This window comes from Pseudomonas sp. EB271-G4-1 (genome assembly GCF_058791355.1).
Map to the genome: position 1 here is coordinate 1 of NZ_JBYTEO010000038.1, position 56,038 is coordinate 56,038.

A 56,038-nucleotide genomic window follows, 5' to 3' on the forward strand; every position below is an offset into this window, starting at 1 on the left:
CCCCCCCCCCCCCCCCCCCCCCCCCCCCCCCCCCCCCCCCCCCCCCCCCCCCCCCCCCCCCCCCCCTCCCACCGGGGACTGGGCTGTTAGAATGCCCGGCTTATCGGCCAAAACCGCAGTGCACCCCATGACTCAATCCCCGACCGCCTCCCCTTCCCATGTCGCCATCATCGGCGGCGGCCCCGCCGGCCTGATGGCGGCTGAAGTGTTGAGCCAGGCCGGGATCAAGGTCGACCTGTACGACGGCATGCCTTCGGTGGGGCGAAAATTCCTTCTGGCCGGCGTCGGCGGCATGAACATCACCCACTCCGAAGCCTACCCGGCCTTCCTCTCGCGCTATGCCGAACGCGCCCCACAGATTGCGCCGCTGCTGCGCGCCTTCGGTGCCGATGCGCTGTGCCAGTGGATTCACGGGCTGGGCATCGACACCTTCGTCGGCAGCTCCGGCCGCGTATTCCCCACCGACATGAAAGCCGCGCCGCTGTTGCGTGCCTGGCTCAAACGCCTGCGCGACAGCGGCGTAGTTATCCACACCCGCCACCGCTGGCTCGGCTGGGATGATCGCGGCGGTTTGCGCATCGACTGTCCCGATGGCGAAAAAACCGTTCAAGCCGATGCCACCTTGCTCGCCCTGGGTGGCGGCAGTTGGTCGCGCCTGGGTTCGGACGGCGGGTGGATGCTGCCACTGGAGCAAAAGGCTGTAGGACTCGCGCCGCTGCAGCCAAGTAATTGCGGCTTCGAGGTGCAGGCCTGGAGTGATTTGATGGTCAGCAAATTCGCTGGTGCGCCGCTGAAAAACATTGCGATCGGCCTCAATGATGACGCACCAAGGCTGGGTGAATGTGTGATCACTGCGACCGGGATTGAAGGGAGCCTGATCTACGCCCTGTCGGCAGCGATCCGTGAAGCGATCAACCAGCACGGCTCGGCAACCATTCACCTGGACCTGCTGCCAGGCCGGCCTGTGGATAAAATCCAGGCTGCACTGAGCAAGTCGCGCGGCTCACGCTCGATGGCTAAACATTTGCACAGTCAGTTGGGCATCGATGGGGTGAAAGCGGCGTTGTTGCGGGAGCTGACATCTGCCGAAACCTTTACCGACATGGCATTGCTGGCCAAAACGATCAAGGCGTTGCCCCTAACCCTGGTGAAGACCCGACCATTGGACGAAGCCATCAGCAGCGCGGGCGGTGTGAAGTTCGAGTCGATGGATGAACGATTGATGCTCAAGCAAATGCCTGGGGTTTTCTGCGCGGGGGAAATGCTCGATTGGGAAGCGCCAACGGGCGGCTATCTGCTGACGGCGTGTTTCGCCAGTGGGCGTGCGGCGGGATTGGGGATGGTGGAGTGGTTGCAGCGCAAGGGCTGAAGACCAGGGCGCGCCCTTCGCGAGCAGGCTCGCTCCCACAATGGGTCTGTGTCGTACACAAATACAGTGTTCACAGAAGATCAATGTGGGAGCGAGCTAGCTCCGGGCGGCGCTCCGACGAAGGCGGCCTAACAGACGCCGCCGCTAATCAAGGCTTACGCTTACGCGGCCCAGTGTTGAACACCGGCACTTTGCGCACAGGCTTGATCGAAGGCTCCGCTGGCGCAGCCTCCCCGCTATCGACCCACTTGCCGAGATTGCGCTTACCGCCACCACCCGACGTTTTTGGCTTCTTCGGTTTCTTCGGCTTCTTGATTACCTGACCACTGGCGTCGGTGTCCGGCACACGATGCTCTGGCTCGAAGTCCGGTTCGTTCTGACGCTTGAGTGTCTGGCGGGTCAACATCTCGATGGCCGACAGCAGATTCACTTCATCGGCGCACACCAGGGAAATCGCCTCGCCCGTGGAGCCGGCACGCCCGGTGCGACCGATGCGGTGGATGTAATCCTCGGCCACGATCGGCAAATCGAAGTTGACCACCAACGGCAGGTCTTCGATATCCAGGCCGCGGGCCGCGACATCGGTGGCGACCAGGATCTGCACTTCACTGAGCTTGAAGCGGTCCAGCGCGCGCTGACGAGTCGCCTGCGGCTTGTCGCCGTGGATGCCATCGGCGTTGATGCCCAGGCCCTGGAGTTTTTCCACCAGCGCGTCCACGCCGTTGCGGGTCTTGGCGAACACCAGCACCTGCTTCCACTTGCCCTTGCGCATCAAGTGCACAAACAGCTCCGGCTTGCGCTTCTTGTCCACCGTCACGATCCATTGCTTGACCGTATTGGCGGCAACGTTGCGCGGGCTGACTTCGATACTCAGCGGGTCATTGAGCATTTGCCCGGCCAGCAGGCGAATGTCGTCGGAGAACGTGGCGGAGAACAGCAACGTCTGGCGCTTCTTGGGCAGTGCCCGATAGATATTCGCCAGTTCCTCGGAGAAACCCAGGTCGAGCATGCGATCGGCCTCGTCCAGCACCAGGGTTTGCAACTGATTGAACTTCAGTGCGTTCTGGCGGAACAGGTCGAGCAAACGGCCCGGGGTCGCCACCAACAAGTCGACGCCGCTGCGCAGCTTCATCATTTGCGGGTTGATACTGACGCCACCGTACACCGCGTAGGTGCGCAACGGCAGGTTCTCGGCGTATTGGCGAACCGCTTCGTGAACCTGCTCGGCCAGCTCTCGGGTCGGCACCAGAATCAGCGCACGCACCGAGTTGGCGGTGACTTTCGGACCTTCCATGGCCAGCAACTGCAGCAGTGGCAGCGCGAAACCAGCGGTCTTGCCGGTGCCGGTCTGGGCGGCGGCCATCAGGTCGCGACCGGCCAGTACCGCCGGAATGGCTTGCGCCTGAACCGGCGTCGGAGTCTGGTAGCCGAGCGTCTCAAGGGAGCGCAGCAAGGGTTCGATCAGGCCAAGGGTGGCGAAAGTCATTGGAGTACCGTAGGAAAAATCAGCGCGATTACGCGAAACATGTTTGCAATGGCGCGCAGTTTACCCTAATTCACGCGGGATTCTGTCGGCACCGCCGTCGGCTCCAACTTCACCACTGGCCGTTCCGGTGTGCGACGCCACTGCGGCAGGCCAATCAGCACCACGGCACTGATGATCACCAACATGGCCAATGCTTCTTCGATGCCAATGGTTTCTCCGACAAACACGATCCCCAGCAACACGGCCACCGCCGGGTTGACGTAGGCATAACTGGTGGCCGCCGCCGGACGCACATGCTTGAGCAGATACATGTAGGCGTTGAAGGCAATGATCGAGCCGAACACGGTCAAGTACGCCAGCGCTGCCCAACCCTCGATGGGCGGGACCTGCTCCAGGTGCTCGCCGCTTACCGCACTGCCGATCAGCAATACCACGCCACCCACCAGCATTTCCACGGCACTGGCCATTGCGCCTTGAGGCAACGGCAAGTGTTTGCTCCACACTGAGCCGAATGCGCAGGTTGCCGCGGCAAAGATCAGTAATGCCGCTCCCAAAGGACTCGATTGCAGGTTGGAGCCGAGATTAAGCATGACGATGCCAATCATCCCGAGTGCAACACCCGCCCATTCAAGACGGGTATTACGCGCGCCCCAGAAATAGCCACAGAGCAAGGTAAACAGCGGCACCGTCGCCACCGCCAGCGCGGCCACGCCGGAAGCCACGCCCGTGTGCTCGGCCACGCTGACCGCACCGTTGCCGCACGCCAGCAACAATACGCCGATGATCCCCGCAGCTTTCCATTGTGCCCAGGTCGGCGCTGGCGCCCCGCGCCAGCGCAGGTAGGCGTACATCAGGCTTCCAGCGATCACGAAACGAATGCCGGCGAGCAGCAAGGGCGGCCAGTACTCCACACCGATGCGGATCACCAGGTAGGTCGAGCCCCAAATCACGTACAGCGCGAAAAAGGCAGCGATCAACGGTAAGGGGAAGCGACGTAGGCCGGACATGATGGGCAGCTCACAGGCAGAACAGGTGAACGGCTATTCTAGAAAGGCTAACGCTGGAAAATAAGTTACAAAACCTGTTTAAACCGCCGGTACACTTTTCAAAACACGGAGTTCAGCGCTATAAACCGTGCTTTCGAAAGTCGGTCATTTTCAGGAGCTGCCTCGATGGATAAGTACGACCGCATGCTGCTCAGCGCCCTGCTGAAAAACGGACGCGCGTCCTACGCCGACCTCGCGCGCAAGGTCAACCTTTCCGCCCCGGCCGTGGCCGAACGCGTGGCCAAACTCGAAGCCAGCGGCGTGATTACCGGTTACCAGGCGAAAGTCGACATGGCCAAGCTCGGCTTGCCGATCCAGTGTGTGATTGAACTGCGCCTGAACCAGCACGGCAACCAGAAAGCCTACGACGACCTGATCAAGATCCCGCAACTGACTGAATGCCACCGCGTGACTGGTGATCCTTGCGTGATCATGCAAGCGGCGGTGGGGTCGATGCCTGAGCTGGAAGAGTTGATCAACCGGATTGCCACGTTTGGCTTCAGCAAGACGTCGATCGTGTTGTCGAGTGCGATAGAGAAGCGGGTGCCGTTGGGGCAGTTGGAAGGGAATGGCAAGGGCATTTAATTGTTGTAGGTGATCCACTGTGGGAGCGAGCCTGCTCGCGAAAGCGGAGTGTCAGTCGACATCAATGTTGAATGATCAATTGATTTCGCGAGCAGGCTCGCTCCCACAGGGGAATCCTGTCGCGGTCAGAACCCACGATGCCGCTTCAGGTGTTCATTGACCTTCGCCGCCGGCACTTTCTGCAATTTGCACAACAGATCATGGGACAGCTCGCTCAGGCCATGCCTGTGCCGCAGTTCTCCGGCCAGGTGCACCGTCAGGTTAGCCGCCATTTCGGCATCGGCCATAGCCCGGTGAGCCTTGCCGGTGTGGGGCAGGTTGGCGAAGGTGGTGAGGGTGCCGAGCTTGTGGTTAGGTGCCGCAGGCATCAGGCGTCGGGCCAGCAACAGTGAGCAGGCAAAGTTCTGCAGGCGCGTGCGTTTGATCCGCCCCAGTTCGAAGTCCCAGAACTTCTGGTCGAACGCGGCGTTATGGGCCAGCAATGGCGTGGTGCCGACAAACTCGTTGACCTCGTTCATCACCTGCTCGGCCGAAGGCGCGGTGCGCAGCATGGCGTTGCTGATGCCGGTCAGTTGCTCGATGAAGCCCGGGACGCGCACGCCGGCGTTCATCAGGCTCTGGTAACGCTCGACGATGCGCCCTTGTTCAAGGATCACCACGGCAATTTCCGTGGCCCGGCAACTGCTGCTCGGAGAGATCCCGGTGGTTTCAAAGTCGATGACTGCTATGCGTTCCAAACCTGTTTGAACTCCGTAAAAATCAATTCTTGAGCAGCAACGCGCCTTCGATCGGCACGTAGCGGCTGGCGGCGCGGATCAGCGAGTTGGCCGTCAGGCCCGGCACGCCGTAGGCCACCGCTTGCACGCCGTGCTTGCTGATGATGCGTTCCAGCAGCATGTCGAAATCACCGTCGCCAGAGGCCAGCACCACTTCATCGACATGGTCGGCCGCGTCCATGATGTCGAGGGTGATGCCCACGTCCCAGTCGCCCTTCGCCGAGCCGTCGCTGCGCTGGATATAGGGCTTGAGCTTCACGGTGAAACCGAGGTTGCGAAGGATCTGCTGGAACTGCTGCTGTTTGCTGTCGCCACGATCGATCGCGTAGGCGTAGGCCTCGACAATCTCGCCTTGCTTGCTGATATCAGCCCACAACGCGGCATAGTTGAAGTGGCAGCCATAAGCCTGGCGTACGGTGTAGTAGAGGTTCTGAACATCGGCGAACACTGCGATTTTTTTCACCGGGCACCTCGATAAAGCGCAGGCAGGATCAGGCACCAGGCCCGAAAAGTCGCCCAGTATGCCAGCCAAAAGCAGATTTTCGCGAATAATCGGCCCGAAGCGCCGCAGCGCCCCGGACGAATGGTGCATCAGACGAAGGAGTCGTCGTCGCCGCCAAAGAACGATGAGCTGTCATCGTTGTAGTCGGCATCGGCAAAACCGCCCTGGTCGTTGGCATAGGGCTCATTGCCGGCCATGCGCTGGTCATCGCCCCAGCCATTGTTGCCCTGGTCGTTGACCTGGGCCGGTTCTTCCTTGATGACTTCGACGATTTCCTGGGGTGCCTGGTTGTGGTGGAACAGACTGCTGATGCCTTGTGCAAGCATCACGCCACCCGCCACACCGGCCGCGGTCTTCAGCGCCCCACCGAGAAAGCCGCTACCCGCTGCGGGGGCCTGTTGCTGGGGTGCATAGCCCTGCTGTGGAGAAGCACCGAAGCTCTGTTGCGGCGGCGTGTTGAACGAAGGCCGCGCCGGCTCGCGCCAGCCACCACCGCCAGACACCGGCGCACTTTGCGTTGGCGCAGGCTGCGAACTACCACCAAAAATGCTCGACAAAAAGCCGCCGCTCGACGCAGGGGCCGGCGTTTGCGCCTTGGCTTGCTGCAGTTCGGCCTGCAATTGCTGGATTTGCGCATTCAACTTCTGGTTCTGCCCGTCGAGGCTCTTGATCGCCGCCTCCTGCACCAGAATCGCTTGGGTCATGAAATAACCGGCCGCCGGTTGGCGCGCCAGGTGTTCCTTGATCCGCGCCTCGGCTTGGGCGTCGCGCGGGGCTGAGTCCGTCTCGGCCTGTTGCAGCCGGGAAAACAGTCCATCGATCAGGGTTTGTTCTTCGCTGTTCATGGCGACCTCGTAGATTGCCGGGAAAATCGTTGCCTTTGCCCATAGAGGATAAGGCGCTCGACCTTAATGGAGGCTGAAACAAGTTGTTTCAATGAGCTTTACCGAACGTTTACGTTTGCGCCCTCCCGCGCATCATCGGTTAAAGTGGGCCACTGCTTTCAACCAGCGATACCAACCGATGAATCCGTTCGATGTACTGCGTGACTCCTTGTATTTCTTCAAACGCAATCTGGGCCAGATCGTGCAGCTGTGCCTGCCACTGGTGATCATCGAGGCCCTGTTGCAACAAGTGGTCGACCATTCCACCGAGCCGGACAGTTTCCCCGGTATCAGTGTGATCGTCGGCTTGCTGGTCTATCCGTTGTACACCGCCGCCCTGATCCTGTTCCTCGATGCCCGCAGCCGAGGCGAATCGCCCAGTAACCGCGAGCTGCTGTCGAGGTCCGCCTATCTGTGGCCGCGTTTCGCCTTGCTGACCGCCCTGAACACATTGCTGATCCTGCTGGGCTTGTCGCTGTACTTCCTGCCGGGCATCTGGCTGATGGTGACCCTGGCTTTCGGCGAGTACCTGCTGGTGCTGCGTGGCTTGGCGCCATTGCAGGCCATGAAGGAAAGCCTGCGCCTGACCCGTGGCCACTTCATGCGCATCCTGGTGTGCATCCTGTGTGTAATGGGGCCGTTGTGGTTGCTCAAGGGTGCAACGTTGGCGGCGTACCCTGAGCCGCAAAACCCGGCTATCTCAATGCTGATCGACAGTGCCCACAGTTTCTTGCAACTGTTCACCAGCGTGGTGCTGTTCCGCCTGTTCATGCTGATCAGCGAAGTACCGGAAAAAATCGATGGACCACGTTGACCGTGGGCGACCGCTCGTCAGTCGGGTATGCTCGCAGGCAACTTCCGTAACGCGATAAGCCGAGCCATGACCCGACTACTGCGCTACACCTTGCTGGGACTGTTGATCGTCATCGGCGTAGTCTGCGTAATGACGTACAGCCTGACCTGGCGCCCCGAAGCCAGGGAAATAGCGCCGGTCGCGTGCAGTACTCAAGCGCCAGGGCTGGCACCCGGCCAGGCACTGAAGGTCATGACCTGGAACGTCCAGTACCTGGCGGGCAAGCGCTATGTCTTCTGGAATGACCTGGCCGCCGGCAACGACGATTCCCCAACACCGGAAGACATGGCCTTCAGCCTCGACGAAGTGGCGCGAGTGATCCGCGACGAGCAGCCGGATGTCGTGCTGCTGCAGGAACTCGATGACGGCGCCAAGGCCAGCGATTACCAGAACCAGCTCAAACTGCTGCAGGAGCGGCTCGCCGACCTGTATCCGTGCAGCGCCCATGCCTTCGACTGGAAGGCTGACTTCGTGCCCAACCCGCACATTTTCGGCAGCGTCGGCCGGCAACTGGCGACCCTGAGTCGCTATCGGATCGAGCACGCCGAACGCCTGCAATTGCCCATCGCATCGGCCAACCCGATCAGTCGCCAGTTCCAGCCGAAAAACGCCTTGCTGGTGACGTACCTGCCATTGAGCGACGGCGGCCAGCTCGCCGTCCTCAATACCCATCTGGAGCGAGCGACCCAACCTGACGAGACGCTGCAGGCACAGATCGCGGCCGTGGCCAAGGTTCTCGATAAGTTCGAAAGCCGCGGCACGCCCTGGCTGATCGGTGGCGACTTCAACCTGCTGCCGCTGGGGCAATACCAGCGCCTGCCCAGCGAACAGCGCACCCCCTACTCCGCCGACAGCGCCCTGCATCTGTTGTGGGACAAGTACCCGATGATTCCCACCAACAACGAATCCAGTGGCATCGACCGCGCGCGCTGGCTGACCCATTACCCCAACGATACCGGCTTGAACGGCCCGGACCGGACCGTCGACTATCTGTTCTACAGCCCGCGAATCAAACGGGTCGAGGCGACGGTGCGGCAAGACGATACCCTGCGCATCTCCGATCATCTGCCGGTGATTGCACGGTTCCTGCTGCCCGCCGCGCCGTAGATCGCGGCGTCATGGCTTGCGCGGCTTGATCCGTGCCGTGGCTTCGGCCACCAGCGGGTCGTCCGGCCAGTAATGTTTCGGGTAGCGTCCCTTGAGGTCTTTTTTCACCTCGGCGTAAGTGCTGCGCCAGAAGTTCGCCAGGTCCTGGGTCACCTGCACGGGCCTTCGCGCCGGGGACAGCAAATGCAGCTTGACCACCTGCCGGCCACCGGCGATGCGTGGGGTTTCGGCCAGGCCGAACAGCTCCTGCAAGCGCACGGCCAGAATCGGCGGCTGCTCGCTGTAATCCAGACGAATCGATGAACCCGATGGCACGCTCAGGTGGTGCGGCGCCAACTCGTCCAAGCGTTGTGGCAGCGGCCATGGCAACAGGTTGTGAACGATGCTCGAGAGGTCGAGATTGGCGAAATGACTGAGGCGCGAGACTTTGCCCAGATACGGCATCAGCCAATGCTCAAGGGTGTTCAGCAGCGCAGCATCGCTGACATCTGGCCAATCGCTTTCGCCCTTTCCACCCAGGTCCAGCTGGCGCAATAACGCCACCCGTGCCTGCCACTGGCGCAACTCCGGAGTCCACGGCAGCAGCTCCAGGCCTTTGCGTCGCACCAGGTTGACCAGCGCCTGGCTGCGGGCGGCTTCATCGAGACCGGTTAGCGGTTCGCGGCTGAGGATGAGCTCGCCCACCTTGCGTTGGCGCTCGGCCCGCAGCACACCTTCGCGCTCATCCCAATCCAGCTGATCGACGCATCGCACCTGTTCGGCCAGTACCGAGTCGAACAACGCCGGATCGAAATCCGCCGCCAGATAAATCCGCTCCTCACGCTGGCCCTGACGGCTGCCGAGATCGGCGATCACCAGCCACGGCTGCTTCATCAGGCTGTCGGCCTCGGCGAACAGCGCGGCGCGACCGTTGGCCAGGCGATACTCGGCACCGCCGGCACGGCGCTGTTGGGCGACGCGGTCGGGATAGGCCAAGGCCAGCAGCGCACCGAGCCAGCGTGGATGATCTGGATCGGCGACCGGCTCCGACGCCTTGGCGCGCAGATAACCGCGATATTGCCGCGCCAGTTGCCGGGCCCGTTGCACGCCACCCTGGGCGCCACGAGCGCCGCGCGCTTCGCCGGACAACAGCGCCAATCGGCTGTGCAAGTCGGCACCGGCGCCACGCAGGATATCGCGCTCGCCGAGCAAGGCCGCGACATCGCAAGCCATGTCCGCCAAGCCGAGCGCCTGTCCACGTAACAACAGGTGCGCGATACGAGGATGCGCTGGCAGCTCGGCCATGGCCTGACCATGGCGTGTCAGTGCTTCGCCCTCCAGCGCGCCCAGACGAACCAGCAAGTCCTGAGCTTGTGCATAAGCGGCTGCCGGGGGTACATCAAGCCAAACCAACTGGCCCGGTGTCACGCCCCAACGCCCCAGCTGCAGCGCCAACCCGGCGAGATCCGCCGAAAGAATTTCCGCAGTGCCATAAGCCGCCAATTGTTCGTGCTGATCCTGCGACCACAAGCGATAGCACACACCCGGTTCCAGTCGCCCTGCCCGGCCCGCACGCTGGGTAGCACTGGCTTTGGAAATCCGTTGTGTATCGAGACGGGTCATGCCGCTGCCGGGATCGAAGCGCGGCACCCGCGCCAACCCGGCGTCGATCACCACCCGCACGCCATTGATGGTCAGGCTGGTCTCGGCGATGTTGGTGGCCAGCACCACTTTGCGTTGACCCGGCGGCGCCGGATCAATCGCCGCCCGTTGCGCGGCGAGGTCCAGTTCACCGTGTAATGGGCAGAGCAGGATTTGCGTGTTATCGCCCAGCGCATCGGCCAGTTGTTGATGCACGCGACGGATCTCGGCCTGCCCCGGCAGGAACACCAGCACGCTGCCGGTTTCGTCGCTCAAGGCTTCGAGAATGGTCTGCACCAGCCGTGGCTCGATGAATTCGCCTGCCTGGAATGGCCGGCCCCAGCGCATTGCCACCGGGTACATGCGCCCTTCGCTGCGCAGGATCGGCGCGTCGTCGAGCAATCCGGCCAGCCGTTCGCCTTCCAGGGTGGCCGACATCAAGAGGATTTTCAGTGGCTGATCGTCACGGAACAGTTCCCGGCCATTGAGGCTCAAGGCCAGCGCCAGGTCGGCGTCGAGACTTCGTTCGTGGAACTCGTCGAAGATCAACAGGCCCACGCCCTCGAGCGCCGGATCGTCCTGCAAACGCCGGGTAAGGATGCCCTCGGTAACCACTTCGATTCGGGTGTTGGGGCCGACCTTGCTGTCGAGCCGAATGCGATAACCCACGGTTTCGCCGACCTTCTCGCCCAGCTCACTGGCCAGGCGCTCCGCTGCCGCCCGCGCGGCCAGGCGGCGCGGTTCGAGCATCAGGATGGTCTGCCCGGCCAGCCACGGCTCATCAAGCAAGGCCAAGGGCACGCGGGTGGTCTTACCGGCGCCAGGCGGTGCTTCGAGCACGGCTTCGTGACGTGTCGCCAGGGCTTCACGCAAGGCGGGTAAAACTTCATCAATCGGCAAAGAAATCATGCTGGCTCCCAAACAGAGGCGCGAGTATAACGGCGAACTGCCCGGTGTTCGTTGCGGTCTTAATTCGTATCGACGACGCTTCGTTTTGAGATGACCCAAGGAGATTTCATATGCGTGCTCCCTTTCGCCTGATCGGCGGTGTTTTGGTCGCGACCCTGCTGACTCAAATCACCGCATGCGGTTCGATTTTCTACCCCGACCGCCGTGGCCAGATCGACGGCAAGATCGACCCGGCCATTGCCGTGCTCGATGCCGTGGGCCTGCTGTTCTATATCATCCCCGGCCTGATCGCGTTCGCCGTGGATTTCGCCACCGGCGCGATTTACTACGCACCGGGCGAAACCGCACAGGTGGCGCCGGAAAAACTCAAGGAAGCCATCGGTGCCGACGGCAAGGTCGATAACCTCAAGTTGCAGACTATCCTGGAGCGTGAAACGGGCCGCAGCTTGCCGCTGGACGATCCACGCCTTATCCAGCACAAGGGCAGCGCCCAGCAACTGGCCATGTTCGGCCTGCAACCCGCCGCGTAATCGAGGCACGACAAGGAAAATCCGCACCCATGATCTCAAGCGTCGAACACGCCCGCCTGCTGCGGCTGGCGACCCGTGCCTCGGTGGCGGTGGCTTGCACACTGATCGTCGCCAAAGCCATCGCCTGGTGGCTGAGCGGCTCGGTGAGCATGCTCGCCGGGTTGACCGACTCGGCGCTTGACGGCGTGACTTCGCTGCTCAACCTGCTGGCCGTGCACTACGCCTTGCGCCCGGCCGACGACGACCATCGCTACGGGCATGGTAAGGCCGAGTCACTGGCCGGCATGGCCCAGGCGCTGTTTATCGGCGGCAGTGCGGTGTTGATTGCGCTACAGGCATGGGATCGGCTCAAGCATCCGGAACCGGTGGGTGCACCGTGGATCAGCATCGGGGTGATCGTGTTCTCGCTGGGCCTGACCCTGGCGCTGCTGATGGTGCAGCATCGCGTGGTCAAGGCCACCGGCTCCAACGCGGTGCGCGCCGACTCCCTGCATTACCGTTCGGACCTGCTGCTCAATGGCAGCATCCTGGTGGCGCTGGTGCTGGCCGGGTTTGGCTGGCATCAGGTCGACCCGTGGTTCGGCCTGGGCATTGCCGCCTACATCTTCTGGAGCGCGGTGACGATCGCTCGGGAAAGCTTTGCGGTCTTGATGGATGAGGAGCTGCCGCCGGATGTCAGCCAGCACATGCTGGAGCTGGCCTGCGGAGTACCGGGGGTACTGGGCGCCCATGATTTGCGCACGCGGATTTCCGGCAACCAGTGGTTTGTGCAGCTGCACTTGGAGTTGCCGGGGGAACTGACCCTGTCAGTCGCCCATGGCATCAGCGACCAGGCCGCCGACGCCATTCACGCCGCCTACCCGCGGGCCGAAGTGCTGGTGCACGCCGATCCGCAGGAAGTCGTCAAGGCCGGTGCTCAGAACGTCACCCGATAACCGCGACCATCCAGGCAACCACCCTGGGCCTGGCGGTAGGCCTGCACCACCGCCGGGTCCGGTTGCCAGGTGTCGACCCTCGGATCAAAACCACTCTGCTCGACCGCCCAGCGATAGCAATCGTATCCATCCTGGTTGATCTGCTCCGGTGACTGGCCGTTGGCCGGATAAGCCTCCACGTCGTAACCATTGCCGGTGGCCAACGGCTGGCCAGGCGGCTCGACCACCCTGTAGTCCTGAGTGTTTTCCTGATAGGCGTAGTAGGCGCCGGCTACCAGGAACAGCAATGAGCCATCGATCCAGACCTCACGGGCATAATCAGGCAGGTACTGGACGCGAATCCCGCGCGGCGGCTGAACCACCACATAGCGCGGGCCTTGCGGGCGATACCAGTAGCCGCCGGAGTAGTAGTAATCCCGGCCCCCATAGGGCACACGGTAGTCGCGATCCGGGAAGCGGTCGATCACGTGCCCCGGACGATACTGCGGGCCGGGGCCCCAACCGTTGCCGTGGCCACTGGGACGGCCCTGCCACTGGTTGCTGTCGTTGGAAGGTGCGCCGATATAGCCATTCCAGTGCGGGTTGGGATCGTTGCGCCGCGGCTCGTCCTGATAGTAACCACGCCGAGGCTGTTGGGTCTGTTGCACGGTGTCGGGTCGTGGCTGGATGGGCAGGTCATTGGCCGGCAGTTGCGGCGGTGGTGGCGGCGAACGCACCCGGCTGTTGTAGTCCGGCGCTGGACGGGTCTGCCATTGGCCGTTGTCTTGATTTTGGTTCTGGCCGTTGTGCTGATTCGGTTGCTGGCCATTTTGCGGACGCGGCGGGTTGTTGCCAGCATGGCCCTGATGGCCACCGCCCTCGTGTTGTCCGCCATCCGGACCGCGGTTTTGCGGCTGGTCGGCCAGCGATTGCGCGGTGACACTGACACACAACAGCCCAACACCGGCCAACCGCCAGATGCGCAATCTCATGCTTTTCCTCTATACGGGTCAGGGCCTGTAGGTAAGACTGGAAATGCACAGGCCGGTTCTGCAACAGGTTATCAGTCGCGGAACTTATTTATTGAGGGCGGGTGCCAAATGACAGGCAAGAAAAAGGGGAGACCCGTCGGCCTCCCCTTGAGAACTTCGTCCGTGCTCGACGCTTTTGACGTCGGCTCACCTCACGCCGTCTTCTGGACAGTGTGCAGCTCGGGGGCCAGCACATCCCCTGTGGGGGTGGCGACCGCGGCGGGCCTGATTCGGCGGGCCGCATTGGACTGTTTGTCCGAGCAGTGATTCTGGTGATAAGAATAGGCCCGGAGCACCGGCAGAGGATTGCGAATATTGCTCAAATAAACATCACTTGCGCAATTTTTAACCCTGGATAGATAATCTGTCGCAATAGTTATGACAAGGGACCGTTCGATGAGCAAACTTGACCGATATGACCTGAGCATTTTGGCTGAATTGCAGCGCGATGCGCGCATCTCCAATCAGGAGTTGGCCGAACGCATTGGCCTGTCGCCCTCCCCCTGCTCGCGGCGGGTCAAGCAACTGGAAGACGACGGCTACATTACCCGCCAGGTCGCCCTGCTCGACCGTAAGATGCTTGGCCTGAGCCTGACGGCGTATGTGCTCATCGGCATGGATCGGCACACGCCGGAACGATTCGAAAACTTCGAGGCCGCCATTCGCACCTTGCCGCAGGTGCTGGAGTGCAGCCTGGTGACCGGGATGGATGCCGATTATCAACTCAAGGTCGTGGTGCCGGACATGGACCATTACCAGAAATTGCTGCTGGGGCATTTGACGCGGATTGAAGGGGTGACCAGTGTGCGCTCGAGTTTTGTGCTCAATCAGGTTTTAAACAGCACTGAGTTACCGCTCACTCATCTGCGCAGCTGAACTGCTTCTGTAGGAGCTGCCGAAGGCTGCGATCTTTTGATCTTGTTTATTAAAAGCAAAATCAAAAGATCGCAGCCTTCGGCAGCTCCTACGAGAGCAGGTCGGGCGACGAATAGCTGCGACACGCTGCCGCAGGTCAACTCATTGCCAACATCCATTGGCGTATACTCGCCGCGCCCTTTTAGCCTCGCCCGCGCGGAGATGTTCAATGGATCCTGCAGTTTTCGAAGAGTGGATGATGACCGGCCTGGTCAGCATCCTGATCATTTTCATGGGTTTCATCGTCTGGGATCTGGCGAAGAAGTCCAAGGCCGGACGGTTTGGCTCGTTTATTCTGTTTTTCGTGCTGGGCCTTGGCGTTGCTGCATTTGTGATCAAGAGCGTGGTCATTGGCCTGATCGAATCCGGCACTTTATAAGCGCGCTGGCACTTCCTTCCACTGGCCCTGATCGAGCCCTTCGATCGTCCAGTCGCCGATCCTGACACGCACCAACCGCAACGTCGGCAACCCGACCGCCGCCGTCATCCGCCGCACCTGCCGATTGCGACCCTCGCGAATCACCAGTTCCAGCCAACTGGTCGGCACACTTTTACGAAAGCGTACCGGCGGGTTACGCGGCCACAACGGCGGCTCATCCAGTTGCCGCGCCTGCGCAGGCAAGGTCATGCCATCGTTCAATTCGACACCGTCACGCAAGCGCTGCAACTGTTCGGCACTCGGCTCGCCTTCAACCTGCACCCAGTAGGTCTTGGCCAGTTTGTGTTTCGGGTCGGCGATGCGTGCCTGGAGCTGGCCGTCGTTGGTCAGCAGCAGTAGACCTTCGCTGTCGCGGTCCAGCCGTCCTGCGGGGTAGATCCCCGGGACATCGATGTAGTCCTTGAGGGTCGCGCGCCCTTCTGCGTCACTGAATTGCGTCAGCACATCGAAGGGTTTGTTGAACAGGATCAGCCTGGGCGCAGCGGGAGGCGCCTTGGCGACACGGCGCGGGGCTGCTGGGGATGGCTTTGCGCCAGGGCGGCGGGAAACAGGACGTTGCACACGGGACATGGTGAAGGAACATCTAACGGTCAGGGCTGCTAATGCTAGTAGCCCGACCGTTAAATGACCATCGCCAAATCAGCGGAACGGCGGCTCGTCGAAGCTGCGCAGTTTGCGCGAGTGCAACGAGTTGAGCTCTGTGCGCAACAAGTCCACGGCTTCGATACCGATTTTCAAGTGCTGGCTGACCGCGCGCTCATAAAAGGCGTTGGCTGAGCCAGGCAACTTGATTTCGCTGTGCAGGGGCTTGTCCGACACACAAAGCAACGTGCCGTAAGGCACCCGCAAGCGATAACCCTGGGCCGCGATCGTACCGCTTTCCATGTCCACTGCCACGGCGCGGGACAAGTTGATCAACGGCCGCTCCTGAGCCCAGCGCAGCTCCCAGTTACGGTCGTCGTAAGTCAGTACGGTGCCGGTACGCAGGCGCTTTTTCAGCTCGTCGCCCTTCTCGCCGGTGATGTTGGCCGCCGCCTGTTGCAGTGCGAGCTGCACTTCGGCCAAGGCCGGAATCGGAATATTTGGCGGCACGACCCGGTCGAGAATGCCGTCACGGCGCATATAGGCGTGGGCGAGCACGTAGTCGCCAATGGTCTGGGACTGACGCAACCCACCGCAGTGGCCGATCATCAGCCAGCAATGCGGACGCAGTACCGCCAGGTGGTCGGTGATGTTCTTGGCGTTGGACGGGCCGACGCCGATATTGACCAGGGTCACGCCGTGGCCATCAGTAGCAATCAGGTGGTAGGCCGGCATCTGGTAGCGATGCCAGACCACACCTGCGGCAATCGCCGAGGCTTCACCGTGATCCATGCTCTTTTCGATGATCACATTACCCGGCAGCACCATGCGCACGAAGCGCGGATCTTTGCGCAGTTGCTCCAGGCCATGGACGATGAACTGGTCGACGTAACGGTGATAGTTGGTCAGCAGGATCCATGGCTGCACATGCCGCCAGTCGCTACCGGTGTAATGCACCAGACGGCGCAGGGAAAAATCCACTCGGGCGGCATCGAACAGCGCCAAGGGCAGCGGATCGGTGTTTTCCCAATCGTACAAGCCGTCGGCAATACCGTCGGTCGCCGCCGACAGGTCGGTGCTCGGGAACACCCGCGCCAGCACGGCGGCGGTGACACCGGAGCCGGCCAACTCATCGCCCTGCTCGACCACGTATGGATAAGGAATGTTCTGCTGGCTGACACCGACCTCCACGGTCACGGTGAAGTCGTGCATCAACGGCACGAGTTGCTCCAGCAGGTATTTACGGAAGGCAGCGGGATGGGTGACGGTGACGCTGTAGGTGCCTGGCAACTGGACCTTGGCGTAGGCCCGCGTGGTCTGCGGGACTTCGCCCTGGCAGTGGTAGGTCAGACGCAGTTCGGGATAACGAAACATTGCCCGCTGTTCGGCGTCCGGCTCGACACGATCCTTGAGATAACGCTTGAGCGCCTGGCTCAGAGCGGTGGTTGCACGATTGTGCAAGAGCGCAAGCCGGTCTACAGCTTGCTCGGCGGTTTGAACGACAATAAAAGCTTCGGTCACGATCAGCATCCTGTGTTCTGACTTGCAGGCCTTCATCTTGCCTGTATCGTCGCTTCACGGGAACAGTGGCGACACAAATGCAGGGAGCGCCGCAGATCCCCTGTGGGAGCGAGCCTGCTCGCGAAGGCGATGGCACATCCAATATCGATGTGGCTGACAGATCGCTTTCGCGAGCAGGCTCGCTCCCACAGTTCAGAAACCTTGCGGAGTCGAACGAGCAACAATCGCTTCCACATTCAACCCACGCGGCAACCCGCCATAAACCCGCCCACCGCCATTCAGGCGACTAGCGATAAACCCGTCACTCACCGCCGTATTCCCCGCCTCCAACAACAGCTTCGCCTGTAACCCAAGGGCGATGTCTTCGGTCAACTGCCGGGCACGGTATTGAATATCGTCGGTATCCTTGAAGGCCGACTGCAATTGGGCGATGTGCGCGGCCAGGCGTTTATCGCCATGACCATCACCCAATTCGCTGAACAATGCATCGAGCACGCCCGGTTCCTTGGACAAGGCGCGCAGCACATCAAGGCATTGCACGTTGCCGGAGCCTTCCCAGGTCGAGTTCACCGGAGCCTCGCGGTACAGGCGCGGCAAGATGCTGTCTTCCACGTACCCCGCCCCGCCCATGCATTCAGCGGCTTCATTGATCATGGCCGGCGCGCGCTTGCAGATCCAGTACTTGCCCACCGCTGTCACCAGCCGGGCGAACTTGGCTTCCTGTGAGTCGTCCAGATGATCGAGCGCCCGCCCCATGCGCAGGCTCAAGGCCAGGGCGGCTTCGCTTTCCAGCGCCAGGTCCGCCAGCACGTTCTGCATCAAGGGCTGTTCGCTGAGCAACTTGCCGCCAACCTTGCGGTGGGCGCAGTGGTGGCTGGCCTGGGTCAGCGCCTGGCGCATCAACGAACTTGAGCCGACCATGCAATCGAAACGGGTCATGGCGACCATCTCGATGATCGTCGGCACGCCGCGCCCTTCCTCACCGACCATCCACGCCAAGGCCCCGCGAAACTCCACTTCGCTGGAGGCGTTGGAACAGTTGCCGAGTTTGTTTTTCAGGCGCTGGATGTAGAACTGATTGCGCGTGTCGTCCGGACGATGCCGCGGCAGCAGGAAACAGGTCAGCCCCTTGTCCGTCTGCGCCAGGGTCAGGAAGGCATCGCACATGGGCGCCGAACAGAACCACTTGTGCCCCACCAGTTCGTACGCCTGGCCGGGACCGCTGGCGCCCACCGGATAAGCCTTGGTGGTGTTGGCGCGGACATCGGTGCCGCCCTGCTTCTCGGTCATGGCCATGCCAATCGTGACGCCGGCCTTGTGGGCCATGCCGACATTGCGCGGGTCATATTCCGTGGACAGGATCTTCGGCAGCCATTGATCCGCCAGGTCCGGTTGCAGGCGCAGTGCCGGGACGCTGGCGAAGGTCATGGTCAACGGGCAACCGCTGCCGGCTTCGGCCTGGCTATGCAGGTAGGTCATGGCGGCGCGGGCGACATGCGCACCGGACTGCGGATGCGCCCAGGGCAACGAGGTCAGGCCATGCTCGATCGCTGCGCGCATCAATTCATGATAGGCCGGGTGAAACTCCACCAGGTCGATACGATGTCCATAGCGATCATGACTGCTGAAAATCGGCTTGTTCTGATTGGCCAGGAAACCCGCCGCCATCAACGGTCCGCCGGCGAGCGCGCCGTATGCATCGATCCGCGATTCGGCCCAACCGGCCCCGAAACGCCGCGCCCACTCCTGCAGGGGCAGGTCGATGCGATACAGGTTGGCGCCATCCAGCGAGGGTGGCTGGTTGGTGACTTCGTGGGTTTCGGCGAACTGATGCAGGTTCATGACGGGGCTCCTTTGCTCAGCCAAGGGACTTCAGTTAAGCACCGCCCCTTGGCCGATCAAAGTGTCATATCTGCCTAACTGTCGGCGCTTTCGCCCTGCTCGGAACAGAGCACGCGACGATAAAGCGCGACCTGCAAGTCCTCAAATTTCACCGGCTTGCTCAAATGGTCAATCATCGCGCCGCTCTCGCAGCGCTCCAGCTCAGTCCCCAGGGCGATCATGAATATCGGCACTTGCGCGTAACCGGGCAATGCCCGGATCCGGCAGCACACGGAAACACCGTCGAGCGCTTGCAACTGACAATCGACCAGCACCGCATCGAAGGTTTCGCGCTGCAAAAAATCCAGCGCGGCCAGGCCGCTGTCGGCGGTGCGCACGCGAAACCCGAGCTTGAGCAACATGCCGCGCATCACCAACTGGTTGACGTTGTTGTCATCCACCAGCAATACGCTGCAATCCTGAGGCTGGCGCAGCCGCGGCGATTCCCGCGTCGCGATCGGTGTGGCAGGTCGCTGCGGTGTGGCAATGTCAAATTCGACATCAAGCTGGAAACGGCTGCCGCGCCCGGGCTCGGAGCGGTGCGTCAGGCGTCCGCCAAGCAATTCCACCAGTTGCCGGCAGATGGCCAGGCCGACACCCAGGCCGCCGTACTCGCGCGTCATCGAACCATCGAGCTGGAAGAAGCGCTGATACATCGTCGCCTCTCCAAGGTCAGTGAAGCCGATACCGGTGTCGATCACCGCAAAGGACAACGCCAGTCGCTCTGGGTTGACTGGTTTCCCGGTGACCCGCAACGCCAGCCCGCCGACCCGGGTAAACTTGATGGCGTTATCCAGCAGGCACTCCAGGCATTGCGCCAGCTTGGCGCTATCGCCGTCCAAGCGATCCGGCACACCCGGTGCCACGTCGACCTTGAAGTCCAGCGACTTGCTCGCGGCATTGCCGTAGAACTGGGCACGCAATGCCTCCACCACGTTGCGCAAGCTGAAGGTGGTCGCAGAAGCCTTGAGCTTGCCCGCCTGCAGTTCGGTCAGGGTGAGAATGCCATTGACCATGCGCATCATGTCCCGCGCCGATCCGGCGGCCGTTTGCTGATATTGCTCCAGCTCAGGGTCCATCTCGACGGTTTGCATCAGCTCCAGCGATCCGATCACGCCGTTCATGGGCGTACGCAATTCGTGGGTCAGGGTGGCGAGGAATTCGTCCTTGAGCTTGTTGCTGTGTGCCAGCTGCTGGTTGAGCGCCTCAAGTTTTTGCCCGGCGTCGAGCAGGGTTTGCGCCTGCTGCTCGCGCATGGCGTTGATACGGTCGGCCAGGGCCATGGACAGCAGCGCCACTTCGATGGCCGAGCCAATCTGGCTGGAGTACATGGTCAGGAACACATTCGGCAGGTAACCGAGCACCATCAATGTATTGATGATGCCGCCGAGCAGAAACGCCGACCAGGCAATGATGAAATAGCGCGCAACCCGCAACCCGCGCAACCAGGCGAAAATCCCCGCGGCAAAAATCACCACCGTGAAGGTCAGGGCCAGGGTCGTGGCCAGGCGCAAGGCCAAGGCATAGCTGGTCATCAGGGACAACCCGACCACCAACGCGCTGAATGCCACCAACGCCAGCAGCAAGCGGTCCATCCAGCGGCTGAGGGTGGCGGTCTGCAGAAAGCTGCGGGCGAACTGGCTACCGAACAATCCGGCACAACCGATGAAAAAAGGCGTCGAAGCGTTGGCCCACCAGGGATTGTCTGGCCAGAAATACTGCACGGCCGCGCCGTTCACCGACAGCTGATACAAGCCAAACGAGGCGATGTAGAAGATGTAGTAGAGATAGCTGGTATCACGCACGCTGAGGTAAATGAACAGGTTGTAGACCAGCATGCCCAGCAATACACCGTAGATCAGCCCCAACACATAGAGGCGCACCGGTTGGTCTTCGAGATAGGCCGTGCTGGACCACAACGTAACTGGCGCCTGGATCGACCCCTGGCTTTGCAGGCGCAAGTACAGGGTTTGCACTTGGTCAGGCGTAAAATCCAACGTGAACAGGTAGTTATTCTGGCGTATTTCACGACTGGCGAACGGCAAGGCGTCGCCAGTTTGCCTGGCCAATTGATAGTTGCCGCTCGCGTCAGGCAGATACAAGTCAAGGTGATCAAGCGGTGGGTAAGCCAACTCCAGCAGCCAGGTCCGTTGCGCAGTCGGGTTTGAAGGGCGGTAATGCAGGTCGATTTTGAGCCAGAACACCGAGCGCGAATAGCCGGCATTAAGGGTGGTCTTGTCATGCGCCTTGAAGTTGCCAGCTGCCGCCTGCGCACGAATATCCGCGACAGTCGCCTGACCACCCGCGTCTTCAAACACTTGCAGGGTTCGCCCGAGGGGAAGGCTTCGGGTGAGTTCATTGAACTCAACGGCGTTCGCCAAGAGGGGCAAACACAACACAAACATCAGCAAATAGCGCATTTATGCCCCAGCATGGCCTGTCCGGTCCTGTCAGGAAGCCCCCCATTCCTTTTGAGCAGACGTAAAACCGGTGATACCTGTTATTGGTTTGGATCCACTCTAGCATAGCCGTTGATGGCTAATGAGCACTACCGAAATTTTTCACACAAAGGCTCTAGAACGGTAGTTCCAGCGAAAATTATTGAGATAGAGCGTTTGGTTTGGTCACAAAATCAAAAGATCGCAGCCTTCGGCAGCTCCTACGGTTTTCGCGTCGATCTGAAGACCCTGTAGGAGCTGCCGAAGGCTGCGATCTTTTGACTGTCGCGCGGCGGGCTTCGAAAAAAGATGTTTGGTGGTAAGCTCGCGCACCATGAATATCTACAGCTCTCGCCCCGTTGTCCTCTGTCTCTCCGGCCACGACCCAAGTGGTGGCGCCGGCTTGCAGGCAGATATCGAAGCCTTGCTCGCTCAGGGTTGCCATGCGGCTCCGGCCGTCACCGCCCTGACCGTGCAAGACACCGTCAATGTCACTGACTTTCGCGTGCTCGACCGTGAGTGGGTGTTGGCCCAGGCCAATGCCGTGCTCAACGATTCCGAAGTCGCGGCGGTCAAGCTCGGCATGCTCGGCTCCCTGGAAATGGTCGACACCGTGGTCGAACTGCTTTCGGCGCACCCGCACTTGCCGGTGGTCTGTGACCCGGTACTGCGCGCCGGTGGCGGAGGTCGACTGGGCAAGGACGAAGTCGGCTACGCCATGCGCGAACGCCTGCTGCCGCTCTCGATCATCGCCACCCCCAACCTTCCCGAAGCCCGTATCCTCGCCGAACTGCCTGAAGGCACCGCGGATGAGTGCGCTGAAAAACTCCTGCCGTTCGTCAAACACCTGCTGATCACCGGCGGCCATGGCGACGAAACCGAAATCCACAACCGCCTGTACAGCCGCGACGGCTTGCGCGAAACCTACACCTGTCAACGTTTGCCGGGCAGCTATCACGGCTCGGGTTGCACCTTGGCCAGTGCGCTTGCCGGCCGTCTGGCCCAAGGTGAAAACCTCGCCAGCGCCGTACAGACTGCACTTAACTACACGTGGCGCACCCTGCGCGATGCGGAGCAGTTGGGCAAAGGCCAATTCGTGCCACGCCGCCTGCCACTGGACTTCTGTTCGTAACTCTCTATTAGCTGCGGTGAGGCTTGCTTGATGAAACTACGTGGCCTGTACGCCATTACCGACAGCCAGTTGCTGGCCGGTAAATTTCTTTCGTACGTGGAGGCGGCGCTGGAAGGTGGCGTCACCCTGCTGCAATACCGCGACAAGAGCAGCGATGAGGCCCGTCGTTTGCGTGAAGCCGAAGCCTTGCGCGACCTGTGCGAACGCTACAAGACCCAGTTGATCATCAACGACGACGCCGAGCTGGCGGCCCGCCTGAACGTGGGCGTGCATCTGGGCCAGACCGATGGCCCGCTGTCGCCGACCCGCGCCCTGCTCGGCTCCAAAGCGATCATCGGCTCGACCTGCCACGCGCAGCTTGAATTGGCCGAGCAAGCCGCCAGGGAAGGCGCCAGTTATGTCGCGTTCGGCCGCTTCTTCAATTCCAACACCAAGCCCGGCGCCCCGACCTGCAGTCTCGACCTGCTCGACCAGGCCCGCAGCAAACTGCATCTGCCGATCTGCGCGATCGGCGGCATCACCCTCGACAACGCCGCCCCGCTAGTGGCCCATGGGGTCGATCTGCTCGCCGTGGTACATGGCCTGTTTGGCGCCGAGAGCACGGCTGAAGTGACCCGCCGCGCCCGCGCCTTTAACGAATTACTGAAAATCTGATTTGAGAGCCCGATCATGTCTCGTTCCGAAACCCTGTTTGCCAATGCCCAGAAACACATCCCCGGTGGCGTGAACTCGCCGGTCCGTGCATTCAAGAGCGTTGGCGGCACGCCGTTGTTCTTCAAGCATGCCGAAGGCGCCTACGTCACCGACGAAGACGACAAGCGCTATGTGGACTACGTCGGTTCCTGGGGCCCGATGATCCTGGGCCACAGTCACCCGCAAGTCCTGGATGCCGTGCGCAAGCAGCTTGAACACGGCTTGTCCTACGGCGCGCCGACCGAGATGGAAACCCAGATGGCGGATCTCGTCTGCTCGCTGGTGCCGTCGATGGAAATGGTGCGCATGGTCAGCTCCGGCACCGAAGCGACCATGAGCGCGATCCGCCTGGCCCGTGGCTTTACCGGTCGCGACAGCATCATCAAGTTCGAAGGCTGCTACCACGGCCACTCCGACAGCCTGCTGGTCAAGGCCGGCTCCGGCGCCTTGACCCAAGGCGTACCGAGCTCGGCGGGTGTACCCGCGGCGTTCGCCAAACACACCCTGACCCTGCCATTCAACGACATTGATGCCGTCGAGGCCATGCTTGCCGAAGTCGGTCAGGACGTGGCGTGCATCATCGTCGAACCGGTCGCTGGCAACATGAATTGCGTGCCGCCGGCCCCAGGATTCCTCGAAGGCCTGCGGACCCTGTGCGACAAGCACGGCGTGGTGTTGATTTTCGACGAGGTGATGACCGGTTTCCGTGTTGCCCTTGGCGGCGCCCAGGCTCACTACGGCGTGACACCGGACCTGACCACCTTCGGCAAAATCATTGGCGGCGGCATGCCGGTCGGTTGCTTTGGCGGCAAGCGTGAAATCATGTCGCGTATCGCCCCGCTGGGGCCGGTATACCAGGCCGGTACATTGTCGGGTAACCCGCTGGCGATGGCGGCGGGCCTGACCACCTTGCGCCTGATCAGCCGTCCGGGCTTCCACGACGAACTGACCGACTACACCACCCGCCTGCTCGACGGTTTGCAAGTGCGTGCCGATGCGGCTGGTATTCCCTTCGTGACCACCCAGGCCGGTGGCATGTTCGGCCTGTACTTCAGCGGTGCCGACGACATTGTGACCTTCGATGACGTGATGGCCAGCGATGCCGCCTTGTTCGGCCGCTTCTTCCACTTGATGCTCGAAGGTGGCGTATACCTGGCGCCAAGCGCTTTCGAAGCCGGCTTCACCTCGATCGCCCACGGCGAAGCCGAGCTGAAACTGACCCTGGATGCCGCCGAGCGCGCCTTTGCTGCACTGAAGTAACGCCTTAGCGCTGACGCTGGCCATTGCCGGCGTCAGCCTTCACTCCTGCCCTTTTTCCTGCTCATCTGCTAATAATCCCTGTTAAGTGGGCGATATATTTCCCGCGCAGCAGAAAAACGAGTAAAGACTTTGTAAGGTTGGCCCTGCTTATTTCATAATGCGCGCTTATTGGATCCCCTCGATGGGTCCGCGCGCCCCTCAGAGGTAAGTCGATTCCCATGAACCGCACCGGCCGCGCCCTTTCACTGGGCTGCCTGTTGCTCCTTCAGCCCCTGCTCGCGCTCGCACAAGCAGGCGGTAACTCGTTGTTAATCCCAGCGATGGGTCGCTGCACCCTCAATACCCAGCCGCAAGACCTGGAACAGGCACTGGCTGCCTGCCAGAAAGCGTCGGATGAAGGGGATGCCCAAGCGCAATACGAGTTGGGTGAGTTCTACTACGATGGGAATAACGCGCCACGCGATCTCAATAAAGCCCTGAATTACTTCGAAAAAGCCTCGCTGCAAGGCCATGCGCAGGCCCAATTCAAACTCGGCACCATGTTCTTTCACGGCGAGGGCGTACCGGCCAATAATATTCAGGCGTACATCGTACTGAAGATGGCGGCGGTCAACGGTGCGGAAGAAGCCTTGGACACGGCCGACGAAGTCGCCGAGAAGATGCCGCGCCAGGAACTGGAAGTCGCCACTCAGGTGCTGGGGCAAATCTTCCGTAAATACCTGATGGAATTGCAGAGTGCCGATGGGCGGACGCCGTTCGCGCCGCTTCCCTGACTTCAGTATTGATCTGACGGCCCCTTCGCGAGCAGGCTCGCTCCCACAGTTGATCTATTGTGGGAGCGAGCCTGCTCGCGAATGAGGCGACTCGGTCTTGAAGACTACTTCTCAGGCATCGGCACCGGAAACGGCATCACATTGCCGACCGTGCCGCGGGCTTCGCTGATTTTCGGTGTACCCAGGCGCTCGACCTCGTCGATGCGCACGATCGAATGCATTGGCACGAAACTGCGCACGACCCCTTCGAACTGGGCCTTGAGCTTCTCCTCGCTCGGGTCTACGACTACCTGTGTGCGCTCGCCAAAGACGAACTCTTCCACTTCCAGGAAGCCCCACAGATCGCTTTGATAGATCTGCTTGGCGTACATTTCGAACACCTGGCCCTGATTGAGGAAAATCACCTTGTAGATTGGAGCTTCACGTTTGGTCATGGTGGGCGAGCAACACATCGGGGGATAAAAATGAGGGCGCGAACTATAGCATAGCCGCCGGACGCGCAGCGGTAGGAACCTGAGTGCATGTTCCCTATAATGCGCGGTTCTTTGAATCACGTGATGACTCTATCCATGGCCAAGAAGCTTTACATCGAAACCCACGGTTGCCAGATGAACGAGTACGACAGCTCGCGCATGGTCGATCTGTTGGGCGAACACCAGGCCCTGGAAGTCACGGCGCGCGCTGAAGACGCCGACGTGATCCTGCTCAACACCTGCTCGATCCGCGAGCGCGCCCAGGACCGTGTCTATTCCCAACTGGGCCGCTGGCGCGAGCTGAAGCTGGCCAACCCGGACATGGTGATCGCCGTCGGCGGTTGCGTGGCCAGCCAGGAAGGCGCCGCCATTCGCGACCGTGCGCCCTATGTCGACGTGGTATTCGGCCCGCAGACCTTGCACCGCCTGCCGGAAATGATCGACGCCGCGCGCATCACCAAGCTGCCGCAAGTCGACGTCTCGTTCCCCGAAATCGAAAAATTCGATCACTTGCCCGAGCCACGCATCGACGGCCCGAGCGCCTACGTGTCGGTGATGGAGGGTTGCAGCAAATACTGCACGTTCTGCGTGGTGCCCTACACCCGCGGTGAAGAAGTGAGCCGCCCGTTCGACGACGTGATTGCCGAAATCATTCACCTGGCCGAACACGGCGTGCGCGAAGTGACGCTGCTGGGGCAGAACGTCAACGGCTATCGCGGCAAGACCCACGACGGTCGCCTGGCAGATCTGGCCGAACTGATCCGCGTGGTCGCCGCCGTCGATGGCATCGACCGCATCCGCTACACCACCTCGCACCCGCTGGAATTCTCCGACAGCCTGATCCAGGCCCACGCCGAAGTACCGGAGCTGGTGAAACACCTGCACCTGCCGGTGCAATCGGGTTCGGACCGCATCCTCGCGGCGATGAAACGCAACCACACGGCGCTGGAATACAAATCCAAACTGCGCAAGTTGCGCGCTGCCGTGCCGGGCATCTGCATCAGTTCGGACTTCATCGTTGGTTTCCCCGGCGAAACCGAGAAAGACTTCGAACAAACCATGAAGCTGATTCAGGACGTCGGTTTCGACTTCTCCTATTCGTTCGTCTACAGCCAGCGCCCGGGCACTCCGGCCGCCGACCTGGTCGATGAAACCCCGGAAGAGCTGAAAAAAGAGCGCTTGAACGCCCTGCAACATCGCCTGAACCAGCAGGGCTTTGAAATCAGCCGACAAATGGTCGGTACGACTCAGCGGATTCTTGTAACCGATTACTCCAAGAAAGACCCTGGCGAGCTGCAAGGGCGAACCGAGAATAACCGTATCGTCAACTTCCGCTGCGACAATCCGACCCTGATCGGCCAGTTTGCCGATGTGCACATCGACGCCGCACAGCCGCACTCGCTGCGGGGCTCGTTGATGTAGGAGCCGGCTTGCTGGCGATGAACGATAACGCGGTGCGCCTGATGTACCGTGGCGCCCCTATCGCCAGCAAGCCAGCTCCTACAGGGCGGTGTTTTGCGTTGCGATATTTAAGAGCTTTCGCACCCGCGCCACTGGCGCTATCCTTGAATCATCCCAATTGCCCCAGGGCGGCTAAATACGACCTTGAACGCACCCATCGAACCACATCGTTTCATCCTCGAGCCTTTCGAGGCCCGCCGCTTTGCCAATCTGTGCGGGCAGTTCGACGAGCACCTGCGCTTGATCGAACAGCGCCTGACTATCGAGATCCGCAACCGCGGAAACCAGTTCGAACTGATCGGCGAGCGTAAGCACACCACCTCCGCGGAAAACCTGCTGCGCCGCCTGTACCGGGAAACCAAGGGTACCGAGTTGTCGCCGGACATGGTTCACCTGTTCCTGCAGGAATCGGCCGTCGAAGAGCTGGACAACCATTCGCCTGCCGATGCCTCCGTCGCCCTGCGCACCAAGAAAGGCATGATTCGCCCTCGCGGCTTGAATCAAGTGCGCTACGTGAAGGAAATCCTTGGCAACGACATCAACTTCGGCATCGGCCCGGCCGGTACCGGCAAGACCTACCTGGCCGTCGCCTGCGCAGTGGATGCCCTGGAGCGTGAACAGATCCGGCGTATCCTGCTGGTGCGCCCGGCGGTCGAAGCCGGTGAAAAGCTCGGCTTCCTGCCCGGTGACTTGTCGCAGAAAATCGACCCGTATTTGCGCCCGCTTTATGACGCGCTCTACGAAATGCTCGGTTTCGAACACGTCGCCAAGCTGATCGAGCGCCAGGTGATCGAAGTGGCCCCACTGGCGTACATGCGCGGCCGTACGCTGAACAACAGCTTCATCATCCTCGACGAAAGCCAGAACACCACGGTCGAACAGATGAAAATGTTCCTGACCCGGATCGGTTTCGGCTCCACCGCCGTCATCACCGGTGACATCACCCAGGTCGACCTGCCTAAAGGCACCAAGTCCGGGCTGCACCACGTGATCGAAGTGCTTAAGGATGTTCCGGGTATCAGCTTTACCCATTTCATGCCCAAGGACGTCGTGCGTCACCCGCTGGTGCAGCGCATTGTCGAGGCCTACGAGCGTTTCGAAAATCGTGCCATCGATGAAACGCCAAAGGACAGCCGACGCGATGCTTGAGCTTGATCTGCAAATTGCGACTCAAGCGCCCGCCCCCAGCGAAGCCGAGTTCCGCCAATGGTGCGAACTGGCCTTGCGCCAGCGCAGCGCCGACTCCGAGATGACCATTCGCCTGGTCGACGAAGCCGAAGGCCGCGAACTGAATAACACCTGGCGACAAAAGGATTACGCCACCAACGTCCTGTCGTTTCCTGCCGATGTGCCGGACGAGTTCCTCGACATCCCGCTGCTGGGCGACCTGGTGATCTGCGTGGCCGTGGTCGAGCGAGAAGCCGTCGAGCAGGGCAAGGAGCTTAAGGCCCATTGGGCGCACTTGGTGATTCACGGCTGCTTGCATCTGCTGGGTTACGACCATATAGATGACGACGAAGCCGAAGAGATGGAAGCACTGGAACGAACGTTGCTTGCAGAACTGGGCTATCGCGATCCGTACGCGGACGACGAAACCGATTTATCCCCTACCGAAACAACAAAGGATTCAGAGTAATCGCTATGAGCGAAGATCGATCGAGCAACGGGCAGAAGTCTTGGCTGGGCAAGCTCACCCAGGCTTTTGCCCACGAGCCGAAGAACCGCCAGGAGCTGCTGGAGCTGCTGCGCGATGCACATCAGAACAAACTGCTGGACAGCGAAGCGCTGGCCATCGTCGAAGGCGCTATCCAGGTTGCCGACCTGCAAGTACGGGACATCATGGTCCCGCGCTCACAGATGATCAGCATCAAGGCGACCCAGACACCCCGCGAGTTCCTGCCTGCCGTGGTCGATTCGGCCCACTCCCGCTACCCGGTGATCGGCGAAAGCCACGATGACGTGATGGGCGTGCTGCTGGCCAAGGACTTGCTGCCGTTGATCCTCAGGGAGAACGGCGACAGCTTCAACATCAAGGACCTGCTGCGCCCGGCTACCTTCGTGCCGGAATCCAAACGCCTGAACGTGTTGTTGCGTGAGTTCCGCGCCAACCACAACCACATGGCCATCGTCATTGACGAATACGGCGGCGTGGCAGGCCTGGTGACCATCGAAGACGTGTTGGAACAGATCGTCGGCGACATCGAAGACGAACACGACGTCGAAGAAGACAGCTACATCAAGCCACTGCCCAGCGGCGACTTCCTGATCAAGGCCCTGACGCCGATCGAGAACTTCAATGAGTTCTTCGACAGCGAATTTTCCGACGATGAGTTCGACACCGTGGGTGGCCTGGTGATGAGCGCGTTCGGGCACCTGCCAAAACGCAACGAAATCACCGAAATCGGCGCCTATCGCTTTCGCATCCTGAACGCCGACAGTCGGCGGATTCATTTGCTGCGACTGACACCTATCGCCCGGTAAAAACCTAAGGATTGAAATGCGCTGGACAACCCGCCCCGGCTGGCCCGGTAACCTGCTGGCCGTGGCGGCCGGCGCAATCACCACCCTGGCCCTGGCGCCGTTCGATATCTGGCCACTGGCACTGCTGGCGGTCGGGCTTTTCTATGCCGGCTTGCGTGAACTGAATCCCCGGCAGGCCTTGGGCCGTGGATGGTGTTTCGGCTTCGGCCTGTTTGGCGCCGGTACCAGTTGGATCTATTACAGCATTCATCACTTCGGTGGTGCATCGGTGCTGCTGGCCGGCTTCCTGATGTTGATCTTCACCGCGGCGATTGCCTGGTTCTTCGCCCTGCCTGCCTGGATTTGGGCGCGCTGGCTGCGACGCAACGAAGCACCGCTGGCGGACAGCTTGGCATTTGCGGCGCTGTGGGTCGGCCAGGAAGCATTTCGAGGCTGGTTCCTGACCGGATTCCCATGGCTCTACTCCGGCTACAGCCAGCTTGACGGCCCGCTGTCCGGCCTCGCGCCTGTCGGCGGGATGTGGCTGATATCCTTTACCTTGGCCCTGACGGCCGCCTTGATCTACAACGCCATGCGCCTGGTGCGCACCGGACGCAAAGGTTTCATCGCCGTGGGCATTGCGCTGCTCGCTGGCCCATGGGTGGCCGGCATGGCGCTCAAGCAATACGCCTGGACCAGCCCATCAGGCGCGCCACTGAGTGTCGCGGCGCTTCAGGGCAACATCGAACAGAGCATGAAGTGGGACCCGGCGCAGCTCAACGCGCAATTGGAACTGTACCGCGACATGAGCTTCAGCTCGAAACGGGTCGACTTGCTGATCTGGCCGGAAACCGCAATCCCGGTGCTCAAGGAGTCTGCCCATGGCTACCTGGACATGATGGGCAAATTCGCCGCCGAACGGGATTCGGCCATGATCACCGGCGTGCCGATCCGCGAAATGGTCCATCACGAAAAACGCTTTTACAACGGCATTACCGTGGTCGGCGAAGGCGATGGCACCTACCTCAAGCAGAAGCTGGTGCCGTTTGGCGAGTACGTGCCTTTGCAGGATGTGCTGCGTGGCCTGATCGCGTTCTTCGACCTGCCCATGTCGGACTTTGCCCGCGGCCCTTCCGACCAGGCCATGCTGCAGGCCAAGGGGTACCAGATTGCGCCGTTTATCTGCTACGAGGTGGTGTATCCAGAGTTCGCCGCCGGCCTTGCCGCGCAAAGCGACCTGCTGCTGACCATCAGCAACGATACCTGGTTCGGCACGTCCATCGGCCCGCTGCAGCACTTGCAGATGGCGCAAATGCGCGCGCTCGAGGCCGGCCGCTGGATGATCCGCGCCACTAACAATGGCGTGACCGGCCTGATCAACCCGTTCGGCCAGATCACCACGCAGATCCCGCAGTTCGAACGCGGCATCCTGTACGGCGAAGTGGTGCCCATGCACAACCTCACACCGTACCTGCAATGGCGTTCATGGCCGCTGATCATTGTGTGTGTGCTGTTGTTTGGCTGGGCGTTGATTGCCAGCCGGATGGCCAAGACCGTCTGAATATTTGTGGCGCCTGCAAAAGATCGCAGCCTGCGGCAGCTCCTACAGGGGATTGCATTCCAAATGTAGGAGCTGCCGAAGGCTGCGATCCTTTGATCTTCAGCGGTAGAACAACCAATACCCGACCTGCCCCGCAGCCTCATTCAACAACTGCCCACTGCGCCAGATCGCCTTGAACTCCGGCATCCATCCGCCCAGGGGCTCGGCGTTGTCCACGCTCAAGAATCCCACTGGCGCCGGCACCACTTCAAACCCGGCCTTCTGAAAACTCCAGACCGCTCGCGGCATGTGCCAGGCCTGGGTAACCACCACCACGCGCTTGATGCCTTCAGGCAACAAGACCTCGGCGCTGAACGTAGCATTCTCCCAGGTGGTGCGACTTCGCCCTTCCTGCCAACGCACCGCCACGCCAAAATCATCGTGCAATGAGTCCGCCATCAGCTTGGCCTCGGTGGGCGGCGTGCCATAGTGCAATCCGCCACTGGTCAGGATCGGCAAGCCCGAAGCCTTTGCCAAGCGAGCGGCATAGCGCTCTCGCTCAAGTGCCACCCCGGTGGGTTGATCACTGCCCCACGCCAGGTCGCCCCGCTCCCGCCCGGCGCCCAGCACTACGATCGCATCGGCGCGCTGGGCCAACGTTGCCCATTCGTCGCGTGCCAAGGGTGCCTCACGCTCAAGAAGCCCGGCGCCCCACTGCACCATGACTGGCAGGCTCATCAACCAGAAACCACCCACGCCCAGGGCGAAGCACCCAGCGGCAAGTCGCGGTCTTGAGCGGCGCCACCACCAGGCGAGCACCAGCAACAGGATAAGAACGCCGGGCGGCATCAGAAGGTGTTTGACGAAATAGCGAAAAGGCATCGGGCATCTCCTTAAAGATGCCCGAAGCCTAAGTGGGTTGACGCAATGCGACAATAAATACGCAAGGACTATGCTTCAAAATACCGTGGAGCATGGCTCTATGCCTTATTTGCACTGCAGGGACCGGACCTTTACCGCGTCTCTGCCAGCTACTTTGTCCTTGAGCCAGATAATTTTGGCTGTGCGTGGTGCGTCGAGTTGCTTCACTGCCTCAGACAAGCATCCGTGTGTCTCACGCTCACTGCGATCGAGGTACGCCTTGACCAATGCAAACTCTGCGGGGCTCAGGCCACGCAACTCCAGCTCCAGTGGACGCTCATCACGCAACCGGCCAGCGGTTTTCGCCGCATCCAGGGCCATTCCAAGACGGTCAATCAGTCTTTCGTACAGCTCCGGTTTTGTAACTTTTTGCCGTGACTCAACCATCCCTCACCTCATTGGAAGATAAGAACTACTCCCCAGTTAGAGCTTAGCTTCCATCGACAAACCGGCTGGACGCCGCGACCAACGGCCCTCGCAGCGGTTTTCACGAGACGCGCGGCAGTAATCAGGGTTTCCCTCGATAGAGTGCGGTCATGTATGCTACGGCGCTTCCTGTAACTCCACTTCCAGCTCCTCTGGGCAACGAAAAACGCCAAATTGGCGTGTTCACCGTCCAGCGTCGCATTGAAGAGGATTAGGCCACCCCTATTCAGTTCAAAAGTAGCCATGCACGAACAATATCAGCCCCGTGAAATCGAAGCCGCCGCCCAGTCATTCTGGGATGAGCAAAAGTCCTTTGAAGTCAGTGAACAGCCAGGCAAGGAGACTTACTACTGCCTGTCGATGTTCCCTTACCCCAGCGGCAAGCTACACATGGGGCACGTGCGCAACTACACCATCGGCGACGTGATCTCCCGCTACCAGCGCATGCAAGGCAAGAACGTCCTGCAACCCATGGGTTGGGACGCCTTTGGCATGCCGGCGGAAAACGCCGCGATGAAGAACAACGTAGCGCCCGCCAAGTGGACCTACGAAAACATCGCCTACATGAAAAGCCAGTTGCGCAGCCTGGGCCTGGCGGTGGACTGGTCGCGCGAAGTGACCACCTGCAAGCCCGATTACTACCGCTGGGAACAATGGCTGTTCACTCGCCTGTTCGAAAAAGGCGTGATCTACAAAAAAAGCGGCACCGTTAACTGGGACCCGGTCGACCAGACCGTCCTGGCCAACGAGCAAGTGATCGACGGCCGCGGCTGGCGTTCCGGCGCGCTGATCGAAAAGCGCGAAATCCCGATGTACTACTTCAAGATCACCGCCTACGCGGATGAGCTGCTGGAGAGCCTCGACGAACTGACTGGCTGGCCTGAGCAGGTCAAGACCATGCAGCGCAACTGGATCGGCAAATCCCGCGGCATGGAAGTGCAGTTCCCGTACAACGTCGACTCCATCGGCGAAGCCGGCACCCTGAAAGTCTTCACTACGCGTCCGGACACCCTCATGGGTGCGACCTACGTTGCCGTGGCCGCCGAGCACCACCTGGCCACCCTGGCCGCGCAAAACAACCCCGAGCTGCAAGCGTTCATTGCTGAATGCAAGGGCGGCAGCGTCGCTGAAGCCGACGTTGCGACCCAAGAGAAAAAAGGCCTGCCAACCGGCCTGTTCGTCGAGCACCCGTTGACCGGCGAAAAACTGCCAGTATGGGTCGCCAACTATGTGCTGATGCATTACGGCGACGGCGCAGTCATGGCGGTTCCGGCGCACGACGAACGCGATTTCGAGTTCGCCCACAAGTACAACCTGCCGGTCAAATCCGTGGTTCGTACAAGTGCAGGCGACACCAACCCTGCCCCGTGGCAAGACGCCTACGGCGAGCACGGCACGCTGATCAACTCCGGCGAGTTCGACGGCCTCGACTTCGTCGGCGCCTTCGACGCCATCGAAGTCGCACTGATCAAGAAAGAACTCGGCGCTTCGCGCACCCAGTTCCGCCTGCGCGACTGGGGCATCAGCCGTCAGCGTTACTGGGGCTGCCCGATCCCGATCATCCACTGCACTACTTGCGGTGACGTGCCGGTGCCGGAAGATCAATTGCCCGTCGTACTGCCGGAAGACGTCGTTCCCGATGGCGCCGGTTCGCCACTGGCGCGCATGCCCGAGTTCTACGAGTGCAGCTGCCCGAAATGCGGCCAGCCTGCCAAGCGTGAAACCGACACCATGGACACCTTCGTCGAGTCCTCGTGGTACTACGCCCGCTACGCCTCGCCGCACTTCGAGGGTGGCCTGGTAGAAAAATCCGCAGCCGACCACTGGTTGCCGGTGGATCAGTACATCGGCGGCATCGAACACGCGATCCTGCACCTGCTTTACGCGCGCTTCTTCCACAAACTGATGCGCGACGAAGGCCTGGTCAGTTCCAACGAGCCGTTCAAGAACCTGCTGACCCAGGGCATGGTGATCGCCGAGACCTACTACCGTCGTGAAGCCAACGGCGCCTACACCTGGTTCAACCCGGCGGACGTCGAGCTCGAGCGCGACAGCAAGGCCAAAGTCATCAGCGCCAAGCTGATCGCCGACGGCCTGCCGGTGGAAATCGGTGGCACCGAGAAGATGGCCAAGTCGAAGAACAACGGTGTTGACCCACAGTCGATGATCGACCAGTTCGGCGCCGACACCTGCCGCCTGTTCATGATGTTCGCCTCGCCGCCTGACATGAGCGCGGAATGGTCCGATTCCGGGGTAGAAGGTTCACACCGCTTCCTCAAGCGCGTCTGGCGCCTGGCCCAAGCGCACGTCACCCAGGGCCTGCCGGGCCAGCTGGACGTTGCCGGCCTCAACGACGAGCAAAAAGCCATTCGTCGTTCGATCCACCAGGCGATCAAGCAGGCCAGCCACGACGTCGGCCAGAACCATAAGTTCAACACCGCCATCGCCCAGGTGATGACGCTGATGAACGTGCTGGAAAAAGCCGCACAAGGCACCGAGCAGGATCGCGCGCTGGTTCAGGAAGGCCTGGAAACCGTGACCCTGCTGCTGGCACCGATCACGCCGCACATCTGCCACGAGCTGTGGCATCGCCTGGGTCACGCCGATCCGGTGATCGATGCCGGCTGGCCCGTGCTGGACGAGAGCGCGCTGGTGCAAGACAGCCTGACGCTGGTTATCCAGGTGAACGGCAAGCTGCGCGGCCAGATCGAAATGCCGGCCAGCGCCACTCGCGAAGAAGTCGAAGCCGCCGCACGGGCCAACGAAAACGTGCTGCGTTTCGTCGATGGTCTGACCATTCGCAAAGTGATCGTGGTGCCCGGAAAACTGGTCAACATCGTCGCCAGCTAATTGGATCAGGCGCCTGGCCGTGCCGGGCGCCGCACAAAACCTTACGGGCCGCTCGATTGGCCCACATGGTTTCAAGGGGAGCAACACAATGATCAAACGCAACTTGCTGGTGATAGGGCTCGCGGTCCTGTTGAGCGCCTGCGGCTTCCAGCTGCGCGGCACCGGCACCACCGACCTGGCACTCAAGGAACTTGACCTGAGCGCCCGCGACGCCTACGGCGATACCGTGACGCAACTGCGCCAGATGCTGGTGAGCAGCGGCGTCAAGGTCTACAACGGCGCCCCTTACAAACTCATCCTGACCGACCAGCAGGAATCCCAGCGCATCCTCAGCTACGCTGGCGCCGGTCGTACGGGCGAATATCAACTGAGCACGGTGCTCAGCTATGACATTCGCGGCCAGGGCAACCTGCCCCTGCTCAACGACAAGCTCGAAGTGCAGAAGGTGTTCATCCATGACGGCAACAACCTGGTAGGTTCCGACCAGGAAGCCGCCGACGCTCGCAAGGAAATGCGTCGCGAGCTGGTTCAACGCATGATGTTGCGCCTGCAGCAATTTACCCCGGCCCAGCTGGACCAGTTGCAGCAGACTGCCGAAGCCAAGGCCAAGGCGGAAGCCGCGGCACTGGAAGCGGCTCAGAAGGCTGAGGCGAACACGCCGCGTCAGTCGCCCATCGACCTGCCTCGGCAGTAAGACTTACGGGGCGCTGTGGCGCCCCGTTTGCCCTCTCTTATGAAGCTCGCTCCCGCCCAACTCGCCAAACACCTGCAAGGCGCCCTCGCGCCGGTTTACATCATCAGTGGCGACGACCCCTTGCTGTGCCAGGAAGCCGCCGACGCCATCCGCGCGGCGGCTCGCCAACAAGGCTTCGACGAACGCCAGGTGTTCGCCGCCGACGCCAGTTTCGACTGGGGTACCTTGCTGCAAGCCGGCGCCAGCATGTCGCTGTTCGCCGAAAAACGCCTGCTGGAATTGCGCCTGCCTTCCGGAAAACCCGGCGACAAAGGTGCCGCTGCACTCATTGAATACTGCTCGCGCCCGGCCGAAGACACGGTGCTGTTGATCAGCCTGCCGAAGCTCGATGGCAGTGCGCAGAAAACCAAATGGGGCAAGGCGCTGGTCGAAGGCCAGCAGACCCAGTTCGTCCAGATCTGGCCGGTGGATGCCAACCAGTTGCCCAGCTGGATCCGGCAACGTTTGTCCCAGGCCGGGCTATCCGCCAGCCAGGACGCCGTCGAGCTGATCGCCGCACGGGTGGAGGGCAACTTGCTGGCCGCCGCCCAGGAAATCGAAAAACTCAAGCTGATGGCCGAAGGCGGCCAGGTCACCATCGAAACCGTACAGGCCGCGGTGGCCGACAGTGCGCGCTTCGATGTTTTCGGCTTGACCGACGCCATTCTCAATGGCGAAGCCGCCCATGCGCTGCGCATGCTTGAAGGACTTCGCGGTGAAGGTGTCGAGCCCCCGGTGATTCTGTGGGCCCTGGCCCGGGAACTACGCCTGCTGGCCAATATTTCGTTGCAATACAGCCAGGGTACCCCACTGGACAAGGCCTTCAGCCAGGCCAGGCCGCCGGTGTGGGACAAGCGTAAACCGCTGATGAGCAAAGCCCTGCAACGTTATTCGGCACAACGCTGGGCGCAATTGTTGCTCGAAGCCCAGCGCATCGACGCACAGATCAAGGGCCAGGCGGCGGGTTCGCCGTGGATGAGCTTGAGTCGCCTGACGCTGTTGATGGCTGGGCAGAAACTGTCGTTGCCCGCAGAATAAGGCTTGGCGCCTTCGTTCCCTGTAGGAGCGAGCATGCTCGCTCCTACAGGGAAGGCGTCCGAAAGGTCCTACATATTGTAGGGACTAGACAGAACCCCAAATTCGGCCGATGATTTGCCCCGCAAAAACCACTCCACTTGCGAGAGCCCATCATGAGCAGAAAGCCATCTAAACATGGCCCCAACAAGGCCAAATCCATCGTCGCCCAGCCCTTGTTCCGCAGCCGCCAGGAACGCGCCGGCAAAGGCAAAGGCAGCTACCGCCGCGAAGCCTTCCAGTCTGACAACTGGGAGGCTTCTTACTTTCTGGCGGCCTGAAAGGCAAGCATTCGCTCAACATGTTAAGGTCTGTACCTGATTCGTTTGCCCTGGACCCGTGCATGCCCCTTTGTCTTTCCCGTCGTTGGCAGTTTCGCCAATTGATTGCTGCCTCCAGCCTCATTTTGCTAGTCGCCTGCGCGGAAAAACCCACCGCCGCCGACGCCCAGCCAATTCAGACCCTCCCTGTCGCCACCGCTCCGGCAGTCACCGCGCCCGTGGTTCCGAGCGGTGAAAACCTCGACATCCAGCCAACCCAGACCTTTGCCGAATGGCAGGCGGGTTTTCGCAAGGACGCCCTGGCCGCCGGTATCAGTGCCGGCCTGTTCGACCGCGCCTTCGCCAATGTCAGCTTCGACCCGGCCGTGATCCGTGCCGACCGCAGCCAACCGGAATTCGCAAAACCGGTGTGGGAATACCTCGATGGCGCCCTGTCGCCGCTGCGCGTTCGCAAAGGCCAGGCATTGGTCGACCAGTACGCTGGCATCCTGCAAAGCATCGAACAACGCTACGGCGTCGACCGCCAGGCGCTGGTCGCGGTGTGGGGCATGGAAAGCAACTTCGGCCAGTTCCAGGGCAGCAAGTCGGTGATCAACTCCCTGGCAACCCTGGCCTACGAAGGCCGCCGCCCAGGCTTCGCTCACGCACAATTGATCGCCGCCCTGCAAATCCTCCAGCAAGGCGATATCGAACCCGACAAAATGCTGGGTTCCTGGGCGGGCGCCATGGGCCAGACCCAGTTCATCCCGACCACCTACAACACTCACGCCGTGGACTTTGATGGCGACGGTCGCCGCGATATCTGGGGCAGCGCCACCGACGCCTTGGCGTCGACCGCCCACTACCTGCAAAGCTCCGGCTGGCAAAAAGGCCAGCCGTGGGGCTTCGAAGTGCAGTTGCCGGGCAACTTCAACTACGTTCTCGCCGATGGTTCGATTCGCAAGAGCGTTGCCGAATGGCGGCAAATGGGCGTAGTGCTGCCAAACGGCGGCCAGTTCCCGGCAGGCTCCGAGCAATTGTCCGCGGCGCTGTTGTTGCCAGCAGGCTACCGCGGCCCGGCCTTCCTGGTGCTCGACAACTTCCGCGCGATTCTCAAGTACAACAACTCGTCGTCCTACGCCCTGGCGGTGAGCCTGCTGTCCGAGCGATTCAATGGCGCAGGGCTGATCAGCGGCACGTGGCCCAAGGATGATCTACCCCTGAGCCGCACCGAACGGATCGAACTGCAAAACCTGCTGAGTGCGCAGAACTACGATGCGGGCACTGCCGACGGGATCATTGGTGCCAACACCCGCAAGGCGATCCGTAGCGCCCAGCAGTCATTTGGCTGGCCGGCAGACGGGTATCCGACGCACAAATTGCTGGAAGGGTTGCGTAACCGCTAAAGCTTTATCGCTGTAGGAGCGAGCATGCTCGCGATGAACCCGAGAACACCGCGGGGTGTCAGATTTCCCGCATTATCGTTCACGACCATCGCGAGCATGCTCGCTCCTACCTACCGCCTTACGACATTCTGCTCCAGAAACAGTTGCTGGCTCCCCGCATCCAGCTTCACCAAAGCGCCCATCGGCAGAGTCAGGTTCGGATTGCAGTGCCCGCTGCGCCACCCGGCCAGTACCGGGATGCACAAGGGTTCCAGGGTCTGCCTGAGCAATCGGTCCAGGGCCTGGGCCTCTACCCCCGCTATATCACCTACCAGAACCCCACGCAGCTTGTGCAGCACGCCCGCGAGGCGTAGATGGGTCAGCAGCCGGTCGATGCGGTACAGCGGCTCGTTGATGTCTTCGATAAACAGGATGACACCTGCTGCATCGATCTCGTAAGGCGTGCCCATGGTTGCAGCAATCATCGACAGGTTGCCGCCCAGAAGGCGCCCATGGGCGACACCCGGCACGATCGTCGTCAAGGGCCGGCCAACCGGATGGGCAAGCACCATGCCGGCCCTGTACTGGCCCCTGAGCATGTTGAAGAAGGAGGACTCGGTCGGTGGTAGCCGCTCACCCAGCAGATCGGCATTGAGCAGCGGGCCATGGAAGGTTACGAAACCCGCATAACGGCTGATTGCCAGGTGCAGCGCGGTAATATCGCTGTAACCGATGAATGGCTTGGCGTTTTGGCGTAGCAGCGGGAAATCGATGCGATCAAGCAACCGCGGCGTACCGTAGCCACCGCGCAGGCAAATGATGGCATCGACCTCAGGGTCAGTGAACGCGGCGTGCAGGTCATTGAGTCGCACTTCGTCGCTTCCGGCAAGATAGCCGTCCTTTTCGAACACTCCGGGAAATATCCGCAGCGAATACCCACGAGCACGCATCCAGGCGATGGCTTTTTTAGTGTCCAGCGCGGCCGGACCTGCAGGCGCGATAACAGCGATCAGGCCTTTCATCGGCAAAGCCGGTACAGGCGTGTGAGGAAGCAGCGTCGGGTCAGGTCTTGCGTTCATCCATGGATCTCCCTGCGTGAAAACATCAAACACACATTAGTCAGGAACGTAGACAAACAGAAGCGGATCAAGCATCGCGCAGTCGCAGGAAAAGACTGATGTCGCTGTGGGACAGGCAAAAAAAGCCCGCAAGGCCGATTGAACGTTGCGGGCTGTTTTTCATGACCGAATCAGGACGACATCAACTCGGCCTTGACCAGCTTGGCCTGCTCGTCGGCGTGGTAGGAAGAGCGTACCAGCGGGCCGGAAGCAACGTTCTTGAAGCCCATCTTGTAACCTTCCTCGGCGAACCAGGCAAAGGTGTCCGGGTGCACGAAACGCTGCACCGGCAAGTGGCTGCGCGACGGTTGCAGGTATTGACCCAGGGTCAGCATGTCGATGTCGTGCTCGCGCATGCGCTTCATGACTTCGATGACTTCTTCATCCGTTTCACCCAAACCCAGCATCAAACCGGATTTGGTTGGGATATGCGGCATCATCTGCTTGAAGCGTTGCAGCAGGGTCAGCGACCACTGGTAGTCCGAACCCGGGCGCGCGGCCTTGTACAGGCGCGGCACGGTCTCCAGGTTGTGGTTGAACACATCCGGTGGCTCGGCGGCGGTGATTTCCAGGGCGATGTCCATGCGGCCACGGTAGTCCGGGACCAGGGTTTCGAGCTGCACGTTCGGCGACAGCTTGCGGATCTCGCGGATACAATCGGCAAAGTGCTGGGCACCGCCGTCACGCAGGTCATCGCGGTCTACCGAGGTGATTACCACATATTTCAGTTTCAGGTCGGCAATGGCGATGGCCAGGCTTTCCGGCTCGTTGACGTCCAGTGGCTTCGGACGGCCGTGGCCAACGTCACAGAACGGGCAACGACGGGTGCAGATGTCACCCATGATCATGAAGGTCGCGGTTCCGCCGGAGAAGCACTCGCCCAAGTTCGGGCAGGAGGCTTCTTCGCACACACTGTGCAACTTGTGTTTGCGCAGCAACGCCTTGATACGGTCGACTTCCGGCGAGACCGGAATACGCACACGAATCCAGTCAGGCTTCTTCGGCAGCTCGGTGGTCGGAATGATCTTTACCGGGATGCGTGCAACCTTCTCGGCGCCGCGCAGCTTGACGCCGGCTTCAACCTTGGGACGCGGGGCCGGGCGCTCAGTGACATCGAGCGTCGGGATCATGGTTTGCACTGCATCAGTAGTCATATCAGTCGATTCCGCCCGTGAGGGTCGTCTGCTCAGCATAGTCGAGGTGTTTGACGAGCTGCGCGCGCAGCCGGGCACTTACCTCGGCAAATTCAATCGATCCTGCGTGATCGCTCAGCTGGGTCATCGCCAGCCCGGCGTAGCCGCAGGGATTAATCCGTCGAAACGGTTCCAGGTCCATGTCCACGTTCAGGGCCAGCCCATGAAAGGAACAACCGTGGCGGATCCGCAGACCCAGGGAGGCGATTTTCGCGCCATTGACGTACACGCCCGGTGCATCGGGCTTGGCCGCCGCCGTCACACCGTAGCTGGCGAGCAACTCAATGAGGCATGACTCCATGCGAGTCACCAGGTCACGCACGCCGAACCCCAGCTTGCGCACATCCAGCAACAGGTAGGCCACCAACTGCCCGGGGCCGTGATACGTCACCTGGCCACCGCGATCAACCTGCACCACCGGGATATCTCCCGGCACCAGCAAGTGCTCGGCCTTGCCGGCCTGGCCCTGGGTGAAGACTGGCGGGTGCTCGACCAACCAGATCTCGTCGGCGGCATCGCTGCCACGTTCGTTGGTAAAGCGTTGCATGGCATGCCAGACCGGCTCGTAAGCCATCTGGCCAAGTTCGCGAAAGCCCAGCGTGCCGGACATCACAGCACCATGTGCACGAAACCGGTGGCCCGCAGTTCGCTGTTGATGTTGTACAGCTGGTCCTGGTCGGTCGCAACGATGTGCAACTGGATCGTGGTGTATTTGCCGTTGGTGCTCTGGCGTTCATCCACACGGTCATGGTTGATCGTCGCATGCTTCTTGACGATCGCAATGATCTTGTCTTTGTTGCCCACACCGGTATCGCTGATCACCTTAACCGGGTAATCAACGTTGGGGAATTCGATCTTAGGCGCCTTTACTTCGGTATCGGTCATGGCGTAACGGCCTCGTAAGCGTAAGCCGTGGCGACGACAAGGCCCCGCGCCGGATCAGCACGAGACCTTGCAGGAGCACACTATCAGTTGAACAAGCCGTAGAAGAATAGACGGATGCTATCCCACATGCGACGGAAGATACCACCCTCTTCGACGCCATCCAGAGCGATCAGGTCGGCGCTGTGCACTACCTTGTCTTCCAGCTTGACTTCGACTTTACCGATCACGTCGCCCTTGGCGATTGGCGCAACCAGTTGCGGGTTCATGGTCATGCTGGCGGCGAGCTTTTTCAGCTGGCCTTTCGGCAGGGTCATGGTCAGGTCTTCAGCCAGGCCGGCCTTGACTTGATTGGTGGAACCCTTCCAGACAGGCGCCTGGGCCAGCTCGGCACCTTTCTGATAGAAGGTCTGGGTTTCGAAGAAACGGAAACCGTAGGTCAGCAGTTTCTGGGTCTCGGCGGCGCGAGCCACTTCGCTGTTGGTGCCGAACACCACGGCGATCAGGCGCATGCCGTCACGCACGGCCGAAGACACCATGCAGTAGCCGGCTTCGTCGGTGTGGCCGGTTTTCAGGCCATCGACAGTCTTGTCGCGCCACAGCAACAGGTTGCGGTTCGGTTGCTTGATGCCGTTCCAGAAGAACTCTTTCTGCGAGTAGATCGCGTAGTGAGCCGGGTCTTCGTGAATGATCGCGCGGGCCAGCACTGCCATGTCGTGAGCCGACGAGTAGTGTTCCGGGTTCGGCAGGCCGGTCGGGTTCATGAAGTGGCTGTTGGTCATGCCCAGGTCGGCCACGGTCTTGTTCATCATGTCGGCAAACGCGTCTTCGCTGCCGGCGATGTGTTCGGCCAGTGCAACGCTGGCATCGTTACCCGACTGGATGATGATGCCGTGCAGCAGGTCGCTGACGGTCACTTGCGAGCCGACCTTGATGAACATCCGCGAACCGCCGGTACGCCAGGCATTTTCGCTGACGGTCACCGGATCGTTTTCACCGATCTGGCCACGACGGATTTCGAGGGTCGCGATGTACGCGGTCATCAGCTTGGTCAGGCTGGCTGGCGGCAGACGCTGGTCACCATTGTTCTCGACCAGCACGTTGCCGCTGCTGGCGTCCATGAGCACGTAGGCCTTGGCGGCCAGTTGCGGTGGCGACGGCATCATCTCGACCGCGAATGCGGCAGGCGAGAGGAGCAGCGGGACTAGAAGGCACAGGCGTTTGGCAAAGGTGGTGATGTTCATCCGTCTCTCGAAATCGCTAATGGAAACTGCCCGAAGGCAAAACTAATCAGATGACTTTCTAACGAGTCATCGCGTATTCAGCTGCTCACTCTGTAACCCTTGCCGGGCTTTTGTTCTTCATAGAGCCAACAACCTGGTCCACCCCCCAAAACCGCAGATGAACCGTCAATCAAGTTCTACGTATTACTCCGTCACAACGCTGGGCGAACCCAGGTTGGCCAGGCGCACGCTGTTCTGCACTTGCTGGATTTCACCCGGCGAACCGATCGGCCCCAGGCGCACTCGATGCAGTGTCTGTTGATTGCGCACGATCGAGCTGATGAACACCGGAGTTTTCACCATCCCGCTGAGCTTGGACCTCAGCAACTCGGCAGCGTCCGGGTTGGCGAACGCGCCCACCTGCAGATACTGGCCAGACGCTGGTGCAGAAGCGTTTTTTTTTGCATCGGCAAGTTGAACAGGGACGACTGCGGCGGCGTGCTGCTGCGGCGGAGGTGTCCATTGCTCGATGGTGCCGGCCGAAGCCGTAATGACCGGGGCGTTATTCTGCGCGACTTGCGGTTCGTTGAGCATTAAAGGCGCCGGACGGCCCTTGGCAGCCCACCATTGCTGCGGGTCGATGCCTTCGACCTTGACCCGCGCGGTGCCGGTTTCGGCGTAGCCGAGCTTCTTGGCGGCGGCGTACGACAGGTCGATGATCCGGTCCGAATAGAACGGGCCGCGGTCATTGACCCGCAGGATCACAGTCCTGTTGTTGTCCAGGTTGGTCACCCGGACGTAACTCGGCAACGGCAAGGTCTTGTGTGCGGCGCTCATGCCGTACAGGTCATAGACTTCGCCGTTTGCGGTGTTCTGGCCATGGAACTTGGTGCCGTACCAGGACGCCGTACCCGACTGCACGTACGTCTTGGACTCTTGCAACGGAAAATAGGTTTTGCCCAGTACCGAGTAAGGGGCGGCCTTGTACGGGCCGGTGTGCAGGGTTGGCGTGGCGTCCGGGATGCGTGAAACGTCGACGTCCCACCATGGCGCGCCATCCTTGTGGGCACGGTTGATGTCCAGCCCCGGCGCCGAGCGTACGGCGGTGGACGACTTCTGCGTTGGCGCACGACTGGTGGAACAACTGGCAACCAGCATAGCCAACGCGGCAAATGCCATCAGCTTCAGGGGTTTATTCATAGGCAATGCCCGCATTACTTGACGCCCCGTGCTTGGACCAGCTGTTCAGACAGTTGATGTACGGCCATGGCGTACATCACGCTGCGGTTATAACGCGTGATCGCGTAGAAATTCTTCAGGCCCATCCAGTATTCAGGGCCATTGTCGCCTTCCAGGCGGAAGGCGGTAACCGGCATATCATCGCGCAGCGCATCATGACTTGACCAGCCCAGGGCCCGCAACTCTCCAACGGTTTTAGTCGGCTCGATACCGGTGGTCAAACCTTCGTCCACCTGTTCGCCGCGCACATCGGCGCGGCTGACCACCGGTTCGCCGGCGACCCAGCCGTGTCGCTTGAAATAACTGGCAACGCTGCCGATGGCATCGTCCGGGTTGTTCCAGATATTGATGTGGCCATCACTGTCGAAGTCCACCGCATAGGCGCGAAAGCTGCTGGGCATGAACTGCGGCAGGCCCATGGCACCGGCGTAGGAACCCTTGAGGGTCAGCGGGTCGACCTGCTCTTCCCGGGCCAGCAACAGGAATTCACGCAATTCCTTGCGGAAAAATTCGGCACGGGGAGGATAGTCGAAACCGAGGGTCGACAACGCGTCGATGACCCGGAAATTTCCGGTGTTACGGCCAAAAAACGTTTCAACGCCGATAATCGAGACAATCACCTGCGCCGGTACGCCGTATTCCTGTTCGGCACGGGCCAGCACTGCCTCATGCTGACGCCAGAAATCAACGCCACGGGCAATACGCGCATCGGTGATGAACATCGGCCGGTATTCGTTCCATTGCTTGACCCGCTCGGCGGGTTTCGAAATGGCGTCCAGGATCGATTGCTTGCGCTGCGCCTCGCGGAACACGCCCATCAATTGCTCACCGGCGAAGCCATAGTCGCGAGTCATCTCACCAACGAACTCGGCCACTTGGGGCGAGCCTTCGTAATCGCCTGCCACCGCCTGCTGCGCAGTACCAAGGATGCTTACCAGGCCGACCCATGGCGCGTATCGAGTCGCCCAGCCACGCATTACTTGCATTGAACTCTTCACCTTATTCAAACCTGCGCGATCCACTTGCGATGGGTATGGATCGACATCAAAACCCCAAACGCTGACAGCAGCGTCACCAGCGAAGTTCCTCCGTAGCTAATGAACGGCAACGGCACCCCCACCACCGGCAACAGGCCGCTGACCATACCGATGTTGACGAAAACATACACAAAAAATGTCATGGTCAAGGCGCCTGCCAGCAATTTGCCGAACAATGTCTGCGCCTGGGCGGTAATCACCAGCCCGCGACCGATCAACAGCAGGTAGATCAGCAACAGCGCGCAAATGCCCACCAGGCCGAACTCTTCGCCCAGCACCGCGATAATGAAGTCGGTGTGGCTTTCCGGCAGGAAATCCAGGTGTGACTGGGTGCCCAGCAACCAGCCCTTGCCGAACACGCCGCCGGAACCGATCGCGGCCTTGGACTGAATGATGTTCCAGCCGGTCCCCAGCGGATCACTTTCGGGATCGAGGAACGTCAGGATTCGCTGCTTCTGGTAGTCATGCATGATGAAGAACCACATGGCGATCGCCACGGGCACGGCGGCGGCCAGCACACTGAGAATCCAGCGCCAGCGCAAGCCGCCCATGAACAGAACGAAAGCGCCGCCCGCCAGGATCAGCAGCGACGTGCCGAGATCGGGCTGGCGCACGATCAGGATGAACGGCACGCCAATCAGCATCAGGCTGACACCCACGTGCTTGAGCTGCGGCGGCAGCGTGCGCTTGGACAGATACCAGGCGATGGTCGCCGGCATGAGGATCTTCATGAATTCCGAAGGCTGGAAGCGCACCACCCCTGGAATGTTGATCCAGCGTGTGGCCCCCATGGCGTTATGCCCCATGATGTCCACCACCAGCAACAACATCACCCCGACCACATAACCCAGCGGCACCCACCGCGCCATGAATCGCGGCTCGAACTGGGCGATGACGATCATCGACACCAGGCCGATACCGAACGAAGTGGCTTGCTTGGCCAGCAGGTCCCAGCTTTTGCCACTGGCCGAATACAGCACGAACAGGCTGCCGGCGGCGAGGGTCAGCAACAGGATCAGCAACGGTCCATCGATGTGCAGGCGCTGCAACAGCGTGGCACGGCGGCGCATCACATCCTCGCTGGAGAGCATGCGATCGAAATTATTCATCACGGGCGGTAGCCTCTGCGGTAGTAGGGCTGGCGTATTCGGCCTTGAGATGACCGTTCTGGTCCAGCAACCAGGCGTCCATGATTTGACGCACCACCGGCGCGGCCACGCCGGAGCCGGACTCACCGTTCTCGACCATCACCGAGACCACGATCTTCGGATCGTCGGCCGGCGCGAAGCCAACGAACAGGGCGTGGTCGCGATGACGTTCCTGGACCTTGGATCGGTCGTACTTCTCGCCCTGCTTGATCGCCACCACCTGGGCCGTACCACTCTTGCCGGCAATCCGGTATTGCGCGCCGATCGAGGCCTTGCGCGCGGTGCCTCGGGCACCGTGCATGACCTGTTGCATGCCATGGTTGACCCGCGTCCAGTCCGCCGGGTCACGCAGGATGATGTCCGGCATCGGGTTCTCATCCACCGGCTTCTCGCCTTCGATGGTCTTGGCCAGGTGCGGACGGTTCCATACGCCTTTGTTGGCCACCAGTGCCGTGGCCTGGGCCAACTGCAATGGCGTCGACTGCATGTAGCCCTGCCCGATCCCCAGAATCAACGTTTCACCCGGGAACCACGCTTGTCGGCGGGTCGCACGCTTCCATTCGCGGGTCGGCATCAGCCCTGGCGATTCTTCGAACATGTCCAGGGAGACTTTCTGGCCAATGCCGAACTTGGTCATGTACGCCGACAACCGATCGATCCCCAGCTTGTGGGCCAGGTCATAGAAGTACGTATCGTTGGAACGCATGATTGCCGTATCGAGGTCGACGAAGCCGTCGCCGGTACGGTTCCAGTTGCGGTATTTGTGGTCGTAGTTGGGCAGCATGTAGTAACCCGGGTCGAACACCCGCGATGAAGCAGTCACCACACCCGCATCCAGCCCCGCGATCGCAACGGCCGGCTTGATGGTCGAGCCCGGCGGGTACAGGCCACGCAGGACACGGTTGAACAGCGGTCGGTCGATGGAGTCGCGCAGCTCGGAATAGGCCTTGAAACTGATGCCGGTGACGAACAGGTTCGGGTCGAAACTCGGCTGGCTGACCATCGCCAGCACTTCGCCGGTTTTCGGATCCAGTGCCACTACCGCGCCACGACGACCACCGAGTGCAGCTTCGGCGGCTTCCTGCAGCTTGATGTCCAGGCTCAGGACGATGTCCTTGCCGGAAATCGGTTCGGTGCGCTTGAGCACTCGCAACACACGGCCGCGAGCGTTGGTCTCGACTTCCTCGTAACCCACCTGGCCATGCAATTGCGGCTCGTAGAAACGCTCGATGCCGGTTTTACCGATGTGGTGAGTGCCGCTGTAATTGACCGGATCAAGCGACTTCAACTCTTTCTCGTTGATCCGTCCCATGTACCCCACCGAGTGCGCAAAGTGCGCCCCCTGCGGATAGTGACGGACCAGCTGCGCGACCACTTCCACCCCGGGCAGGCGGAACTGGTTCACGGCAATCCGGGCGATCTGCTCTTCAGTCAATTCAAACAGGATCGGCACCGGCTCGAACGGCCGTCGCCCCTGGCGCATGCGCTTCTCGAAAATCACCCGGTCCTCGGGCGTCAGCTCCAGCACCTCGACGATTACATCGAGCACTTGCTGCCAGTCGCCGGAGCGCTCGCGGGTCATGCTCAGGCTGAAGCTGGGCCGGTTGTCGGCAATCACTACGCCGTTGCGGTCGAAAATTAACCCGCGAGTCGGCGGAATCGGTTGCACATGGACGCGGTTGTTTTCCGACAGGGTCGAGTGGTATTCGTACTGGATGACCTGCAGGAAATACAGGCGCGCAATCAGCACACCAATCAGCAGCACCACCGCAATAGCCCCGAACACGACGCGGCCACGCACCAGACGGGCGTCTTTTTCGTGGTCCTTGATGCGGATCGGTTGGGACATGAGGGCAGAACTACTTGTGGTAAGGGTGACCGGACAACACTGTCCAGGCACGATACAGCTGCTCGCCGATCAAGATTCGCACCAGCGGGTGCGGCAACGTCAGCGGTGATAGCGACCAGCGCTGATCGGCACGGGCGCAGACTTCCGGCGCCAACCCCTCAGGCCCGCCGACCATGAAATTTACCGTGCGCGAATCCAGCCGCCAGCGATCGAGCTCGACCGCCAGCTGCTCGGTGCTCCAGGGCTTGCCGTGGACTTCGAGGGTGACAACGCGCTCATTGGGCCCGACCTTGGCCAGCATGGCTTCGCCTTCCTGACGGATGAAGCGTGCCACGTCGGCGTTCTTGCCACGGGTATTGAGCGGTATTTCCACCAGTTCCAGCGCCAGCTCGGACGGAAGACGCTTGGCATATTCATGCCAGCCTTCTTCCACCCATTTGGGCATGCGTGAACCGACGGCGATCAGTCGCAGTCGCACAGCCGTTCCTTATTCCTGGTCTTTGTTGAGCTTGGTGAAATGCTCGTGACCAACTTCAGGGCTGTGGTGTTTGCCATCGGCGGCACGGCTCTGCTCGGCACCTTTCCACAAGCGCTCCAGGTCGTAGAACTGGCGGGCATTGGAGGTCATCATGTGGACGATCACGTCGTCCATGTCCAACAGGACCCAGTCGCTGTCGCCCTTGCCTTCTTCACCCAGTGGTTTGATGCCCAGGGCCTTGACCGCTTCGCGGACCTTGTCCAGCATCGCGCCGATCTGGCGGTTGGAGGTACCGGTGGCGATGATCATGTAGTCGGTGATGCTCTGCTTGTCACGAACGTCGATGACCAGCACGTCCTGGGCCTTGACGTCTTCCAGGGCAGCGACGGCGATCTTGACCAGCTCGTCGCCTTTTGGCGGCTCGGCTGCCAGGACCTTCTCAGGCAGCGGGGCGCTCTTGAACGTGCCTTTACGCTTAACTTTGTTTACGTCGTTGTTCGTCATATAAAACTCGTTTTGCTCGTATGTTCGGGCGCTTCAATACACGTTGTTGCCACGTGCCTTGAGGCACTCCTATTCAGTTCGACGCACGGTAAAGCCCGTGCGCATCGATGTAGGCCAGGACCGCGTCGGGCACCAGGAAACGTACCGACTTACCGCTGGCCAGCAGTTGACGGATCTGGGTGGCGGATACCGCGAGCGGCGTCTGCCAGACGAATGCAATCTGTCCGCTCGACCCTTTGAGGGCCAGCGGGTCGCTCACCGAGCGCGCTGCCAGCAGGTTGCGCAAGGCATCCGGCGGTTCGCTGTCGGCATCCGGGCGTTGCAACACCAGGATATGGCAATGCTGGAGCAACTCTTCCCAGCGGTGCCAAGTGGGCAGGCCGCAAAATGCGTCCCAACCCAAAAGCAGAAAAACCTGGGTCTCGGCGGGCATTTCGGCGCGCATCGACTCCAGGGTATCAATGGTGTAGGACGGCTTGTCCCGCTGCAATTCGCGGGCGTCTACCACCAACGGTGCCACTCCGGCTACCGCGCACTTGACCATCGCCAGCCGGTCCTTGGCCGATACCTGCGGCGTACCCCGGTGGGGCGGCCGGGCATTTGGCGTCAGGCGCAGTTCATCGAGCGCCAGGGTTTCGGCGACTTCCAGCGCACCACGCAAATGGCCGATGTGCACCGGGTCGAAGGTCCCGCCCAGTACACCGATGCGTCTGGGTCGAGGCGCGCTGGCGGTTACCGGGGCTGACGGGGCGAAGTCGCCCAAGTCAGGCCGGCTCCTGTCCGCGCAACTGGCCATCACCCACTACCACGTACTTCTCGCAGGTCAAACCTTCGAGACCGACCGGGCCGCGGGCGTGCAGCTTATCAGTAGAAATGCCGATCTCGGCACCCAATCCGTATTCAAAGCCATCGGCGAAGCAGGTCGGGGTGTTGATCATCACCGACGAAGAATCGACTTCAGCCACGAAACGCCGGGTGTCGCCCTGGTGTTCGCTGACAATCGAATCGGTGTGATGGGATCCGTAATGGTTAATGTGCTCGATGGCCTGGTCAAGCCCATCGACCACGCGGATCGACAGGATAGGCGCCAGATACTCGGTGCTCCAGTCCTCTTGCGTGGCCGGCAGGGCATCGATGATTGCCCGGGAGCGTTCGCAGCCGCGCAGTTCGACGCCTTTTTCGCGGAACTGGGCAGCCATCGCCGGTAAGAAATCTTTCGCAACGGTTTGATCGACCAGCAGCGTTTCCATAGCACCACAGATGCCATAACGGTAGGTTTTGGCGTTGAATGCGATGCGCTGGGCCTTCGCCAGATCGGCGTGCTCGCCCACGTAGACGTGGCAGATACCGTCCAGATGCTTGATCACCGGCACTCGAGCGTCACGACTGACGCGCTCGATCAGGCCACGGCCACCACGGGGCACGATGACGTCGACGAACTCAGGCATGCTGATCAGCGCGCCGACGGCAGCGCGATCGGTGGTTTCGACCACTTGCACCACGGCGGCCGGCAGATCGGCCTCGGCCAGGCCGCGCTGGATGCAGGCGGCGATGGCACGATTGGAATGAATGGCTTCGGAGCCGCCGCGCAGGATGGTCGCGTTGCCGGACTTCAGGCACAGGCTGGCGGCATCGATGGTCACGTTCGGTCGCGATTCGTAGATGATCCCAATCACGCCCAGCGGCACGCGCATCTTGCCCACCTGGATACCCGACGGACGATAGCTCATATCGCGGATCGCACCGACCGGGTCGGGCAGCGCCGCGACCTGTCGCAGACCCACGATCATGCCGTCGATTCGCGCCGGGGTCAGCGCCAGGCGCTCGAGCAGGGCCGGTTCCAGACCATTGGCGCGGCCAGCCGCCAAGTCCAGCTCATTGGCAGCGGTCAATTCGCCGCGGGCAGCATCCAGCGCATTGGCAGCGGCCTGCAACGCGCGGTTCTTCTGCGCGGTACTGGCACGGCCGATGACGCGGGAAGCCTCGCGGGCGGCGCGACCCAAACGGGTCATGTAGTCAAGAACGGACTCAGTCATGGTCTGGAGTGGTCTTTGATTAGGTCTTGGTAAAGAGTAAAGCGGCAGATTATAGCTGTCGCGTCCGCCGACTAACAGCGGTGACGGGCGGATGGTCGAAATCGAGGGCAATTTGCCGACGTTCAGCCGGGATTAAGCAGCAAATTGTTATCATCACGACTCACTCAGCCTTGATAAACGCTGCCCACCATGTCCAACTTGCCTGTTCATGTGTCCTCCGCGAGCCTGCCCAAGGGCCTCCCAGACGCGTTTTTCGACCGCGACGCGCAAATTCTCGCCCGCGACTTGCTGGGCAAAGTCATTCGTCATCGGGTCGGTGATCTGTGGCTCAGCGCGCGGATCATCGAGACAGAAGCCTACTATTGCGCAGAAAAAGGCAGCCACGCCTCCCTCGGCTATACGGAAAAGCGTAAGGCTTTATTTCTGGATGGCGGGCACATCTATATGTATTACGCCCGCGGAGGTGACTCGCTGAACTTCAGCGCCCAGGGCCCGGGTAACGCAGTGCTGATCAAGTCCGCCTATCCTTGGGTCGATGAACTGAGCGGACCTTCGAGCCTGGCGCAGATGCTGCTGAACAACCCCGACGCCCAGGGCCGCCCTCGCCCGTCGCAAAAGCTTTGCGCGGGGCAAACGCTGCTGTGCAAGGCCCTGGGCCTGAAAGTGCCGGTCTGGGACGCCAAGCGCTTCGACCATGAGGTGCTGCTGGTGGAAGACGTCGGCCAGACGCCCGCCCATGTTATCCAGGCCACGCGCCTGGGCATTCCCCATGGGCGCGACGACCACCTGATGTACCGCTTCGTTGACGCGGCCTATGCCGCCTATTGCACGCGGAACCCGCTGCGGCGGGGCCAGGTCGAAGGTCGCGACTACATCCTGCTGTGAGCCCGGTCCCTGTAGGAGCTGCCGCAGGCTGCGATCTTTTGCTTTTAAAGGGTCAAGATCAAAAGATCGCAGCCTGCGGCAGCTCCTACAGAGGTTTGTGGTGTTGTGTAGATTTTGTTCGCCCGCCAAGGGCCACTTGAATTCAATGGAGTTGTTTTTATGGGCCCATGGCTCGATAGCGTGACCGGTTGGTTGACGGTCAACCCGCAATGGTTGGCGGCAGCGGTATTTATCGTGGCCTTTGTCGAGTGCCTGGCGATTGCCGGCCTGATCGTGCCGGGCACGGTATTGCTGTTCGCCGTGGCGGTACTGGCCGGCAGCGGCGCGCTGTCGCTGAGTGAAACGCTGCTGCTGGGGTTTCTCGCCGGCGTGCTGGGCGACGTGGTCTCGTATTTCCTCGGCCGACACTTCCATCAGAACATCCGGCGCCTGCCCGGCTTGCGTCATCACCCGGAATGGATCGCCGGGGCCGAGGCGTATTTCCAGCGCTATGGCATCGCCAGCCTGCTGGTCGGACGCTTCATCGGCCCCTTGCGCCCCATGTTGCCGATGGTCGCCGGGATGTTCGACATGCCGTTCCCACGGTTCTTTGCGGTCAGCCTGCTAGCCGGTGCGGGCTGGTCGGTGGCGTACCTGCTACCGGGATGGGCCACGGGCGCGGCGATTCGCCTGCCACTGCCCGAAGGCTTCTGGCCTGAAGCCGGCATCGTCGCCGGCAGCATTACACTCATGATCGGGCTTAGCGCCACCAGCAGCCTGCGCCGCCATCGCAAGGCCACGGTGTTCATTGCCTGCATGAGCTTGCTGATTCTGGCGGGCCTGTTTATCGGCTATCCGCATCTGAATGCCCTCGACCAAGGCGTGATGACCCTGGTGCAGGAACACCGCAGCCCGATGCTCGATGAAGTGGCGGTGGTCTTCACCCTCATCGGCGAATTCCGCAACATGCTGATCTTCAGCGCCTTGCTGGTGGTGCTGCTGCTGGTTACACGGCAATGGCGCCAGCTGATCTTCGCCACCACCACCCTGCTTTGCACCGCCCTGGGCAACACCCTGACCAAACACTTCTTTGCCCGCCTGCGCCCCGAAGTATTGAGCGACCCGCTGACCAGCTACAGCATGCCCAGCGGCCACGCCTCCGGGTCATTCGCGCTGTTCCTGACCCTCGCCGTACTGGCCGGCCGCGGACAACCCCCGCGCATGCGCCTGACCTGGCTGTTGGTGGCGTGCCTGCCGGCGCTGGCAATTTCCCTGTCGCGGGTTTACCTCGGCGCACACTGGCCGACAGATGTGCTGGCAGGAGCGATGCTGGCATCGTGCGTCTGCGCCGCGAGCCTGTGGCTCAGCCAGCGCCAGACCTCGCTGAACGCCATGCCGCCAAAAGTCTGGTGGCTGGTGCTGCCGTCACTGGTGGCATTGTTCGGGTTCTTCATATTGAGGCATTTGCCACATACGATGTTGCGGTACGCGTATTAGCCAAAAGCAAAAGATCGCAGCCTGCGGCAGCTCCTACAGAATGCATACCAAATTCATGTAGGAGCTGCCGCAGGCTGCGATCTTTTGGCCGCGTCAGGCGAACAACTCGCCCTGCAACTCATCCAGCAACGCCTGAATCGCATCCAGCCGCTGCTGCGGATCATCGAGTTGCAACAGATCGATCTTGTCCTCTTCGGCGAAGGGCAACAGGTACGCCAACTGGTTGGCCAGTGATTGCTGGCCCGCCGCTTCGGTACCCATGTTCAGCGCTTCGACCATCGGGTGTTCGGCCAGGGCCTTGAGCAAGGCCACCAGGTCGGCATCTTCGTCCTGCAGGGGTTGCTCGGGCTCGTCTTCCAGCCATTCGACCTCGGCCAGGATCAGTTGGTCGCGCTGGACTTCGGTAGACAACACTTTGAACCGTCGCCCGCCCTCGACCCGAATACCCAGCAGGCCGTTGTCCTGCTGCTGAAAATCGGTGATACGCGCTTCACAACCGACCATGGCAAAGCCCTGCGGCGCGATACCGACTTCACTTCCCTCAAGGATGCACACCACGCCAAAGCCGCCGCCCTGTTTCATGCAGCGACCGATCATGTCCAGGTAACGCGCCTCGAAGATCTGCAGGTCGAGGATGCAACCAGGAAACAACACCGTGTTCAGCGGAAAAAGCGGCAGACTCATAGACATATTCCTTACACCACCATCGACACCGCCAACGGCAGGAATACCGCCGTGGCCACGCCCATCAAACTCATCGCCAGCGCCGCGAAGGCGCCGCATTCGTCACTTTCCTGCATCGCTACCGCAGTGCCCACCGCGTGGGCGGTCATGCCCAGTGCCATGCCGCGAGCCTCTGGACTGTGGACACCGAGCCGGGTCAACAGACTCGGACCGAAGATCGCCCCGATCACTCCGGTGATCAAAACGAACACCGCCGCCAGCGCGGCGACACCACCAATCTGCTCGGCCACCAGCATGGCGATAGGCGATGTTACCGATTTCGGCGCCATGGTCATCAGGATCATGTGTTCGGCCCCGAACCACCAGCCCAACAGCACCCCCATGCATGTGGCGACCACACCACCTATCACCAGCGTAGTAAATATCGGCCAGAACAACTGTCGAATCCGCCGCAGATTGAGGTAAAGCGGCACCGCCAGCGCGACCGTCGCGGGGCCGAGCAGAATACTCAGGATCTCAGTGCTCTTGCGGTACTCGGCGTAGGTCAGGCCGCAGCCCACCAGCACACCGATCACCAGCAACATGGAGACCAGCACGGGCTGCAAAAAGATCCAGCGGGTTTTCTCGAACGCTGCCAGTACCAGCTGATAGGCACCGAGCGTGATGCCGATACCAAACAACGGATGATGAATCACTGACGTCCAGGCGCCGTGCCAGTCAAGGATCATTGGCCGTCCTCAGGATGAACATGGCGCTTGACCATGCGCTGCATGAGGACTCCGGCGAACGCCATCGACAGCAACAATGACAACACCAGCGCGCCGACAATCGCCCAGAAATCGGCGGCGATGTCCGCGGCGTACACCATCACCCCCACCGCCGGTGGCACCAGCAGTAACGGCAGGTAGCGCAGCAGGCTGCTGGCTGCAAGGTTCAACGGCTCGCCGACCTGGCCACGACCGATGAGAAATATCAGTAACAGCAGCAGACCGATAATCGGCCCCGGCAGGAAGGGTAAAAACAAATGGTTGGTCGCGGTACCGAGCAATTGGAACAGCACCAGCCAGGTCAGGCCACGTAACAACATCAATGATCCCCCGCAAAATCCGTCACCCGCATTGGCCGACGCATTATAAGCACGCTTGCGCTATGGATCGGCATTCGCCATAAGCATGGTCAGTTGACCGCAGCGTTTTGCCATGGTGATCTAAAGTGGTAATCCGGGAGGTCAAATCCCCCCACCTAAAAACTATAAAACCGATGAACCCAAGGAGAGTCTCAATGCCCTTTGTACCTGTTGCAGAGCTCAAAGATTATGTCGGCAAGGAACTTGGATGTTCCGAATGGCTCACCATCGATCAGGAACGCATCAACCTGTTCGCCGAAGCCACAGGGGACTTCCAGTTCATCCATGTCGACCCGGCCAAAGCCGCGCAAACGCCATTTGGCAGCACCAT

55 protein-coding genes (1 of these 55 cut by a window edge) are annotated in these 56,038 nt (G+C 61.0%); 25 read left to right on the forward strand and 30 right to left on the reverse strand.

What is annotated here, in order from left to right:
* Positions 1-127: 127 nt before the first annotated feature.
* Positions 128-1,369, forward strand: coding sequence for a TIGR03862 family flavoprotein (locus AC3WWR_RS19125; protein WP_151143331.1), 1,242 nt, complete (start codon positions 128-130; stop codon positions 1,367-1,369).
* Positions 1,370-1,517: 148 nt separating this feature from the next.
* On the opposite strand, the gene rhlE1 is transcribed toward AC3WWR_RS19125, so the two are convergent.
* Positions 1,518-2,855, reverse strand: coding sequence for an RNA helicase RhlE1 (gene rhlE1 / locus AC3WWR_RS19130; RefSeq protein ID WP_020798716.1), 1,338 nt, complete (start codon positions 2,853-2,855; stop codon positions 1,518-1,520).
* Positions 2,856-2,920: 65 nt separating this feature from the next.
* Positions 2,921-3,862, reverse strand: coding sequence for a drug/metabolite exporter YedA (gene yedA, locus AC3WWR_RS19135; RefSeq protein ID WP_492598955.1), 942 nt, complete (start codon positions 3,860-3,862; stop codon positions 2,921-2,923).
* A 165-nt stretch (positions 3,863-4,027) separates the two neighbouring features.
* On the opposite strand from yedA, the gene AC3WWR_RS19140 reads away from it, so the two are divergent.
* Positions 4,028-4,486, forward strand: a complete 459-nt coding sequence (locus tag AC3WWR_RS19140; protein WP_492598956.1) for an Lrp/AsnC family transcriptional regulator — start codon at positions 4,028-4,030, stop codon at positions 4,484-4,486.
* A 125-nt stretch (positions 4,487-4,611) separates the two neighbouring features.
* Here AC3WWR_RS19140 and AC3WWR_RS19145 read toward each other — a convergent pair whose 3' ends face one another.
* The 3 genes from AC3WWR_RS19145 to AC3WWR_RS19155 all read right to left on the reverse strand — a co-directional run bounded on the left by AC3WWR_RS19145 (position 4,612) and on the right by AC3WWR_RS19155 (position 6,609).
* Positions 4,612-5,223: a 3'-5' exonuclease gene (locus AC3WWR_RS19145; RefSeq protein ID WP_454866308.1), complete on the reverse strand. Its 612-nt coding sequence runs from the start codon at positions 5,221-5,223 to the stop codon at positions 4,612-4,614.
* 22 nt (positions 5,224-5,245) lie between these two features.
* Positions 5,246-5,725, reverse strand: coding sequence for a LabA-like NYN domain-containing protein (locus tag AC3WWR_RS19150; protein WP_007946629.1), 480 nt, complete (start codon positions 5,723-5,725; stop codon positions 5,246-5,248).
* Between the two features lie 128 nt (positions 5,726-5,853).
* Positions 5,854-6,609, reverse strand: coding sequence for a DUF2076 domain-containing protein (locus tag AC3WWR_RS19155; RefSeq protein ID WP_492598957.1), 756 nt, complete (start codon positions 6,607-6,609; stop codon positions 5,854-5,856).
* A gap of 178 nt (positions 6,610-6,787) precedes the next feature.
* Between AC3WWR_RS19155 and AC3WWR_RS19160 the strand changes: the two genes are divergently transcribed.
* The gene (locus AC3WWR_RS19160; RefSeq protein ID WP_020798722.1) at positions 6,788-7,462 is read left to right on the forward strand and encodes a YciC family protein; all 675 of its coding nucleotides are present in this window, start codon (positions 6,788-6,790) and stop codon (positions 7,460-7,462) included.
* Between the two features lie 66 nt (positions 7,463-7,528).
* Positions 7,529-8,608: an endonuclease/exonuclease/phosphatase family protein gene (locus AC3WWR_RS19165; RefSeq protein WP_033043170.1), complete on the forward strand. Its 1,080-nt coding sequence runs from the start codon at positions 7,529-7,531 to the stop codon at positions 8,606-8,608.
* Positions 8,609-8,617: 9 nt separating this feature from the next.
* On the opposite strand, the gene hrpB is transcribed toward AC3WWR_RS19165, so the two are convergent.
* Complete coding sequence (gene hrpB, locus AC3WWR_RS19170; protein ID WP_492598958.1) at positions 8,618-11,137, reverse strand: ATP-dependent helicase HrpB; 2,520 nt, start codon at positions 11,135-11,137, stop codon at positions 8,618-8,620.
* A gap of 110 nt (positions 11,138-11,247) precedes the next feature.
* On the opposite strand from hrpB, the gene AC3WWR_RS19175 reads away from it, so the two are divergent.
* Together AC3WWR_RS19175 and AC3WWR_RS19180 are read left to right on the forward strand one after the other, a co-directional pair.
* Positions 11,248-11,667 (forward strand): hypothetical protein, encoded by a 420-nt coding sequence (locus AC3WWR_RS19175; protein ID WP_033045550.1) that lies wholly within the window; start codon positions 11,248-11,250, stop codon positions 11,665-11,667.
* Positions 11,668-11,696: 29 nt separating this feature from the next.
* Positions 11,697-12,602 (forward strand): cation diffusion facilitator family transporter, encoded by a 906-nt coding sequence (locus AC3WWR_RS19180; protein ID WP_020798726.1) that lies wholly within the window; start codon positions 11,697-11,699, stop codon positions 12,600-12,602.
* On the opposite strand, the gene AC3WWR_RS19185 is transcribed toward AC3WWR_RS19180, so the two are convergent.
* A complete protein-coding gene (locus tag AC3WWR_RS19185; RefSeq protein WP_020798727.1) occupies positions 12,584-13,573 on the reverse strand; it encodes a DUF6515 family protein in 990 nt (329 codons plus the stop codon). The two genes, AC3WWR_RS19180 and AC3WWR_RS19185, sit on opposite strands and share 19 nt — an antisense overlap.
* A 435-nt stretch (positions 13,574-14,008) precedes the next feature.
* Between AC3WWR_RS19185 and AC3WWR_RS19190 the strand changes: the two genes are divergently transcribed.
* Positions 14,009-14,488, forward strand: a complete 480-nt coding sequence (locus tag AC3WWR_RS19190; RefSeq protein ID WP_007894448.1) for an Lrp/AsnC family transcriptional regulator — start codon at positions 14,009-14,011, stop codon at positions 14,486-14,488.
* Positions 14,489-14,696: 208 nt separating this feature from the next.
* Positions 14,697-14,906, forward strand: a complete 210-nt coding sequence (locus AC3WWR_RS19195; protein WP_007937369.1) for a DUF2788 domain-containing protein — start codon at positions 14,697-14,699, stop codon at positions 14,904-14,906.
* Here AC3WWR_RS19195 and AC3WWR_RS19200 read toward each other — a convergent pair.
* The 4 genes from AC3WWR_RS19200 to AC3WWR_RS19215 all read right to left on the reverse strand — a co-directional run bounded on the left by AC3WWR_RS19200 (position 14,901) and on the right by AC3WWR_RS19215 (position 21,370).
* On the reverse strand, positions 14,901-15,536 hold the full coding sequence (locus AC3WWR_RS19200) for a pseudouridine synthase (RefSeq protein WP_020798729.1): 636 nt from the start codon (positions 15,534-15,536) through the stop codon (positions 14,901-14,903). The genes AC3WWR_RS19195 and AC3WWR_RS19200 overlap by 6 nt on opposite strands.
* Positions 15,537-15,605: 69 nt before the next feature.
* The gene (gene amn, locus AC3WWR_RS19205) at positions 15,606-17,105 is read right to left on the reverse strand and encodes an AMP nucleosidase (protein WP_020798730.1); all 1,500 of its coding nucleotides are present in this window, start codon (positions 17,103-17,105) and stop codon (positions 15,606-15,608) included.
* Between the two features lie 156 nt (positions 17,106-17,261).
* Entirely contained in the window at positions 17,262-18,911 is a 1,650-nt protein-coding gene (locus AC3WWR_RS19210) for an acyl-CoA dehydrogenase family protein (RefSeq protein ID WP_492598959.1), read from the reverse strand.
* A gap of 74 nt (positions 18,912-18,985) precedes the next feature.
* Positions 18,986-21,370: a 7TM diverse intracellular signaling domain-containing protein gene (locus tag AC3WWR_RS19215; protein ID WP_492598960.1), complete on the reverse strand. Its 2,385-nt coding sequence runs from the start codon at positions 21,368-21,370 to the stop codon at positions 18,986-18,988.
* A 352-nt stretch (positions 21,371-21,722) separates the two neighbouring features.
* Between AC3WWR_RS19215 and AC3WWR_RS19220 the strand changes: the two genes are divergently transcribed.
* The 4 genes from AC3WWR_RS19220 to AC3WWR_RS19235 all read left to right on the forward strand — a co-directional run bounded on the left by AC3WWR_RS19220 (position 21,723) and on the right by AC3WWR_RS19235 (position 25,246).
* Positions 21,723-22,520 (forward strand): hydroxymethylpyrimidine/phosphomethylpyrimidine kinase, encoded by a 798-nt coding sequence (locus AC3WWR_RS19220; protein WP_008052407.1) that lies wholly within the window; start codon positions 21,723-21,725, stop codon positions 22,518-22,520.
* A 30-nt stretch (positions 22,521-22,550) separates the two neighbouring features.
* The gene (gene thiE, locus AC3WWR_RS19225; protein ID WP_020798735.1) at positions 22,551-23,174 is read left to right on the forward strand and encodes a thiamine phosphate synthase; all 624 of its coding nucleotides are present in this window, start codon (positions 22,551-22,553) and stop codon (positions 23,172-23,174) included.
* 15 nt (positions 23,175-23,189) lie between these two features.
* Positions 23,190-24,473: a glutamate-1-semialdehyde 2,1-aminomutase gene (gene hemL / locus AC3WWR_RS19230; protein WP_020798736.1), complete on the forward strand. Its 1,284-nt coding sequence runs from the start codon at positions 23,190-23,192 to the stop codon at positions 24,471-24,473.
* Positions 24,474-24,691: 218 nt separating this feature from the next.
* Positions 24,692-25,246: a tetratricopeptide repeat protein gene (locus tag AC3WWR_RS19235; protein ID WP_020798737.1), complete on the forward strand. Its 555-nt coding sequence runs from the start codon at positions 24,692-24,694 to the stop codon at positions 25,244-25,246.
* Positions 25,247-25,350: 104 nt separating this feature from the next.
* On the opposite strand, the gene AC3WWR_RS19240 is transcribed toward AC3WWR_RS19235, so the two are convergent.
* The gene (locus tag AC3WWR_RS19240) at positions 25,351-25,680 is read right to left on the reverse strand and encodes a DUF1820 family protein (RefSeq protein ID WP_008066015.1); all 330 of its coding nucleotides are present in this window, start codon (positions 25,678-25,680) and stop codon (positions 25,351-25,353) included.
* A gap of 135 nt (positions 25,681-25,815) precedes the next feature.
* On the opposite strand from AC3WWR_RS19240, the gene miaB reads away from it, so the two are divergent.
* From miaB to lnt, 5 genes are all read left to right on the forward strand, one after another.
* The gene (gene miaB / locus AC3WWR_RS19245) at positions 25,816-27,141 is read left to right on the forward strand and encodes a tRNA (N6-isopentenyl adenosine(37)-C2)-methylthiotransferase MiaB (RefSeq protein ID WP_020798739.1); all 1,326 of its coding nucleotides are present in this window, start codon (positions 25,816-25,818) and stop codon (positions 27,139-27,141) included.
* Positions 27,142-27,324: 183 nt separating this feature from the next.
* Positions 27,325-28,329: a PhoH family protein gene (locus AC3WWR_RS19250; protein ID WP_020798740.1), complete on the forward strand. Its 1,005-nt coding sequence runs from the start codon at positions 27,325-27,327 to the stop codon at positions 28,327-28,329.
* Positions 28,322-28,816: an rRNA maturation RNase YbeY gene (ybeY, locus tag AC3WWR_RS19255; RefSeq protein WP_020798741.1), complete on the forward strand. Its 495-nt coding sequence runs from the start codon at positions 28,322-28,324 to the stop codon at positions 28,814-28,816. Before AC3WWR_RS19250 ends, ybeY begins: the two co-directional genes overlap by 8 nt.
* A gap of 5 nt (positions 28,817-28,821) precedes the next feature.
* Positions 28,822-29,661 carry a CorC family transporter gene (locus AC3WWR_RS19260; protein WP_020798742.1) on the forward strand — a complete coding sequence of 280 codons (840 nt, stop codon included), beginning with the start codon at positions 28,822-28,824 and terminating at the stop codon, positions 29,659-29,661.
* 16 nt (positions 29,662-29,677) lie between these two features.
* Positions 29,678-31,201, forward strand: coding sequence for an apolipoprotein N-acyltransferase (gene lnt, locus AC3WWR_RS19265; RefSeq protein WP_033044580.1), 1,524 nt, complete (start codon positions 29,678-29,680; stop codon positions 31,199-31,201).
* 99 nt (positions 31,202-31,300) lie between these two features.
* Here the strand turns inward: lnt and AC3WWR_RS19270 are convergent, their stop codons facing one another.
* Both AC3WWR_RS19270 and AC3WWR_RS19275 read right to left on the reverse strand, forming a co-directional pair.
* Complete coding sequence (locus AC3WWR_RS19270; protein WP_020798744.1) at positions 31,301-32,062, reverse strand: YdcF family protein; 762 nt, start codon at positions 32,060-32,062, stop codon at positions 31,301-31,303.
* A gap of 105 nt (positions 32,063-32,167) precedes the next feature.
* Complete coding sequence (locus AC3WWR_RS19275; protein WP_020798745.1) at positions 32,168-32,488, reverse strand: hypothetical protein; 321 nt, start codon at positions 32,486-32,488, stop codon at positions 32,168-32,170.
* Positions 32,489-32,770: 282 nt separating this feature from the next.
* On the opposite strand from AC3WWR_RS19275, the gene leuS reads away from it, so the two are divergent.
* The 5 genes from leuS (at position 32,771) to AC3WWR_RS19300 (ending at position 38,850) form a co-directional block, all read left to right on the forward strand.
* Complete coding sequence (gene leuS / locus AC3WWR_RS19280; RefSeq protein WP_020798746.1) at positions 32,771-35,377, forward strand: leucine--tRNA ligase; 2,607 nt, start codon at positions 32,771-32,773, stop codon at positions 35,375-35,377.
* Between the two features lie 88 nt (positions 35,378-35,465).
* Entirely contained in the window at positions 35,466-36,071 is a 606-nt protein-coding gene (locus AC3WWR_RS19285) for an LPS-assembly lipoprotein LptE (protein WP_020798747.1), read from the forward strand.
* 39 nt (positions 36,072-36,110) lie between these two features.
* Positions 36,111-37,148, forward strand: coding sequence for a DNA polymerase III subunit delta (gene holA / locus AC3WWR_RS19290; RefSeq protein ID WP_033044788.1), 1,038 nt, complete (start codon positions 36,111-36,113; stop codon positions 37,146-37,148).
* A 152-nt stretch (positions 37,149-37,300) separates the two neighbouring features.
* Positions 37,301-37,465, forward strand: coding sequence for an alternative ribosome rescue factor ArfA (arfA, locus tag AC3WWR_RS19295; RefSeq protein WP_020798749.1), 165 nt, complete (start codon positions 37,301-37,303; stop codon positions 37,463-37,465).
* Positions 37,466-37,527: 62 nt separating this feature from the next.
* On the forward strand, positions 37,528-38,850 hold the full coding sequence (locus AC3WWR_RS19300; protein ID WP_033044787.1) for a lytic murein transglycosylase: 1,323 nt from the start codon (positions 37,528-37,530) through the stop codon (positions 38,848-38,850).
* Positions 38,851-38,960: 110 nt separating this feature from the next.
* Here AC3WWR_RS19300 and AC3WWR_RS19305 read toward each other — a convergent pair whose 3' ends face one another.
* The 13 genes from AC3WWR_RS19305 to AC3WWR_RS19365 all read right to left on the reverse strand — a co-directional run bounded on the left by AC3WWR_RS19305 (position 38,961) and on the right by AC3WWR_RS19365 (position 51,536).
* Positions 38,961-39,908: a S66 peptidase family protein gene (locus tag AC3WWR_RS19305; RefSeq protein WP_033044786.1), complete on the reverse strand. Its 948-nt coding sequence runs from the start codon at positions 39,906-39,908 to the stop codon at positions 38,961-38,963.
* Between the two features lie 170 nt (positions 39,909-40,078).
* Positions 40,079-41,077 (reverse strand): lipoyl synthase, encoded by a 999-nt coding sequence (lipA, locus tag AC3WWR_RS19310; RefSeq protein WP_162276382.1) that lies wholly within the window; start codon positions 41,075-41,077, stop codon positions 40,079-40,081.
* A gap of 25 nt (positions 41,078-41,102) precedes the next feature.
* Complete coding sequence (gene lipB, locus AC3WWR_RS19315) at positions 41,103-41,750, reverse strand: lipoyl(octanoyl) transferase LipB (RefSeq protein WP_020798753.1); 648 nt, start codon at positions 41,748-41,750, stop codon at positions 41,103-41,105.
* On the reverse strand, positions 41,750-42,025 hold the full coding sequence (locus AC3WWR_RS19320) for a DUF493 domain-containing protein (protein ID WP_020798754.1): 276 nt from the start codon (positions 42,023-42,025) through the stop codon (positions 41,750-41,752). Before AC3WWR_RS19320 ends, lipB begins: the two co-directional genes overlap by 1 nt.
* An 83-nt stretch (positions 42,026-42,108) precedes the next feature.
* Positions 42,109-43,266, reverse strand: coding sequence for a D-alanyl-D-alanine carboxypeptidase family protein (locus AC3WWR_RS19325; protein WP_020798755.1), 1,158 nt, complete (start codon positions 43,264-43,266; stop codon positions 42,109-42,111).
* Between the two features lie 183 nt (positions 43,267-43,449).
* Positions 43,450-44,460: a septal ring lytic transglycosylase RlpA family protein gene (locus AC3WWR_RS19330; RefSeq protein WP_033044785.1), complete on the reverse strand. Its 1,011-nt coding sequence runs from the start codon at positions 44,458-44,460 to the stop codon at positions 43,450-43,452.
* Positions 44,460-45,470, reverse strand: a complete 1,011-nt coding sequence (gene mltB / locus AC3WWR_RS19335) for a lytic murein transglycosylase B (protein WP_020798757.1) — start codon at positions 45,468-45,470, stop codon at positions 44,460-44,462. The genes AC3WWR_RS19330 and mltB overlap by 1 nt, the downstream gene beginning before the upstream one ends.
* Positions 45,471-45,487: 17 nt before the next feature.
* Complete coding sequence (gene rodA, locus AC3WWR_RS19340) at positions 45,488-46,591, reverse strand: rod shape-determining protein RodA (protein ID WP_050511646.1); 1,104 nt, start codon at positions 46,589-46,591, stop codon at positions 45,488-45,490.
* 31 nt (positions 46,592-46,622) lie between these two features.
* Entirely contained in the window at positions 46,623-48,518 is a 1,896-nt protein-coding gene (mrdA, locus tag AC3WWR_RS19345) for a penicillin-binding protein 2 (protein ID WP_020798759.1), read from the reverse strand.
* A 10-nt stretch (positions 48,519-48,528) separates the two neighbouring features.
* A complete protein-coding gene (gene rlmH / locus AC3WWR_RS19350; protein WP_007937439.1) occupies positions 48,529-48,996 on the reverse strand; it encodes a 23S rRNA (pseudouridine(1915)-N(3))-methyltransferase RlmH in 468 nt (155 codons plus the stop codon).
* 9 nt (positions 48,997-49,005) lie between these two features.
* The gene (gene rsfS, locus AC3WWR_RS19355) at positions 49,006-49,500 is read right to left on the reverse strand and encodes a ribosome silencing factor (RefSeq protein WP_020798760.1); all 495 of its coding nucleotides are present in this window, start codon (positions 49,498-49,500) and stop codon (positions 49,006-49,008) included.
* A 73-nt stretch (positions 49,501-49,573) separates the two neighbouring features.
* Complete coding sequence (gene nadD, locus AC3WWR_RS19360; RefSeq protein ID WP_492598961.1) at positions 49,574-50,296, reverse strand: nicotinate-nucleotide adenylyltransferase; 723 nt, start codon at positions 50,294-50,296, stop codon at positions 49,574-49,576.
* Complete coding sequence (locus tag AC3WWR_RS19365; RefSeq protein WP_020798762.1) at positions 50,265-51,536, reverse strand: glutamate-5-semialdehyde dehydrogenase; 1,272 nt, start codon at positions 51,534-51,536, stop codon at positions 50,265-50,267. The genes nadD and AC3WWR_RS19365 overlap by 32 nt, the downstream gene beginning before the upstream one ends.
* A 189-nt stretch (positions 51,537-51,725) precedes the next feature.
* On the opposite strand from AC3WWR_RS19365, the gene AC3WWR_RS19370 reads away from it, so the two are divergent.
* Both AC3WWR_RS19370 and AC3WWR_RS19375 read left to right on the forward strand, forming a co-directional pair.
* Positions 51,726-52,421, forward strand: coding sequence for a DNA-3-methyladenine glycosylase (locus tag AC3WWR_RS19370; protein ID WP_020798763.1), 696 nt, complete (start codon positions 51,726-51,728; stop codon positions 52,419-52,421).
* A gap of 159 nt (positions 52,422-52,580) precedes the next feature.
* Positions 52,581-53,897, forward strand: a complete 1,317-nt coding sequence (locus AC3WWR_RS19375; protein ID WP_033045410.1) for a bifunctional DedA family/phosphatase PAP2 family protein — start codon at positions 52,581-52,583, stop codon at positions 53,895-53,897.
* A gap of 93 nt (positions 53,898-53,990) precedes the next feature.
* Here the strand turns inward: AC3WWR_RS19375 and AC3WWR_RS19380 are convergent, their stop codons facing one another.
* Genes AC3WWR_RS19380 through AC3WWR_RS19390 form a run of 3 tightly spaced genes read right to left on the reverse strand, consistent with a single transcriptional unit; the run spans position 53,991 to position 55,668 of the window.
* Positions 53,991-54,581, reverse strand: a complete 591-nt coding sequence (locus tag AC3WWR_RS19380) for an LON peptidase substrate-binding domain-containing protein (protein ID WP_020798765.1) — start codon at positions 54,579-54,581, stop codon at positions 53,991-53,993.
* A gap of 11 nt (positions 54,582-54,592) precedes the next feature.
* Positions 54,593-55,309 carry an LrgB family protein gene (locus AC3WWR_RS19385; protein ID WP_008065952.1) on the reverse strand — a complete coding sequence of 239 codons (717 nt, stop codon included), beginning with the start codon at positions 55,307-55,309 and terminating at the stop codon, positions 54,593-54,595.
* The gene (locus tag AC3WWR_RS19390; protein WP_033045411.1) at positions 55,306-55,668 is read right to left on the reverse strand and encodes a CidA/LrgA family protein; all 363 of its coding nucleotides are present in this window, start codon (positions 55,666-55,668) and stop codon (positions 55,306-55,308) included. The genes AC3WWR_RS19385 and AC3WWR_RS19390 overlap by 4 nt, the downstream gene beginning before the upstream one ends.
* A 194-nt stretch (positions 55,669-55,862) precedes the next feature.
* Here AC3WWR_RS19390 and AC3WWR_RS19395 point away from each other — a divergent pair, with 194 nt between their 5' ends.
* Positions 55,863-56,038, forward strand: partial view of a MaoC family dehydratase gene (locus AC3WWR_RS19395; RefSeq protein ID WP_168758994.1) — the beginning only. Its footprint extends 280 nt past the window's final position; only the first 176 of its 456 coding nucleotides appear in the window; it begins with the start codon at positions 55,863-55,865; its stop codon lies beyond the right edge, outside the window.

Coding starts and splice junctions, on each gene's coding strand:
- AC3WWR_RS19330 (WP_033044785.1), bottom strand. CDS start 44,460: ATGCGGGCATTGCCTATGAATAAACCCCTGAAGCTGATGGCATTTGCC.
- AC3WWR_RS19240 (WP_008066015.1), bottom strand. CDS start 25,680: ATGACCAAACGTGAAGCTCCAATCTACAAGGTGATTTTCCTCAATCAG.
- AC3WWR_RS19215 (WP_492598960.1), bottom strand. CDS start 21,370: ATGCGCTATTTGCTGATGTTTGTGTTGTGTTTGCCCCTCTTGGCGAAC.
- hrpB (WP_492598958.1), bottom strand. CDS start 11,137: ATGATTTCTTTGCCGATTGATGAAGTTTTACCCGCCTTGCGTGAAGCC.
- miaB (WP_020798739.1), top strand. CDS start 25,816: ATGGCCAAGAAGCTTTACATCGAAACCCACGGTTGCCAGATGAACGAG.
- AC3WWR_RS19300 (WP_033044787.1), top strand. CDS start 37,528: ATGCCCCTTTGTCTTTCCCGTCGTTGGCAGTTTCGCCAATTGATTGCT.
- mltB (WP_020798757.1), bottom strand. CDS start 45,470: ATGCAAGTAATGCGTGGCTGGGCGACTCGATACGCGCCATGGGTCGGC.
- AC3WWR_RS19375 (WP_033045410.1), top strand. CDS start 52,581: ATGGGCCCATGGCTCGATAGCGTGACCGGTTGGTTGACGGTCAACCCG.
- lnt (WP_033044580.1), top strand. CDS start 29,678: ATGCGCTGGACAACCCGCCCCGGCTGGCCCGGTAACCTGCTGGCCGTG.
- AC3WWR_RS19320 (WP_020798754.1), bottom strand. CDS start 42,025: ATGACCGATACCGAAGTAAAGGCGCCTAAGATCGAATTCCCCAACGTT.
- AC3WWR_RS19155 (WP_492598957.1), bottom strand. CDS start 6,609: ATGAACAGCGAAGAACAAACCCTGATCGATGGACTGTTTTCCCGGCTG.
- AC3WWR_RS19160 (WP_020798722.1), top strand. CDS start 6,788: ATGAATCCGTTCGATGTACTGCGTGACTCCTTGTATTTCTTCAAACGC.
- ybeY (WP_020798741.1), top strand. CDS start 28,322: ATGCTTGAGCTTGATCTGCAAATTGCGACTCAAGCGCCCGCCCCCAGC.
- AC3WWR_RS19385 (WP_008065952.1), bottom strand. CDS start 55,309: ATGATCCTTGACTGGCACGGCGCCTGGACGTCAGTGATTCATCATCCG.
- nadD (WP_492598961.1), bottom strand. CDS start 50,296: ATGGCCAGTTGCGCGGACAGGAGCCGGCCTGACTTGGGCGACTTCGCC.
- AC3WWR_RS19220 (WP_008052407.1), top strand. CDS start 21,723: ATGAATATCTACAGCTCTCGCCCCGTTGTCCTCTGTCTCTCCGGCCAC.
- AC3WWR_RS19235 (WP_020798737.1), top strand. CDS start 24,692: ATGAACCGCACCGGCCGCGCCCTTTCACTGGGCTGCCTGTTGCTCCTT.
- AC3WWR_RS19260 (WP_020798742.1), top strand. CDS start 28,822: ATGAGCGAAGATCGATCGAGCAACGGGCAGAAGTCTTGGCTGGGCAAG.
- AC3WWR_RS19305 (WP_033044786.1), bottom strand. CDS start 39,908: ATGAACGCAAGACCTGACCCGACGCTGCTTCCTCACACGCCTGTACCG.
- AC3WWR_RS19125 (WP_151143331.1), top strand. CDS start 128: ATGACTCAATCCCCGACCGCCTCCCCTTCCCATGTCGCCATCATCGGC.
- rodA (WP_050511646.1), bottom strand. CDS start 46,591: ATGCGCCGCCGTGCCACGCTGTTGCAGCGCCTGCACATCGATGGACCG.
- rsfS (WP_020798760.1), bottom strand. CDS start 49,500: ATGACGAACAACGACGTAAACAAAGTTAAGCGTAAAGGCACGTTCAAG.
- AC3WWR_RS19165 (WP_033043170.1), top strand. CDS start 7,529: ATGACCCGACTACTGCGCTACACCTTGCTGGGACTGTTGATCGTCATC.
- AC3WWR_RS19200 (WP_020798729.1), bottom strand. CDS start 15,536: ATGTCCCGTGTGCAACGTCCTGTTTCCCGCCGCCCTGGCGCAAAGCCA.
- thiE (WP_020798735.1), top strand. CDS start 22,551: ATGAAACTACGTGGCCTGTACGCCATTACCGACAGCCAGTTGCTGGCC.
- AC3WWR_RS19175 (WP_033045550.1), top strand. CDS start 11,248: ATGCGTGCTCCCTTTCGCCTGATCGGCGGTGTTTTGGTCGCGACCCTG.
- rhlE1 (WP_020798716.1), bottom strand. CDS start 2,855: ATGACTTTCGCCACCCTTGGCCTGATCGAACCCTTGCTGCGCTCCCTT.
- AC3WWR_RS19270 (WP_020798744.1), bottom strand. CDS start 32,062: ATGCCTTTTCGCTATTTCGTCAAACACCTTCTGATGCCGCCCGGCGTT.
- AC3WWR_RS19210 (WP_492598959.1), bottom strand. CDS start 18,911: ATGAACCTGCATCAGTTCGCCGAAACCCACGAAGTCACCAACCAGCCA.
- lipB (WP_020798753.1), bottom strand. CDS start 41,750: ATGTCCGGCACGCTGGGCTTTCGCGAACTTGGCCAGATGGCTTACGAG.
- AC3WWR_RS19370 (WP_020798763.1), top strand. CDS start 51,726: ATGTCCAACTTGCCTGTTCATGTGTCCTCCGCGAGCCTGCCCAAGGGC.
- amn (WP_020798730.1), bottom strand. CDS start 17,105: ATGAAGGCCTGCAAGTCAGAACACAGGATGCTGATCGTGACCGAAGCT.
- AC3WWR_RS19285 (WP_020798747.1), top strand. CDS start 35,466: ATGATCAAACGCAACTTGCTGGTGATAGGGCTCGCGGTCCTGTTGAGC.
- AC3WWR_RS19190 (WP_007894448.1), top strand. CDS start 14,009: ATGAGCAAACTTGACCGATATGACCTGAGCATTTTGGCTGAATTGCAG.
- AC3WWR_RS19275 (WP_020798745.1), bottom strand. CDS start 32,488: ATGGTTGAGTCACGGCAAAAAGTTACAAAACCGGAGCTGTACGAAAGA.
- holA (WP_033044788.1), top strand. CDS start 36,111: ATGAAGCTCGCTCCCGCCCAACTCGCCAAACACCTGCAAGGCGCCCTC.
- mrdA (WP_020798759.1), bottom strand. CDS start 48,518: ATGTCCCAACCGATCCGCATCAAGGACCACGAAAAAGACGCCCGTCTG.
- AC3WWR_RS19185 (WP_020798727.1), bottom strand. CDS start 13,573: ATGAGATTGCGCATCTGGCGGTTGGCCGGTGTTGGGCTGTTGTGTGTC.
- hemL (WP_020798736.1), top strand. CDS start 23,190: ATGTCTCGTTCCGAAACCCTGTTTGCCAATGCCCAGAAACACATCCCC.
- AC3WWR_RS19365 (WP_020798762.1), bottom strand. CDS start 51,536: ATGACTGAGTCCGTTCTTGACTACATGACCCGTTTGGGTCGCGCCGCC.
- arfA (WP_020798749.1), top strand. CDS start 37,301: ATGAGCAGAAAGCCATCTAAACATGGCCCCAACAAGGCCAAATCCATC.
- leuS (WP_020798746.1), top strand. CDS start 32,771: ATGCACGAACAATATCAGCCCCGTGAAATCGAAGCCGCCGCCCAGTCA.
- AC3WWR_RS19390 (WP_033045411.1), bottom strand. CDS start 55,668: ATGTTGTTACGTGGCCTGACCTGGCTGGTGCTGTTCCAATTGCTCGGT.
- yedA (WP_492598955.1), bottom strand. CDS start 3,862: ATGTCCGGCCTACGTCGCTTCCCCTTACCGTTGATCGCTGCCTTTTTC.
- AC3WWR_RS19325 (WP_020798755.1), bottom strand. CDS start 43,266: ATGAACATCACCACCTTTGCCAAACGCCTGTGCCTTCTAGTCCCGCTG.
- lipA (WP_162276382.1), bottom strand. CDS start 41,077: ATGATCCCGACGCTCGATGTCACTGAGCGCCCGGCCCCGCGTCCCAAG.
- AC3WWR_RS19195 (WP_007937369.1), top strand. CDS start 14,697: ATGGATCCTGCAGTTTTCGAAGAGTGGATGATGACCGGCCTGGTCAGC.
- AC3WWR_RS19380 (WP_020798765.1), bottom strand. CDS start 54,581: ATGAGTCTGCCGCTTTTTCCGCTGAACACGGTGTTGTTTCCTGGTTGC.
- AC3WWR_RS19140 (WP_492598956.1), top strand. CDS start 4,028: ATGGATAAGTACGACCGCATGCTGCTCAGCGCCCTGCTGAAAAACGGA.
- AC3WWR_RS19180 (WP_020798726.1), top strand. CDS start 11,697: ATGATCTCAAGCGTCGAACACGCCCGCCTGCTGCGGCTGGCGACCCGT.